This window comes from Symbiobacterium terraclitae (genome assembly GCF_017874315.1).
GTDB classification, from domain to species: Bacteria; Bacillota; Sulfobacillia; order Symbiobacteriales; family Symbiobacteriaceae; genus Symbiobacterium; species Symbiobacterium terraclitae.
The window spans coordinates 1-57,273 of record NZ_JAGGLG010000019.1 but is presented as its reverse complement, the minus strand read 5'-3'; the positions used below and the strand labels follow the sequence as shown (position 1 = coordinate 57,273).

General features: G+C 69.8%; 54 protein-coding genes and 1 tRNA gene (1 of these 55 only partly in view). 47 read left to right on the top strand and 8 right to left on the bottom strand.

Annotated elements, in window-relative coordinates:
- The 29 genes from J2Z79_RS11535 to J2Z79_RS11395 form a co-directional block, all read left to right on the top strand.
- Positions 1-238: the 3' portion of an acyl-CoA thioesterase gene (locus J2Z79_RS11535; protein ID WP_209467042.1), read on the top strand. It extends 185 nt beyond the left edge of the window; the window shows 238 of its 423 coding nt (coding positions 186-423); its start codon lies beyond the left edge, outside the window; the stop codon is at positions 236-238.
- Complete coding sequence (locus J2Z79_RS11530; protein WP_209467041.1) at positions 235-1,257, top strand: 3-oxoacyl-ACP synthase III family protein; 1,023 nt, start codon at positions 235-237, stop codon at positions 1,255-1,257. Before J2Z79_RS11535 ends, J2Z79_RS11530 begins: the two co-directional genes overlap by 4 nt.
- Positions 1,258-1,262: 5 nt before the next feature.
- Positions 1,263-2,204, top strand: coding sequence for an ACP S-malonyltransferase (locus tag J2Z79_RS11525; protein ID WP_209467040.1), 942 nt, complete (start codon positions 1,263-1,265; stop codon positions 2,202-2,204).
- 2 nt (positions 2,205-2,206) lie between these two features.
- Positions 2,207-3,010: a 4'-phosphopantetheinyl transferase family protein gene (locus tag J2Z79_RS19180; RefSeq protein ID WP_209467039.1), complete on the top strand. Its 804-nt coding sequence runs from the start codon at positions 2,207-2,209 to the stop codon at positions 3,008-3,010.
- A gap of 44 nt (positions 3,011-3,054) precedes the next feature.
- Positions 3,055-3,978 carry a substrate-binding domain-containing protein gene (locus J2Z79_RS11515; protein ID WP_209467038.1) on the top strand — a complete coding sequence of 308 codons (924 nt, stop codon included), beginning with the start codon at positions 3,055-3,057 and terminating at the stop codon, positions 3,976-3,978.
- Positions 3,975-5,378 (top strand): sensor histidine kinase, encoded by a 1,404-nt coding sequence (locus J2Z79_RS11510; protein WP_209467037.1) that lies wholly within the window; start codon positions 3,975-3,977, stop codon positions 5,376-5,378. The genes J2Z79_RS11515 and J2Z79_RS11510 overlap by 4 nt, the downstream gene beginning before the upstream one ends.
- A gap of 14 nt (positions 5,379-5,392) precedes the next feature.
- Positions 5,393-6,004, top strand: a complete 612-nt coding sequence (locus tag J2Z79_RS11505) for a response regulator (RefSeq protein ID WP_209467036.1) — start codon at positions 5,393-5,395, stop codon at positions 6,002-6,004.
- Between the two features lie 135 nt (positions 6,005-6,139).
- Positions 6,140-7,219, top strand: a complete 1,080-nt coding sequence (locus J2Z79_RS11500) for an ABC transporter substrate-binding protein (protein ID WP_209467035.1) — start codon at positions 6,140-6,142, stop codon at positions 7,217-7,219.
- 59 nt (positions 7,220-7,278) lie between these two features.
- A complete protein-coding gene (locus tag J2Z79_RS11495; RefSeq protein WP_209467034.1) occupies positions 7,279-8,949 on the top strand; it encodes an ABC transporter permease in 1,671 nt (556 codons plus the stop codon).
- 13 nt (positions 8,950-8,962) lie between these two features.
- Positions 8,963-10,009: an ABC transporter ATP-binding protein gene (locus tag J2Z79_RS11490; RefSeq protein ID WP_209467033.1), complete on the top strand. Its 1,047-nt coding sequence runs from the start codon at positions 8,963-8,965 to the stop codon at positions 10,007-10,009.
- 334 nt (positions 10,010-10,343) lie between these two features.
- Positions 10,344-10,622: a ubiquitin-like small modifier protein 1 gene (locus J2Z79_RS11485; RefSeq protein WP_209467032.1), complete on the top strand. Its 279-nt coding sequence runs from the start codon at positions 10,344-10,346 to the stop codon at positions 10,620-10,622.
- A 100-nt stretch (positions 10,623-10,722) separates the two neighbouring features.
- Positions 10,723-11,199, top strand: coding sequence for a 4Fe-4S dicluster domain-containing protein (locus J2Z79_RS11480; protein ID WP_209467031.1), 477 nt, complete (start codon positions 10,723-10,725; stop codon positions 11,197-11,199).
- A gap of 3 nt (positions 11,200-11,202) precedes the next feature.
- Positions 11,203-13,017, top strand: coding sequence for an aldehyde ferredoxin oxidoreductase family protein (locus J2Z79_RS11475; RefSeq protein WP_209467030.1), 1,815 nt, complete (start codon positions 11,203-11,205; stop codon positions 13,015-13,017).
- 76 nt (positions 13,018-13,093) lie between these two features.
- Positions 13,094-14,533, top strand: a complete 1,440-nt coding sequence (locus tag J2Z79_RS11470) for a hydrogenase 4 subunit D (RefSeq protein WP_209467029.1) — start codon at positions 13,094-13,096, stop codon at positions 14,531-14,533.
- Positions 14,534-16,546: a complex I subunit 5 family protein gene (locus J2Z79_RS11465; protein WP_209467028.1), complete on the top strand. Its 2,013-nt coding sequence runs from the start codon at positions 14,534-14,536 to the stop codon at positions 16,544-16,546.
- Complete coding sequence (locus tag J2Z79_RS11460; RefSeq protein ID WP_209467027.1) at positions 16,546-18,096, top strand: hydrogenase large subunit; 1,551 nt, start codon at positions 16,546-16,548, stop codon at positions 18,094-18,096. Before J2Z79_RS11465 ends, J2Z79_RS11460 begins: the two co-directional genes overlap by 1 nt.
- Entirely contained in the window at positions 18,093-18,998 is a 906-nt protein-coding gene (locus J2Z79_RS11455; protein WP_209467026.1) for a respiratory chain complex I subunit 1 family protein, read from the top strand. The genes J2Z79_RS11460 and J2Z79_RS11455 overlap by 4 nt, the downstream gene beginning before the upstream one ends.
- Positions 18,999-19,011: 13 nt before the next feature.
- On the top strand, positions 19,012-19,527 hold the full coding sequence (locus J2Z79_RS11450; protein WP_209467025.1) for a 4Fe-4S dicluster domain-containing protein: 516 nt from the start codon (positions 19,012-19,014) through the stop codon (positions 19,525-19,527).
- Positions 19,520-20,173: a hypothetical protein gene (locus tag J2Z79_RS11445; protein ID WP_209467024.1), complete on the top strand. Its 654-nt coding sequence runs from the start codon at positions 19,520-19,522 to the stop codon at positions 20,171-20,173. Before J2Z79_RS11450 ends, J2Z79_RS11445 begins: the two co-directional genes overlap by 8 nt.
- Before the next feature lie 12 nt (positions 20,174-20,185).
- Entirely contained in the window at positions 20,186-21,652 is a 1,467-nt protein-coding gene (locus J2Z79_RS11440) for a complex I subunit 5 family protein (protein ID WP_209467023.1), read from the top strand.
- Positions 21,653-21,655: 3 nt separating this feature from the next.
- On the top strand, positions 21,656-22,189 hold the full coding sequence (locus J2Z79_RS11435; RefSeq protein WP_209467022.1) for an NADH-quinone oxidoreductase subunit B family protein: 534 nt from the start codon (positions 21,656-21,658) through the stop codon (positions 22,187-22,189).
- Entirely contained in the window at positions 22,176-22,712 is a 537-nt protein-coding gene (locus J2Z79_RS11430) for a hydrogenase 3 maturation endopeptidase HyCI (protein ID WP_209467021.1), read from the top strand. The genes J2Z79_RS11435 and J2Z79_RS11430 overlap by 14 nt, the downstream gene beginning before the upstream one ends.
- Positions 22,705-23,049, top strand: a complete 345-nt coding sequence (locus tag J2Z79_RS11425; RefSeq protein WP_209467020.1) for a hydrogenase maturation nickel metallochaperone HypA/HybF — start codon at positions 22,705-22,707, stop codon at positions 23,047-23,049. Before J2Z79_RS11430 ends, J2Z79_RS11425 begins: the two co-directional genes overlap by 8 nt.
- 3 nt (positions 23,050-23,052) lie before the next feature.
- Positions 23,053-23,706, top strand: coding sequence for a hydrogenase nickel incorporation protein HypB (gene hypB / locus J2Z79_RS11420; RefSeq protein WP_209467019.1), 654 nt, complete (start codon positions 23,053-23,055; stop codon positions 23,704-23,706).
- Positions 23,664-25,997, top strand: coding sequence for a carbamoyltransferase HypF (gene hypF / locus J2Z79_RS11415; protein ID WP_209467018.1), 2,334 nt, complete (start codon positions 23,664-23,666; stop codon positions 25,995-25,997). Before hypB ends, hypF begins: the two co-directional genes overlap by 43 nt.
- The gene (locus J2Z79_RS11410) at positions 25,988-26,239 is read left to right on the top strand and encodes a HypC/HybG/HupF family hydrogenase formation chaperone (RefSeq protein ID WP_209467017.1); all 252 of its coding nucleotides are present in this window, start codon (positions 25,988-25,990) and stop codon (positions 26,237-26,239) included. The genes hypF and J2Z79_RS11410 overlap by 10 nt, the downstream gene beginning before the upstream one ends.
- A complete protein-coding gene (hypD, locus tag J2Z79_RS11405; protein WP_209467016.1) occupies positions 26,239-27,381 on the top strand; it encodes a hydrogenase formation protein HypD in 1,143 nt (380 codons plus the stop codon). The genes J2Z79_RS11410 and hypD overlap by 1 nt, the downstream gene beginning before the upstream one ends.
- Positions 27,378-28,385, top strand: coding sequence for a hydrogenase expression/formation protein HypE (gene hypE, locus J2Z79_RS11400; protein WP_209467015.1), 1,008 nt, complete (start codon positions 27,378-27,380; stop codon positions 28,383-28,385). The genes hypD and hypE overlap by 4 nt, the downstream gene beginning before the upstream one ends.
- 77 nt (positions 28,386-28,462) lie before the next feature.
- Entirely contained in the window at positions 28,463-29,023 is a 561-nt protein-coding gene (locus tag J2Z79_RS11395) for a restriction endonuclease (RefSeq protein WP_209467014.1), read from the top strand.
- Positions 29,024-29,085: 62 nt separating this feature from the next.
- Here the strand turns inward: J2Z79_RS11395 and J2Z79_RS11390 are convergent, their stop codons facing one another.
- Complete coding sequence (locus tag J2Z79_RS11390) at positions 29,086-29,595, bottom strand: histidine phosphatase family protein (protein WP_209467013.1); 510 nt, start codon at positions 29,593-29,595, stop codon at positions 29,086-29,088.
- A 173-nt stretch (positions 29,596-29,768) separates the two neighbouring features.
- Between J2Z79_RS11390 and J2Z79_RS11385 the strand changes: the two genes are divergently transcribed.
- The 5 genes from J2Z79_RS11385 to J2Z79_RS11365 all read left to right on the top strand — a co-directional run bounded on the left by J2Z79_RS11385 (position 29,769) and on the right by J2Z79_RS11365 (position 35,631).
- The gene (locus J2Z79_RS11385; protein ID WP_209467012.1) at positions 29,769-30,752 is read left to right on the top strand and encodes a 2-hydroxyacid dehydrogenase; all 984 of its coding nucleotides are present in this window, start codon (positions 29,769-29,771) and stop codon (positions 30,750-30,752) included.
- A gap of 18 nt (positions 30,753-30,770) precedes the next feature.
- On the top strand, positions 30,771-31,481 hold the full coding sequence (locus J2Z79_RS11380) for a response regulator transcription factor (protein WP_209467011.1): 711 nt from the start codon (positions 30,771-30,773) through the stop codon (positions 31,479-31,481).
- A gap of 1 nt (position 31,482) precedes the next feature.
- Positions 31,483-32,607, top strand: coding sequence for a sensor histidine kinase (locus J2Z79_RS19175; protein WP_209467010.1), 1,125 nt, complete (start codon positions 31,483-31,485; stop codon positions 32,605-32,607).
- 344 nt (positions 32,608-32,951) lie between these two features.
- Positions 32,952-33,728 carry an ABC transporter ATP-binding protein gene (locus J2Z79_RS11370; protein ID WP_280953693.1) on the top strand — a complete coding sequence of 259 codons (777 nt, stop codon included), beginning with the start codon at positions 32,952-32,954 and terminating at the stop codon, positions 33,726-33,728.
- On the top strand, positions 33,703-35,631 hold the full coding sequence (locus tag J2Z79_RS11365; protein WP_209467008.1) for an FtsX-like permease family protein: 1,929 nt from the start codon (positions 33,703-33,705) through the stop codon (positions 35,629-35,631). The genes J2Z79_RS11370 and J2Z79_RS11365 overlap by 26 nt, the downstream gene beginning before the upstream one ends.
- A gap of 105 nt (positions 35,632-35,736) precedes the next feature.
- On the opposite strand, the gene J2Z79_RS11360 is transcribed toward J2Z79_RS11365, so the two are convergent.
- From J2Z79_RS11360 to J2Z79_RS11340, 5 genes are all read right to left on the bottom strand, one after another.
- The gene (locus tag J2Z79_RS11360) at positions 35,737-37,497 is read right to left on the bottom strand and encodes an NADH-dependent [FeFe] hydrogenase, group A6 (RefSeq protein ID WP_209467057.1); all 1,761 of its coding nucleotides are present in this window, start codon (positions 37,495-37,497) and stop codon (positions 35,737-35,739) included.
- A gap of 7 nt (positions 37,498-37,504) precedes the next feature.
- Positions 37,505-39,409 (bottom strand): NADH-quinone oxidoreductase subunit NuoF, encoded by a 1,905-nt coding sequence (locus tag J2Z79_RS11355; protein WP_209467007.1) that lies wholly within the window; start codon positions 39,407-39,409, stop codon positions 37,505-37,507.
- Positions 39,406-39,963 (bottom strand): NADH-quinone oxidoreductase subunit NuoE family protein, encoded by a 558-nt coding sequence (locus tag J2Z79_RS11350; protein WP_209467006.1) that lies wholly within the window; start codon positions 39,961-39,963, stop codon positions 39,406-39,408. Before J2Z79_RS11350 ends, J2Z79_RS11355 begins: the two co-directional genes overlap by 4 nt.
- 200 nt (positions 39,964-40,163) lie before the next feature.
- Positions 40,164-40,586 (bottom strand): CBS domain-containing protein, encoded by a 423-nt coding sequence (locus J2Z79_RS11345; RefSeq protein WP_209467005.1) that lies wholly within the window; start codon positions 40,584-40,586, stop codon positions 40,164-40,166.
- A gap of 29 nt (positions 40,587-40,615) precedes the next feature.
- Positions 40,616-41,080, bottom strand: a complete 465-nt coding sequence (locus tag J2Z79_RS11340; RefSeq protein WP_209467004.1) for a chemotaxis protein CheX — start codon at positions 41,078-41,080, stop codon at positions 40,616-40,618.
- Between the two features lie 119 nt (positions 41,081-41,199).
- Between J2Z79_RS11340 and J2Z79_RS11335 the strand changes: the two genes are divergently transcribed.
- Positions 41,200-41,970 (top strand): ABC transporter permease, encoded by a 771-nt coding sequence (locus J2Z79_RS11335; protein ID WP_209467003.1) that lies wholly within the window; start codon positions 41,200-41,202, stop codon positions 41,968-41,970.
- 2 nt (positions 41,971-41,972) lie between these two features.
- Positions 41,973-42,779 (top strand): ABC transporter permease, encoded by an 807-nt coding sequence (locus J2Z79_RS11330; protein WP_209467002.1) that lies wholly within the window; start codon positions 41,973-41,975, stop codon positions 42,777-42,779.
- A 66-nt stretch (positions 42,780-42,845) separates the two neighbouring features.
- Here J2Z79_RS11330 and J2Z79_RS11325 read toward each other — a convergent pair whose 3' ends face one another.
- Together J2Z79_RS11325 and J2Z79_RS11320 are read right to left on the bottom strand one after the other, a co-directional pair.
- Complete coding sequence (locus tag J2Z79_RS11325) at positions 42,846-44,102, bottom strand: LysM peptidoglycan-binding domain-containing protein (RefSeq protein ID WP_209467001.1); 1,257 nt, start codon at positions 44,100-44,102, stop codon at positions 42,846-42,848.
- A 49-nt stretch (positions 44,103-44,151) separates the two neighbouring features.
- A complete protein-coding gene (locus J2Z79_RS11320) occupies positions 44,152-44,325 on the bottom strand; it encodes a hypothetical protein (RefSeq protein ID WP_209467000.1) in 174 nt (57 codons plus the stop codon).
- A 154-nt stretch (positions 44,326-44,479) separates the two neighbouring features.
- Here J2Z79_RS11320 and mobB point away from each other — a divergent pair, with 154 nt between their 5' ends.
- The 11 genes from mobB (at position 44,480) to J2Z79_RS11265 (ending at position 56,835) form a co-directional block, all read left to right on the top strand.
- Positions 44,480-44,983: a molybdopterin-guanine dinucleotide biosynthesis protein B gene (gene mobB / locus J2Z79_RS11315; RefSeq protein ID WP_209466999.1), complete on the top strand. Its 504-nt coding sequence runs from the start codon at positions 44,480-44,482 to the stop codon at positions 44,981-44,983.
- Positions 44,984-44,995: 12 nt separating this feature from the next.
- A complete protein-coding gene (locus J2Z79_RS11310; RefSeq protein ID WP_209466998.1) occupies positions 44,996-45,196 on the top strand; it encodes a twin-arginine translocase TatA/TatE family subunit in 201 nt (66 codons plus the stop codon).
- 7 nt (positions 45,197-45,203) lie between these two features.
- On the top strand, positions 45,204-46,469 hold the full coding sequence (locus J2Z79_RS11305; RefSeq protein WP_209466997.1) for a molybdopterin molybdotransferase MoeA: 1,266 nt from the start codon (positions 45,204-45,206) through the stop codon (positions 46,467-46,469).
- A 95-nt stretch (positions 46,470-46,564) separates the two neighbouring features.
- Positions 46,565-46,640: transfer RNA gene (locus J2Z79_RS11300), tRNA-Glu, on the top strand.
- Positions 46,641-46,793: 153 nt separating this feature from the next.
- On the top strand, positions 46,794-49,109 hold the full coding sequence (locus J2Z79_RS11295; RefSeq protein ID WP_209466996.1) for a SpoIIE family protein phosphatase: 2,316 nt from the start codon (positions 46,794-46,796) through the stop codon (positions 49,107-49,109).
- Between the two features lie 91 nt (positions 49,110-49,200).
- The gene (tilS, locus tag J2Z79_RS11290; protein WP_209466995.1) at positions 49,201-50,685 is read left to right on the top strand and encodes a tRNA lysidine(34) synthetase TilS; all 1,485 of its coding nucleotides are present in this window, start codon (positions 49,201-49,203) and stop codon (positions 50,683-50,685) included.
- Positions 50,686-50,786: 101 nt separating this feature from the next.
- On the top strand, positions 50,787-52,667 hold the full coding sequence (ftsH, locus tag J2Z79_RS11285; RefSeq protein ID WP_209466994.1) for an ATP-dependent zinc metalloprotease FtsH: 1,881 nt from the start codon (positions 50,787-50,789) through the stop codon (positions 52,665-52,667).
- A 57-nt stretch (positions 52,668-52,724) separates the two neighbouring features.
- Positions 52,725-53,165 carry an NUDIX hydrolase gene (locus J2Z79_RS11280; RefSeq protein ID WP_209466993.1) on the top strand — a complete coding sequence of 147 codons (441 nt, stop codon included), beginning with the start codon at positions 52,725-52,727 and terminating at the stop codon, positions 53,163-53,165.
- Positions 53,166-53,194: 29 nt separating this feature from the next.
- Positions 53,195-54,478 (top strand): EF-P 5-aminopentanol modification-associated protein YfmF, encoded by a 1,284-nt coding sequence (gene yfmF / locus J2Z79_RS11275; RefSeq protein ID WP_209466992.1) that lies wholly within the window; start codon positions 53,195-53,197, stop codon positions 54,476-54,478.
- 3 nt (positions 54,479-54,481) lie between these two features.
- The gene (gene yfmH / locus J2Z79_RS11270) at positions 54,482-55,768 is read left to right on the top strand and encodes an EF-P 5-aminopentanol modification-associated protein YfmH (RefSeq protein WP_209466991.1); all 1,287 of its coding nucleotides are present in this window, start codon (positions 54,482-54,484) and stop codon (positions 55,766-55,768) included.
- A gap of 26 nt (positions 55,769-55,794) precedes the next feature.
- Positions 55,795-56,835, top strand: a complete 1,041-nt coding sequence (locus J2Z79_RS11265) for a metal-dependent hydrolase (protein WP_209466990.1) — start codon at positions 55,795-55,797, stop codon at positions 56,833-56,835.
- Positions 56,836-57,273 lie beyond the last annotated feature (438 nt).

Sequence of the window (57,273 nt, the reverse complement as noted above, 5' to 3'; positions counted from 1 at the left end):
CCGCTACCGGAGCCCGGCCCGGTGGGGCGACAGGCTGATCGTCCGCACCCGGCTGCAGCCCTCCGAGGTGGCCCGGTTCACGTTCGACTATGAAGTCTACCGCGGCAGCCCGGAGGGCGAGCTGCTGGCGACGGGTTATACGACCCACGTCTTCGTCAGCCCCGAGGGGCGCCTCCTGGTGGAGGTACCGCCCCTGCTGCGGGAGCGGATGGCCGCCCGGCAGGGGGTGGGGGTGTGAGCGTCGGCATCCTCGGCACCGGGATCTACCTGCCGGAGGCCACCGTGCACCTGGCAGAGGTGGCCGGCCGGATCGGCCTCTCCCCGGCGGCGCTGGAGCGCAAGGGCACCCGGAAGGTCCACGTCAGCCAGGGGATGGCCGGCACCGCCATGGCGCTGCGGGCCGCGCAGCAGGCGCTGGAGCGGGCGGGCGTCTCCCCGGAGGACCTGGACCTGATCATCTACGCCCAGGGCTTCGTGCCGGACTACCTGATGCACGCCGACTACGCGCAGCTCCAGGAGGAGCTCGGCGCCTGCAGGGCCTGGGCGTTCAAGCTGGATCAGGCGTGCAACAGCCAGCTGGTCGCCCTGGAGCTGGCCCGGTCGCTCCTCTCCGTCAACCCGGGGATGCGGTACGTCCTGGTGGCCTCCGCCGAGACCTTCCCCCCGCACCTGACCGATCGCTTCCGTATGGCGGGCTCCTGCTTCCTGAGCGACGGCGCCAGTGCGGCGGTGGTGGGAAGGGAGGCCCCGGGGCGCCATCTGCTCGCCTTCCGCTTCCATACGGACGGGCGGCACCACGCCGTCTGGCAGATCCCGGTCGGCGGCACCGCGGCGCCTGTCACCCCCGAGGACCTGGCCGCCGGCCGGTACTTCTGGAACCCCGCCGAGCAGGCGCGGCGCCACTTCCGGAGCCCCGTGGAGGCGTACGAGATGAACCGGCAGACGCCGGTCGAGATCGCCCGGCTGTTCCACGCGGTGCTGTGCGACGCCGGGCTGACCCTGCCGCAGGTCCGCCGGCTGATCTGCTACAACATGACACGGGACGTGATCGAGGCGATCCGCGAGAGCATCGGCGGCGTACCGGAGGAGCTGACCAGCTGGCACGTGGCGCGCGAGGTGGGGCACATCGGCGCCGTCGACCCGATGCTCAACTGGCACCTGATGGAGGAGGAGGGGGCGCTGCAGCCCGGGGACATCGTCGGCCTGGTAAGCGGCGGCTTCGGGCAGTCGTGGGCCGCCGGGCTGGTGCGAGTATGAGGGGGATGAATGTGGAAGCGATCCGCACGGTTTTCCTCTTTCCGGGCCAGGGCAGCCAGCACGCGGGCATGGGGGGAGACCTGTGGGCGGTCTCGCCCGCGGCGCGGGCCCTGGCGGAGCGGGCCGCCGCCCTGACCGGCATGGACCTGATCGGCCTGATGGCCGCCGCAGACGAGCCGACGCTGGCCGACCCGGAGATCGCCCAGGTGACCATCTTCACCCTGAGCACCGCCCTGGCCGCCGCCCTGGCGGAGCAGGGGATCCGCCCGGACCTCGTCGCCGGCCACAGCCTCGGCGAGTACACGGCCCTGGCGGTCTCCGGTGCGCTCCCCTGGGAGGAGGCCCTCCTCCTGGTGCAGGCCCGGGGGCGGGCCATGGCCCGGGCGGCGCGCCTGGCGCCCGGGAAGATGGCTGCGATCTCCGGCCTCGAGCCGGAGCGCGTCGCCGCCCTCTGTGCCGCGGCCAGCCGCGACGGCTGCGCGGTGGTCGCGAACTACAACACGCCGCTGCAGACGGTGGTCGCAGGCGACGCGGGCGGGATCGAGTCGGTGATCACGCTGGCCCGGGCCGAGGGCGCCCTCAAGATCGACCTGCTCAACGTGGGCGGAGCCTACCACTCTCCGCTCATGGCGCCGGCCCGCGCAGAGCTGGAGCCGCTGATCCGCCGGGCGCCGCTGCGCCCGCCCGCCACGGCCATGCTCTCCTCGATCACGGGGGAGTTCGTGGCGGACATCGAGGCGTACCGCTCGCTGCTGCTGGAGCAGGTGACCCTTCCGGTGCGCTGGAGCGTCTGCGCGGCCCGGCTGGCGGCGTTGGCCCAGTCCGGCGCGGCGCTGATGGAGGTAGGCCCCGGCCGGGTCCTGGGCGGCCTCATGCGCCAGATCTCGCGGGCCATCGGGGTCCTCGCAGCCTGCGACGGGGCGGCGCTCGCCCGGATCGCCAGCTAGCCGTGGCGGAGCGTGCCTGGGCGCCGCCTGAGGAGTGGCCGGACCTCGGGGCCCATGAGGTGCACGTCTGGCGGCTGCCACTCGACCTGGACGCCGGGCGCCTCGGGGCGCTGTGGCCGCTCCTTTCCCGGGAGGAGCAGCTGCGGGCAAGGGGCAGCCGCACTGCGCTTCTGGGGAGCCGCTTCGTTGCGGCCCGCGGTCAGCTGCGCCAGCTGCTGGGCCGCTACCTGCGCCAGCCACCTCAGGCCGTCCGCTTCCGGTACGGCGAGCGCGGCAAGCCGGGCATCGCCCACGAGGAAGGGATTCCCCTGCAGTTCAGCCTGTCGCACGCCGGCCGGTGGGCGCTGGTGGCGGCGAGCAGGGGGATCAGGGTGGGGGTGGACCTGGAGGTGGTGCGCCCGCGCCGGGACCTGCGGCGGGCCGCCGACCTGGTCCTGTCGCCGGCCGAGGCGGCGGGGTTTGCCCGCCTGCCGCCGGAGGAGCAGCTCCAGGCGTTCTACCGGGTGTGGGTCCGCAAGGAGGCCCTGGTCAAGGGCCTCGGGTGCGGCCTCGCCATGCCCGTACGGCGCCTGGAGCTCTGCGCGGACGGCGGCCTGGCGCGGGTGCGGCTCCGGCGTGCGCCGGACCCAGCCTGGGCCGCGGGCTGGGCCGTGCACGACCTGCCGCCCATCCCCGGATACGCCGGCGCCCTGGCCGCCGAGAGCCTCACCCTTTCGCTGCGGACCTGGCAGTTCAGTTCTGGCAAGGTTCTCCGGGCCGGGTCCGACACCGCCGGCAGGTGCCGGGGCGGCCGGAGGCGAATCTAGGCGCCGGACCCCAACAGCCGAGTGGGTTTTGGAGGTGCTGACTCGTGCGCCGCGCCTTGTGTGCCCTGCTGCTGCTCGCGGGCCTCTGCCTCTTGGGATGCGGCACGCCGGAGGACCTGCCTGTGGTCCGGCTCGACCAGCTGGATCCCACTCTCGCCGCCGGGTACGGCGGCATCACGCCGCGCCCCGTGCTGAAGGTCGGCCTGTCCACCATGATGTCGCCGCGCGCCAGCCTGCTCCGCTACGGACCGATGCTGGACTACCTGAACAGCCGGCTGGAGCGGAACGTGGAGGTGGTGCTCGGCCGTTCGCAGACCGAGATGCTGGACCTGCTCCGCACGGGCGGGGTGCACATCGCCTTCGTCGGCAGCCTGGCCTACGTGCGCGGCGAGGAGGAATTCGGCCTCTCCGCCCTGGCAGTGCCCGAGTACAAGGAGGAGCCGACGCACCGCTCGCTGATTCTGGTGCGCCGCTACAGCGGTCTCGAGGAGTTTGCCCACCTCAAGGGGCACACCTTTGCCTACACCGATCCGGTCTCGGTCACAGGCCGGCTCTACCCCGAAGCGCTGATCCTGGGCCTCGACGAGTCGGTGGACCGCTTTTTCGACCGGACGATCTTCACCATCAGTGACGACAAGGCGATCCAGGCTTTGGACCAGGGGCTCGTGGACGGCGCTGCCGTCAACAGCATCATGTACGGCCAGGCCGCAGCACGCGACCCCGACCTGGACCGGAGACTCCGCGTCATCGCATCCTCGGAACCCTTGGGGGCGCCGCCGGTGGTGGTCTCCCCCCACGTGGGCTCCCAGCTGGCGGCGCAGTTGCAGTCGGTCTTCCTCGCCATGGGCGAGGATGAGGAGGGGCAGGCGGTGCTGCAGAGCCTCTCCGTCGACCGTTTCGTGTCCCCGGACCCGGCTTGGTACGATCCGATCAGGCAGATGGCCGACCAGGTGGAGGCCGGGCGATGAGCGGGCGGCGGTGGCTCGCGGCGGCGCTCCGCCCCGACACGTACGGCTTCGGAATCCGCGCGAAGCTCATTACGCTGCTTCTGGCGCTCACGGCAGCGCTGGGGCTCGTCTCCATCCTCCACCTGCGGGTAACCCTCCCCCAGGTGCTGGGGGAGGAGCTGGACAAGCGGGCCCTCTCCGTGGCCCGCGACGTCGCGCTGCGGGTGACCGACCCGCTGCTCACGGCCAACCCGCTGGAGGTGCGCGAGATCCTGGCCGACACGCAAGCCACGAACCCCGACGTGCGATACGCCTTCGTGCTCGACAGCCGGGGCGCGCTGGTGGCGCACACGTTCACCGGGGGATTTCCCAGGGACCTGCTCACGCAGCGCCCGCTCCCTCCGCCCGGAGAGGAGGACGTGCGCTGGCTCCGCTCGGAGGAAGGCGTGATCCACGACGCGGTCGCACTGATCGTGGACGGCCTGGCGGGGCAGGTGCGGGTCGGGCTCTCGCAGCAGCACCTGATGGCCACGCTCCGGGCGGTGGAGCGGGGGCAGATCCTCACCCTGGTGCTGGCCTGCCTCCTGGCCGTCCTCGTCGGCTATCTCGTGATCTGGACGGTGACCGCCAGGGTGCCGCAGCTGGTGCGGGCTACCCAGGCCGTGGGCCGCGGCGACCTGACCGTGCGGGTGGCGCCGGGCCCGACCGACGAGTTCGGCCGCCTGGCGGAGGCCTTCAACCAGATGGTGCGCGACCTGGCCCGGGCCAGGGAGGTGGTCGCGCAGAAGGAGGCCGCCCGGCGCGCGCTCCTGCAGAAGGTGCTCAGCGCGCAGGAGGAGGAGCGGGGCCGCATCTCCCGCGAGCTGCACGACGAGGTGGGGCAGGCGCTGACCGGCCTGATCGTCGGCCTGCGCCTCCTTGAGGAGGGCGACGAGGGGCGGGGCCAGGCGGCGTATCTGCGCAACCTGGCGGCCGAGACCCTGGAGTCGGTTCGGCGGCTCTCCCGTGATCTGCGCCCCGCCGTCCTTGACGACATGGGGCTCGTGGCTGCCCTGCGCCGGTACGCGGACGATTTCGCCAGGCGCCACGGCATCTCAGGGTCGGTCCAGGTGGTGGGCGACGAGTCGGCCCGCCTGCCCGCGCCGCTGGAGACCACGCTGTACCGGGTGACCCAGGAGGCCCTGACGAATGTGGCCCGTCACAGCCAGGCCCGGCACTTCGGCATCGTGCTGGACCTGCGGGGCGCCCAGGTGCAGCTGGTGATCGAGGACGACGGCCGCGGGTTCGACCCGTCGGCGCCGCGGGTCGGCGTGGGCCTCACGGGGATCGCCGAGCGGCTGGCGCTGGTGAACGGCCGCATGACCATCGAGTCGAGCCCGTCGGGCGGCACCGCACTCTTTGTCTCGGTCCCGCGCGGTTAGGGAGGAGGAGTGCCATGCGCATCCTGATCGCGGATGACCACCGGGTGGTCCGGACGGGCCTCCGCATGCTGCTGGAAAGCTACCCCGGTTTCGAGGTCGTCGGCGAGGCGTCCAACGGGCTCGAGGCGTTGCAGATGACGCGCCGGCTGCGGCCGGACCTGGTCGTCCTGGACATCTCCATGCCGAACGGGAGCGGCCTGTCCTACCTCCGGGAGCTCTCGCCGCTTTCGCGCGTGCTGGTGCTCACCATGCACGACGACCCGGCCTACGTGCGGCAGGTGATCCAGGCCGGCGGCAGCGGCTATGTGCTCAAGGAGGCGGCCGACGTCGAGCTGCTCTCGGCCATCCAGCACGTGATGTCCGGGCAGACCTACATCTACCCCACCCTGGCGGCCAGGCTGGTGGAGGAGAAGTCGAACCGGGCGGGCGCCTCTGTTCCGCTCAGCCCGCGGGAGCTGGAGGTGCTGCGGCTGGTGGCCCTCGGCCACACCAACCAGGAGATCGCCGCCCGGCTGGGCGTGGGCGTCCGGACGGTGGAGACGTACAAGAGCCGCATCTGCGAGAAGCTCGGCGTCTACACCAGGTCCGAGATGGTCCGGTACGCCCTGGAGAACAAGCTCACCTAGCGGGGGAGGGCGCTGTCCGGGAGTTCCCGGACAGCGGTGTCCGCGTGGCCCCGGATACACGGCGGGGTCTGCCGACGGTACCATGAGAGTGGTTCCGTCGACAGACCGGAAACTGTCACACAAGGGGGAAGCATCATGATCAAGCGGACTCTGGCTTTCACGCTGGCCGTGAGCCTCCTGGTCCTCTCGGGCTGTGGCGGCGCGAAACCCGCGACGACGCCGTCGCCCTCGTCGGGCGGCCAGGCCCAGACCCAGCCCTCCGGCAGCACCGAACCCAAGAAGAACATGAAGCTCGTCCTCTACGCCGGCATGATGGAGGACCACGTGAAGGGCGCCGTGGCCGAGTTTGAGGCGGCCACCGGCATCAAGGTCGAGTGGGTGCGCATGTCCTCCGGCGAGACGCTCACCCGGATCCGGGCCGAGAAGGACAACCCGCAGGCCAGCGTCTGGTACGGCGGTCCGGCCGACGCCTACGTGGCGGCCGCAGCGGAAGGGCTCCTGGAGCCCTACGTCTCGCCGAACGCCGAGAAGGTCCCCGCCCAGTTCAAGGATCCCAACGGCTACTGGACCGGCGTCTACGTCGGCCTCCTGGGCTTCGGGTATAACACCGCCCTCATGCAGGAGAAGGGGCTGACCCCGCCCGAGTCCTGGGAAGACCTGCTGAAGCCCGAGTTCAAGGGGCAGATCGCCCTGGCCAACCCCGGTTCGTCCGGCACCTCCTACACCATGCTGGCCACGATTGCACAGCTGATGGGTGAGGACGAGGGCATCGAGTACATGGCGAAGCTGCACGAACAGATCGCCCAGTATCCGAAGTCGGGTACCGCTCCCGGGCAGATGGCCGGGCGCGGCGAGGTCCTGATCGGCATCTCCTTCGCCCACGACATCGTGAAGTACGCCAAGGAGGGCATGCCGCTCGACGTCACGTTCCCCAAGGAGGGAACCGGCTACGAGATCGGCGGCATCGCCCTGATCAAGGGCGGCCCCGACCAGGAGGCGGCCAAGATCTTCATCGACTGGGCCCTGACCAAGGAGGCGCAGGAGCTCGGCCAGAAGTACGGCTCCTACCAGTCGCTCACCAATGTGGAGGCCACCAACCCGCCCGAGGCGTTCTCGCTCAGCGAGGTCAAGACCATCAACTACGACCTGGAGTGGGCCGGCACCAACCGGACGCGGCTCGTGGAGAAGTGGTCCAAGGCCGTAAACATGCAGTAGTGTCCGGAAGGGCCGGGCTTCCCAGCCCGGCCCTTCCCCTACCCGGGAGGGAGTAACACTTGGCTTTTCCCGCCGTTCGCCGGGGCCGCCGCCAGCCGGTGGAGCCGGTCGTTCTGGTGACCGTCCTGCTGGTGGCCGGTGCCCTCTGGCTCTTCATCGTCAACCCGCTCTTCCAGGTGATGAAGCAGAGCGTGATGACGCCTGAGGGCATCTCCTTTCAGGCCTACTGGGACGTGGTCGCCAGTGAGCGGATCCTCCGCATCTTCGGCAACACCCTCGTCCTCTGTACCACCGTCAGCCTGATCGCCACCGCCATAGGCTTCCTGTTCGCCTACACCGTCGCGTACGTCCAGGTTCCCCTCAAGGGTCTTTTCCGGGCCCTGGCGATCCTGCCGGTGGTCTCGCCGCCGTTTCTGGTCTCGCTTTCCGCCATCCTGCTCTTCGGCCGGACGGGCCTCATCACCCGGGGCCTGCTGGGGATGGAGAACGCGAACATCTACGGGTTCGGCGGCCTGGTGCTCGTCATGGTGCTCACCGAGTTCCCGGTTACGTTCCTCATGCTGATCGGCCTGCTCCAGAACATCGACGTCAGCCTGGAGGAGGCCGCCCGCAACAGCGGGGCCACCCGCTGGCAGGTCTTCCGCACCGTCACCCTGCCCCTGCTGCTTCCCGGCCTGGCCAACGCGTTTCTGCTGGTCTTCATCCAGGCGCTGGCCGACTTCAGCAACCCGATGGTGATTGGCGGCAACTACATGGTCCTGGCGGTGCAGATCTACCAGCAGGCGATCGGCGGCTACGACCTGCAGGGGGGAGCCGCGGTCGCCGTGCTCCTGCTGCTCATCACCGTGGCCGTCTTCACGCTGCAGCGCTACTGGCTGGCCGGCCGCTCCTACGTGACGGTTACCGGCAAGCCGGCGCGGGAGCGCACGCAGGTGCGCGACCCGTGGGTGGTGTGGCCGCTGTTTGCCGTCGTGAGCCTGCTCACGCTCGTGGTCATCGCCATGTACGCGCTGATCCCGATCAACGCGTTCATCAAGCTCTGGGGCATCAACTGGTCGTTTACGCTCGATAACTTCAAGTACGTGCTGGGGCTCGGCATGAAGCCGATCTACGACACCACTCGGCTCGCCCTGATCTCCATGCCGATCTCCGGCCTGCTGGGCATGGTGATCGCCTACCTGGTGACGAAGAAGCGCTTCTTCGGGCGGGGCGTCATGGAGTTCGTGGCCATGCTTTCGCTGGCCGTGCCGGGAACGGTCATCGGTATCGGCTACATCCTTGCCTTCAACAAGCCCCCGCTGGTCCTCACGGCGACCGGGACCATCCTGGTGCTGGCGTTCGTCTTCCGCAACATGCCGGTGGGCATCCGGTCGGGCATCGCGGCGCTGCAGCAGATCGATCCCTCCATGGAGGAGGCCTCCATCAACCTGGGCGCCACGACGCAGCAGACCTTCGTGAAAGTCATGCTGCCCCTCATGGGCTCCGCCTTCTTCTCTGGCCTGCTCTACAGCTTCGTACGGGCGATGACGGCCGTCTCCCAGGTGATTTTCCTGGTCTCGGCCAAGTACAACCTGCTGACCGTGGCGATCCTGAACCAGGTGGACGTGGGGCGGTGGGGTTACGCCTCGGCCTACTCCACGGTGCTCATCCTCATCGTCCTCGTGGTCACCGTCCTCCTGGCCCTGATCCTGCGGCTCTTCGGCATCAGGACCAGCATATCTGACCTCTAGGAGGGGGCCTGGCATGCGCTCGACTCTGCGATTGGCGAACCTGGTGAAGGAGTTCGAATCCCAGAAGCGGACGGTGCGGGCCGTGGACGACGTGTCGCTGGACTTCCCGGCGGGCGCCTTCGTCACCCTGCTCGGCCCCTCCGGCTGCGGCAAGACGACGGTACTCCGGATGATCGCGGGGCTGGAGACGCCCACGTCCGGGGAGATCTACCTGGATGACCGCCCGATCACGGCCGTGCCGCCCAACAAGCGGGAGACGGCGATGGTCTTCCAGAACTACGCCCTCTTTCCCCACCTCACCGTGTTTGAGAACGTCGCCTACGGCCTGCGTCTCCGGAAGGTTCCCGAGGCGGAGCTGAGGCGGGCGGTGGCGGAGAAGCTGGAGATGATGGGCCTCGGCTCCATGGCCGACCGGCAGCCCAACCAGCTCTCGGGCGGGCAGCAGCAGCGCGTGGCCCTGGCCCGGGCGCTGGTGATGTCGCCGAAGATCCTGCTCTTCGACGAGCCGCTCTCCAACCTGGACGCGAAGCTCAGAATCCAGGTGCGGGAGGACATCCGGCAACTGCAGCGCAGGCTGGGCGTCACCACGGTCTACGTCACCCACGACCAGGAGGAGGCCATGGCCGTCTCCGACTACGTGGTGATCATGAACGCCGGGCGCGTGGAACAGGCGGGCCCGCCCGAGGAGATCTACTACGAACCGTGCAGCAGCTTTGTGGCCGATTTCATCGGCGGCGTGAACCTCATTCCCGCCCGCATGAGCGGGCCGGCTGAGGCCGTGCTGCTGGACAGGGCGGTGCCGGTGCGCAATCCGTTCGGGGCGGCGGTCGGCCAGGAGGTGAAGCTCGCGCTCCGGCCCGAGGAGGTGCGGCTCGGCGAAGGCCCCTTTGCGGGAACCGTGGAGCGGGCCATCTTCCTGGGACGGCTGACCGAGTACGTGATCAGGGTCGGCGGAGAGCGTCTGGTCGCGGTGGTGCACGGCAGGCACAGCCGGCTGTCCGAGGGAGCCGTGACGAACCTGGACTTCAACCCGGGCGCACTCGTTGCCCTGACCCGGTAGGAGACATACGGGACGAAGGGCTGTCCCGACAGGCCGCACGGCCGTCGGGACAGCCCTTCTTCGCGCGCAGTATCGGCCTGGCGGCCGGAGAGCCGAGGAGGCCGTTGGTGCCTTGGCGTGGGCAGTAGACCTTGAGGCTAAGGATTGGGAAATGCATGGCAAGAAGGTGTCCATGCACCCAACGGACCAGCACAAACAGCATATGGATTATCGCGGTGGTGGGAATAAGTACGGATGACGGATAGTTGGCGCAATCGGGCAGGGGTAGGATATGAAATAGACATGTGTAAACTGTCAGGCGCGGTGACGATGGCCGGACAAGGGGGTGGCGCAAGTGCGCATCCGGCTCTACGGACTCCTGCGCGATGCGGCGGACCGCAGGACCGCCGTTGAAATGGACGTGTGCGAAGGCGAGACGGTCGGCAGCCTGCTCGAGCGGCTGGTGGCGCAGTACCCGCGCATGCGTCCGCTTCTGTTTGCCCGCCCCGGCGTCCTCCTGCCGCACGTGATGCTGGTGGTGAACGGCCGCGACGTGCGCGATGGACGCGGCCTGGATACGCCGATCACACCCGAGGACGACATGGCGATGTTCCCGCCCAGTGCCGGGGGGTAGTCCCCGGGGCCCGCAGCCGGAGAGGTCCGGCTCTGCATGTGGAATCCGGCGCATGCCGTTGGATTTCCTGGCCCGAGAATCAACAGGGGGTGGATTGAGGATGGCCAAGATGCTCCTGATCTCGCCGGACATCTGTACTGGATGTCATTCCTGCGAGATCGCCTGCTCGCAGGAGCACGAGGGGTACTACGTTCCCTCCAAGTCCCGGGTGACGGTGTACACCTGGGAGGACGAACTGGTCTCCGTCCCGATGATGTGCGTCCAGTGCGAGGACGCCTTCTGCCAGAAGGCCTGCCCCGTGGGCGCCATCAGCCGCGATCCCGCCACTGGTGCCATGGTCGTCGACCACGCCAAGTGCATCCGCTGCAAGATGTGCATGCAGGCCTGCCCCTTCGGCGGCACCGCCTTCGATCCGCTGGCGAGCCGCATCCTGAAGTGCGACCTGTGCGGTGGCGATCCCGAGTGCGTCAAGTACTGCCCGAGCGGCGCGCTCAAGTACGTCGACGCCAGCCAGGCCAACATCGAACGCAAGCGGGCGTACGCCGCCCGACTCAAGGCCGCAGTGGGGGTGAAGTAAGTCATGTATGCCTATGCGGGTAAGATCCTGCGCGTGGACCTGACCTCAGGCACGATCAAGACCGAGTATACCGAGCCCAGGGTGGCCCGGCAGTACATCGGCTGCCGCGGCATGGGGACCTACTACTTCATGAAGGAAGTCGACCCCAACGTCGACCCGCTGAGCCCCAAGAACAAGCTGCTCTTCTTTACCGGTCCGCTGACTGGCACCGCGGCGCCCGCCGCCGGCCGTTACAACGTCATCACCAAGAGCCCGCTCACCGGCGCGATCGCCGCCTCCAATTCCGGCGGCTACTGGGGTCCGGAGCTGAAGTTCGCCGGCTGGGACGGCATCATCTTCGAGGGCAAGGCCGCGAAGCCGGTCTACCTCTGGATCGAGGATGACCACGTCGAGCTGCGCTCCGCCGAGCACCTGTGGGGCAAGACCGTGTTCGAGACCACCGACGCCATCAAGGAGGAGACCGACCCGGACGTCCGCGTGACGTGCATCGGCCCCGCCGGTGAGAAGCTGGCGCTGCTGGCCGTCATCGTCAACGATTACAACCGGGCGGCCGGTCGCAGCGGCGTCGGCGCCGTGATGGGGTCCAAGAACCTGAAGGCCATCGCCGTGCGCGGCCACGGCGGCGTCGCGGTGGCCGACCCCGAGGGCTTCCGGATCTTCGCCGAGCGCGACCGCAAGCTGATGAAGGACGACCCTGTGGCCGGCGGCGGCCTGCCCGCCTACGGCACCATGGTCCTGGTGAACATCCTGAACGAGCTGGGCGGCCTGCCCACCAACAACTGGCGCGACTCGGGCACCTGGTCCAAGGCCGACCAGATCAGCGGCGAGACCCTCGCCGAGAAGTACCTGGTCCGCAACAAGGGCTGTTGGGGCTGCAACATCGACTGCGGCCGCGTCACCAAGATCCCCGAGGGCCCGTTCAAGAGCTTCGGCGAGGGGCCGGAGTACGAGGCCGGCTGGGCCTACGGCTCCGACTGCGGCGTGAGCGACCTGGGCGCCATCTGCAAGGCCAACTTCCTCTGCAACGAGCTGGGCCTCGACCCGATCTCGGTGGGCTCCACCATCGCCTGCGCGATGGAGATGTACGAGAACGGCTACATCACCATCAAGGAGACCGGCATCCCGCTGAACTTCGGCAACGCCCACGCCATCGTCGAGCTGACCCGGATGATCGGCTACCGCGAGGGCTTCGGCGACCTGGCCTCCGAGGGCTCCTACCGGCTGGCCAGCCGCTACGGCCATCCCGAGCTGTCGATGTCCGTGAAGAAGCAGGAGATGCCGGCCTACGACCCGCGGGCCATCCAGGGCATCGGCCTCAACTACGCGACCTCCAACCGGGGCGGCTGCCACGTGCGCGGCTACACCATCTCGCCCGAGGTGCTGGGCGTTCCCGAGAAGCTCGACCCGCAGTCGATCGACGAGAAGCCCGCGTGGGTGAAGACCTTCCAGGACCTCACCGCCGCGGTCGACTCCGCCGGCATCTGCCTCTTCACCACCTTCGCCTTCGGCGCGCCGCAGATCACGGACGAGCTGCGGGCGGCCACCGGCTTCGACTACACCGTGGAAGAGCTGATGCAGGCGGGCGAGCGCATCTGGAACCTGGAGCGGCAGTTCAATCTGAAGGCCGGCTTCACCAAGGCGGACGACACCCTGCCGAAGCGGCTCCTGAAGGATGCCCTGAAGTTCGGGCCGATGAAGGGAAGCGTGAACCGCCTGCCCGAGATGCTGCCCAAGTACTACGAGGCGCGCGGGTGGGATAAGGACGGCAGGCCCACCAAGCAGAAGCTGGAGGAACTCGATCTGGTGGAGTTTGCCTGAGCGCGCGTACACCATGCCGCTGCGTGGGCGGAGCCGTGCCCGGCTCCGCCCACCACATTCGCGGGAGGGATGCCCGATGCTGCTCGTATTGCTCCTGGTGCCGCTGGCCGGCGGGCTGGCCTGCGCTTTTCTCTCCGGGCGCAGGGCGGACGTGCTGGCTGCGGCCACAATGGTCGCAACCGCTGTACTCACCCTGGCTTCCGCACCCTGGGGCGGCAAGGTCGCAGCGAGCCTCCAGGTCTGGAGCCCGCTGCCCGGCGTGGCCCTCGGCCTGCGGCTCGACGGGCTCGGTGCGCTGCTGGCGCTGGTGGTCAGCCTCGTCGGCCTCTGCATCGTCGTCTACTCCGCCGACTACTTCAGCCTGCAGAACCGGGAGCACGCCGAGGAGGAGGGGAAGGGTCGGTACTACTTCTTCTTCCTGGTTTTCGTGACGGCGATGCTGGGTATGGCGATGGCGCCGGACTTCTTCCAGGTATTCCTCTTCTGGGAGCTGACCACGGTCTGCAGCTGGGCGCTGATCTCGCACTACGGGTCGTCTGAGGCGATCCGCTCGGGCCTGAAGGCGATGGCGGTGACCCAGTTCGCCAGCCTCTTCTTCATCGGCGGGCTGCTCCTGCTCTACGCGCAGACCGGCTCCTTCGGCTTCGCCGACGTGTCCCGGCTGTCGCCGGGCGCACGGGCGGCCTTCGCCATGCTGCTGCTGGTCGCTGCCTGGGGCAAGGCGGCGCAGGTGCCCTTCTTCACGTGGCTGCCCTCGGCCATGGTCGCACCCACCCCGGCCTCCGCCTTCCTGCACGCCGCGGCGATGGTCAAGGCCGGCATCTTCCTGGCGGCCCGCTGCCTGGTCTCCACCGGCGCCTTCACCGGCTGGGTGTCCGCGGCGATCACTGTGGCTGCACTTGTCACGCTCTACGTCGGCCTGGCCGGCTACTTCTTCGCGGACGACCTGAAGCGGCTCCTGGCCTTCTCCACCATCGCCAACCTGGCCCTGATGCTGGTGGGCATCGGCCTCGGAGCCATGGGGAGCGCGGACGGCCTCGAGGGCGGCCTGCTCCACCTGTGGAGCCACTCCTTCACCAAGACGTTGCTCTTCCTCTGCGTGGGCGCGATCGCCTGGTCCACCGGCGTGCGCGCCATCTCGCAGCTGCGCGGCCTCGCCCGCACGATGCCCCTGACCGCGGCGGGCTTCCTGCTTGGGGCCCTGGCCATCAGCGGCCTGCCGCCCTTCGGCGTCTTCTGGTCCAAGCTGCTGATCCTGCGGGCCGCCCTGGCGGTGGGCGGGCCGTGGGGCTGGGCCACGGCAGCCCTGGTGGTCGTAGAGAGCGCGCTCTCCCTGGCCTGGTTCCTCTGGGTCACCCACCTGGTCCTCTTCGGGCAGGCCAGTGAGCGGGCCCGGGCCGGGCGGGATCCGTCGCCGGCGATGCAGACCGTGCTCGCCGCGCTGATGGGCCTGGCACTCCTGGCTCCGTACCTGGGGATGCCCCTCATCCACTGGGTCGCAGGGGGGGTGGCGTAGATGATGGTGACGATTCTCCCCGGGCTTGTGGTCATTGTGCTGCTGGTGGGCGCCCTGCTGTGCGCGCTGTCGGCGGGTCCCCGGGCGGCGGCCCGGGTGGGCTTGGCCGCAGGCGCCATCTCCGGGCTGCTCTCGGTCTGGCTGGCTGCATCCGTCTGGATCGGGGGCCCGGTGGCCGTCACCTGGTGGGACGGGCTGCCGCTGGCCATCCCCGCGGCGCTGGCCGTGCGGGTTGACGCCCTCGGCGCCATCTTCCTGGTGCTCCTGGCCGTGGTTCCGGCCGCGGTCCTGCTCCACGCGCAGAGCTACCTGGACGGGCAGCCCGCCGGCCCCGCTCGGTGGTTCTTCTCCCTGTTCCTGATCCTGGTCGCGGCGATGTCGCTGGTGGTGATGTCCGCCGACTGGGTGCTGTTCCTCTTCGCCTGGGAGGTCATGACCCTCGCCTCTTACTTCCTGGTGATCTGGGACTGGAAGCAGGAGCGGCACGCCCGGGCGGCGTGGACCTACCTGCTCACCACACACGTGACCAGCAGCGGTATCCTGGTCGCCGTCTGCTCGCTCTCGCTGGTGGCGGGCGACTTCTCCGTCGGGGCGACGGCCGCGGCGCTGGCCGAGCTGTTCCAGCGGCTGCCCGGCTTCGGCCACCTCCTTGTGGCCTTCCTGGTGCTGGGCTTCATCACCAAGGCAGCGGTGTGGCCCTTCTCCTTCTGGCTGCCCGAGGCCTATCGCGCGGCCCCGACGCCGGCCACCGCCGTCTACTCCGGCCTCATGGCCAAGATGGGCATCTACGGACTCGTGCGGGTGCTCTTCTTCATGCTGCCGGGCGGCGGGCAGCCGGCGCTGGTCTGGGGCCTGGTCATCGCCACGCTGGGCACCGCCTCGATGCTGGTGGGCAACATCCGCTCGCTGAGCGAGCAGGACGCCAAGCGGCTGGTTGCGCAGTCCTCCATCGGCCAGATCGGCTACATCGTGCTGGGCCTGGGCATGGCCGTGGCCCTGTCGGGCCGGGCGCCCCTGCTCGCGGCCGTGGCCTTCGCCGGGGCGCTCTACCACCTGATCAACCACGCCGCCTTCAAGTCGCTGCTTTTCCTGACGGTCGGTGCCGTGGAACAGGTGAGCGGTACCCTGGACCTCAGGCGGACGGGCGGACTGCTCAAGGCCCTCCCCTTCACCGCCGGCCTCACCCTGCTGGGCGCGCTGGCCATCGCCGGCACCCCGCCCCTGAACGGCTTCGCCTCCAAGTGGCTGCTCTACCGGGCCGCCGTCTTCGGCGGGTTCGAGCTGCCCGTGCTGGCCGTCTACGGCGTCATTGCCATCTTCATCTCCACCGTGTCGCTGGCCGCCTACCTGAAGTACTTCGGCACGGTGTTCCTCGGGCCGGAGCGGGAGTATCCCGCCGGGCGCCGGGGCCCCGAGTCCCCTGCGGCTGCCGCGTCCCTGGGCGTCCTGGGCACGGCCTGCGTGCTGCTCGGCCTCTTCCCGGCCCCCGTGGTCCAAGCGGCGCTGGCCGCGCTGCAGGGGGCCCCGGGGACGGCCCTGTACGGCGCCGGGACGGTGACCGGAGCCGACGTGATGGGCGCCGCCCTGGGCGGAGCCGGCTATCAGCCCCTGATGGTGGTGCTGGCGCTCGCCCTGTGCGCGCTGCTGGTCTGGCTGATCCGCCGCCTGGCCATTGAGCCGGTGCGCTTCACGGAGCCCTGGTTCGGCGGCGAGCGGCTGCCGGCAAGCGAGGCCCGCTACGGGTCCGAGCACCTGTACAGGCCGTTCCTGGCCCGCTGGGCGGCCCTGCTGCGCCCGTGGTGGCAGCCGTCGTTCCACGCGCCGCCGGCGCTGGAGCGGGCGATTGACCTCGACCGCTGGCTCCTCGGCCCGGTATACGGCGGATTCCAGGCGCTGGCCGGCCTGGCCGGCCGCTGGCACGGCGGGCGGGTCAAGGGCTACGTGGGCTGGCAGCTGCTGGCGACGGTTGTCCTCATCGCCGTCCTGATCGGCATGGAAGGGGGGCTGCGCTGATGGAGTACGAAACGATCGTCACCTCCCGTGACGGCCTGGCTGGCGAGGTGGCCCGCCTGGGGGCCAGCGGGGCGCGCCTGATCATGACCGTGGGCACCGACGTGCGCCCCCTGGGCGGGGGCTTCGAGGTGACCCACCTGTTCGGCTTCGACCGTGCCGGAAAGGTGGTGGGCGTGGTGGTGCCGGTGCCCGCCGACGACCCCACCTTCCCTGCCGTCACCCCCCAGCTTCCCCCTGCGGGCTGGATGGAACGTGAGGTCTACGACATGATCGGGGTGACGCCGGAGGGCCACCCTGACCTGCGCCGGCTGATCGTGGCGGACGACTGGCCCGACGACGTCTTCCCCCTGCGCAAGGACGTGCCCCACAACTACCGCCCGCCCCGGGCCGAGAATGCCCGCTCGGCCCTGAAGCCAACGCCCGAAGGCACCACGGTGGTGCCCGTCGGCCCCTTCTTCCCCACGCTGGAGGAGCCGGCGTACTTCCGGCTCTTCGTGGAGGGCGAGGAGGTGGTGGACTGCGACTACCGTGGCTTCTACAGCCACCGGGGCGTCGAGAAGCTGGCGGAGCAGCTGCGCTACGACCAGATCCCGTTCCTGGCCGAGCGGATCTGCGGCATCTGCGGGTACGTCCACTCCACCTGCTTCTCCCAGGCCGTGGAGCAGGCGGCGGGCATCGAGGTGCCCAGGCGGGGCCGCTACATCCGCACGATCATGCTGGAGCTGGAGCGCATCCACAGCCACCTGCTCTGGCTGGGCCTGGCGGCACACATCGTCGGCTTTGATACGGGCTTCATGCAGGCCTGGCGGGTGCGCGAGCCGGTGATGTGGGCGGCGGAGGCCCTCACCGGCAACCGGAAGACCTACGGGATGAACCTGCCCGGCGGCGTCCGGCGCGACCTGCGCCCCGAGGGCATCCACCAGGTGCAGGATGTCCTGAAGGCGGTCGAGCGGGAGAGCCAGAGCCTGATGCGGGCCCTGGAGCGGGATACCGCCCTGCGCTCCCGCCTCCGGAACACCGGCGTGCTGACCCACGAGAAGGCCGTGCTCTGGGGCGCCGTCGGCCCTACGGCCCGGGCCTCGGGCGTGGACATCGACGTGCGGCGGGACTACCCCTACGCCGCCTACGACGAGCTGCCGGTGAACGTGGCCCTCAGGCAGGAGGGCGACATCTGGGCCCGCCTGGAGGTGCGCGTCGAGGAGACCCTGGAGTCGGTGCGGCTGATCCGCGAGGCGCTGGCCAACCTTCCCGGGGGGCCGACCTTCGTGGAGCCGGGGGAGGTCCCGGAGGGGCGAGTCTCCGTCGTCCTTGTGGAGGCTCCCCGGGGCGAGCTCTGCAACTACCTGATGACCGGGGCGGAGGGGAAGCCCTACCGCTGGCGCGTGCGGGTGCCGACCTACATGAACCTGCAGCTGACGCCGCAGATGGTCAACCCGGGCACGACCATCGCCGACTTCCCGATCATCGCCGCGTCCATCGACCCCTGCTTCTCCTGCACCGAGCGGATGGAGATCGTCCGCCGCCCCCGCGAAGGGAGGCATGAGCCGTGACCGTCAGCCTGCTGACCGCACTCTACAACCTGGCCTTCGTGCTTCTGCTCTCGCCCCTGTACGCCGGCATCAACCGCAAGATCCGGGCGCGTGTTCACTCCCGCCAGGGGCCGCCGGTCCTGCAGCCCTACCGCGACATCCTGAAGCTGCTGGGCAAGGAGGACTGCCAGGTCTCGGACGATCCGGTGCACCGGCTGGCCCCGTACCTGGTGCTGACGGGGGCGCTGGCCGCCGCCCTGCTGGTGCCGATGGGCTTCCGGGCGCCGCTGGGCTTCGCGGGCGACGGCCTGGTGCTCATCTACCTGCTCACCTTCTCGGCCATCGGCACGGTGCTGGCCGGCCTCTCCTCACGCAACCCGTTCGCCGGAGCGGGCGCCAGCCGCGAGATCATGCTCCTGCTCGCGGTGGAGCCGGTGCTGGCCGCGGCCTTCTTCACCTTCGGCACGCGGGCGGGCTCGCTGGGCCTTGCCGAGATCGCCCGGGGCATCGCGCAGGCCGGCTTCGCCCCCTCGCTGGTGGTGGCCGCCCTGGCGGCCTTCCTGGCCATCCAGGCCGAGTCGGCCAAGCTGCCCTTCGACGTGGCCGAGGCCGAGACCGAGATCATCGGCGGGCCCTACGTGGAGTACTCCGGCCCGTCCCTCGCGGCCTTCGAGTGGGCGCTGATGGTCCGGCGCGTGGTGCTGGCCTCCTTCCTGGTGGCCCTGCTGGGCGCATGGCCGGCGGAGGCGCCCCTCTGGCTCGCCGTGCTGCTCCACCCGGTCAAGGTGCTGGTCGTGCTGGTGCTGACGGAACTGGTGGCCGTGCTCAGCCCCCGGGTCCGGATCCGCCAGGCGATCCGGTTCTACGAGGGCGCCGGCGTGCTCGCCGTGGCGGGCCTCCTGGTGGCCATCTTCGGATTTTAGGGAGGGGTGAGCCGTGTTCATTGCCAAGCTTCGTCAACTGGCCCTGGTGGCCAGGGCCGGCAGGGTCACCCTGCCCTATCCCGCCAGCCCCCATCCGCCCGCCGCAGGGTTCCGCGGGCTGCCTACCGTGCTGGGCGAGGAGTGCGTGGGCTGCGGCGCCTGCGCCGCGGCCTGCCCCGCCAGGCTGATTGCACTCGCGACCGAGGGGGAGCACATGGTGCTCTCTGCCGACTTCACGCGCTGCACCTACTGCGCCCGCTGCCAGGACGTCTGCCCCACGGGGGCGTTCCAGATGACCGACCGGTTCGAAACCGCCACCGCCGACCGCCGGAACCTGACGCTGCGGGTGGTGCTGCAGGCGGCGACCTGCGCCAGCTGCGGCAGGCCCTTCGCGGCGGAGCGGCTGGTGCGCCGCGCGGCGGCGCAGGCCGGGGAGTCCGGGCCGGAAGTGAAGCTGCTCGACCTCTGCCCTGACTGCAGGCGCAAGGCGCACGCGACCCGCCTGAAGGGGGTGGCGCGCCGTGCTTAGCCTGGTGCTGATGATCGCGCTCCTGACGGTCGCGGTGGCCGTGGCCGTCGCCGAGTGCCGCCAGCTGACCCGCGCCGTCTGGCTTTACGCCGCCCAGGGCTGCCTCGTGGCGCTGATGCTCCTCCTGGGGGCCGCCTGGTCAGAGCTGCACGGGCTGGTCGGCTCGGCGGTGACGATCCTGGTGGCCAAGGCGGTGATCCTGCCCCTGCTGGTGATGCGGTACGCCCGGCAGGGAGCTCCCGCGGAGGAGTCGCCGCCCGCCCACGGGTACCTCTGGGCCGGGGCGGCCGCCCTCCTGGGCTTCCTCGCCGGACAGTACGGGCTTCCGCTGCTGTTGGCCGGCGTGACCGGCGCGGCTGCACATGTGCCGTTCGGGCTGGCGGCCGGGCTGGGCCTGGTGGCCGCGGCGCTCCGGACGATCCTCGCGCACAGGGACATGCTGAAGGTCGTGCTGGGCGTCTGCCTGCTGGAGAACGGTGCGCACCTGCTGATGGCCGTCATCGCCCCGACGATTCCGGAGCTCGTGGCCATCGGCGTGGTGTTGGATGTGATCCTCGCCGTCTGGCTGCTCCTCGTGGTGGGCCGCCGGGCCGAGGAGGTCACGGGCGCCCGCGACGACGGGCAGCTGGACCAGCTGCGGGGCTAGGAGGTGGCAGCTGTGAACGGAGTACTCGTGGCGCTGATTCTGCTCCCCGCCGCGGCCGGCCTGGTCGAGCTGCTGGCAGCCCGTCTGCCGTCCTGGCAGAGATTCGCCGGCCTCTGCGCCCACGCCGGCGCCGCAGCCTCATTCGTCTGTGCCGCCCTGCTCACGGCCTCCGTGGCCGCAGGGGGGCACCCCTTCGTGGCCGGGGCCTACCTGCGGGCCGACTCGCTGGGTGCGCTCGTGGCGCTGCTCGCCTCCTTCCTGACGCTGGTCGGCATTGCCGCCGCCCGCCGCCACCTCGGCGCCTACGTGTCGGCCGGTCGGGCGCGGCCGGAGTGGCTGCCGGTTCTCCACGGCTGCTCCGCGCTCTTCCTCGCGGCGGCCAACTGGACGGCCCTCGCGGACCACGTGATCGTGCTGTACATCGCCGTCGAGGCCACCACCCTGGCCACGGTGCTGCCGGTGGCCTTCTACCGGCAGCGGACCTCCTGGGAGGCGGCCTACAAGTACCTGCTGCTCAACACCATCGGGCTGACCGCGGGCCTGCTGGGGCTCGCCGTCCTCTACGCGGCGGCTGAGCCCGTCCTGGGATCGGAGGCGCTGCGCCTGTCGGGCCTGGCCTCCGTGGGGCGGCTGCTGCCGCCTCTGGCCGCGGCCCTCTCCGGGGCGCTGCTGATCGGCGGCTTCGGCACCAAGGCCGGCCTGGTTCCGCTGCACGGCTGGCTGCCGGACGCCTACCAGGTGAGCCCGCCGGGGTTCATCGCCCTGTTCTCCGGCATCGGCACCAAGATCCCGATGGTGGCCCTGGCCCGCGTGCTGCCGCCCCTGACCGCGGCCGCACCGGAGCTGAACCTGCTGCTGCTGGTGGCGGCAGCCGTCACCATGCTCTTCGGGATCCTGGCCGCCTTCCGGCAGGACGACCTGCGCCGGCTGCTGGGCTACTCCTCGGTGAGCCAGATGGGCTATATCGCCATGGCCCTGGCTGCCGGGGGGACGGCCGGCCTCGGGGCGGCGGCCTACCACATCGTCAGCCACGGCCTGATCAAGGCGCTGCTCTTCCTGGCCGTCGGCGAGGTGGTGCTGCTGACCGGCACGGCGCGGATCTCGGAGGTGAGCGGCAGGCCGCTCCCGCCGCAGGTCGGCTGGACGTTCCTGCTGGCCTCGCTGGGGCTCGGCGGGGTGCCGCCGCTGCCCGCCTTCTGGTCGAAGTTCCAGGTCTTCACCGCCGTGGCGGGGGCCGGGTACGGCTGGGCGGCCGGCGTGGCCGTGCTGACGAGCCTGCTCACCATCACCACGCTGGTCTGGGCGGGTGCCCGGGCCTTCCTGCTCAAGCCGGCGCACGGAGGTGCTGTCCCGAGCGCAGCGCCGCCGTGGACGGTGGGGCTCCTGGTCCTGGCCGTCCTCGCTGCCGGGCTGTTCCCGGCGTGGATCAGCGGCTTCCTCGCCTCTGCGGCCTCCGCAGTACTGACGAAGGGGGTGTAGTCCATGGGACTGCGCAGCTGGTTTCAGGGCCTCGTGCGGCGGTCGTTTGCGCGGTCGCTCTGGGTCTACCACGCCAACGCGGGCTCCTGCAACGGCTGTGACATCGAGGAGGTTTGCGCCTTCACCCCGTACTACGACGCCGAGCGGTTCGGGCTGAAGCTGGTGGGGTCTCCCCGCCACGCAGATGTCCTGCTGGTTTCGGGTCCCGTGACCCGCCAGGTGCGCCCGCGCCTGCTCCAGCTGTACCAGGACATGGCCAAGCCGTGCGTGGTCATCGGCGTAGGCTCATGCGCTACAGGGGGAGGCCTTTGGTTCGACACATATGGGACCGAAGGGGGACTGAACGGGGTCATTCCAGTCGACTACTATATACCTGGATGCCCGCCGCGCCCCGAGGCGATCCTGTACGGGGTCGCTGTGGCGATGGGCCTGGTGGACCCGAAGGTGCAGCCGTACGAGTACGAGGAGCCGCTCGAGGTGCGGGCGGCGAACGGCGAGACCGTGTTTGCGGCAGGTGAGGCAAGTGCCCGACTATGAGGAGGCGCCGCTGTCCCTGGCCGTGCGGAAGGCGCTGCGGGGCCGGGTGGTGGTGGTGGGCATCGGCAATCCGGGCCGCGGGGATGACGGCGCGGGGCCGCGGGTGGCCCGGCTGCTGGCGAGGCAGCTGAGGCCTGAGGCGCCGGAAGGCCCCTGCGACCGCATCGTGGCGGCCATCGCCGCCGAGACCACGCCCGAGGCCGAGGCCGGGCGCATCGCAGCGCTCGGGCCCGACTGCGTGCTGCTGGTGGACGCCGTCGACTTCGGGGCCCCGCCGGGCTCAAGCCGCCTCTTTGGCGAGGAAGACCTGACGGCCCGCCTGGGGTGGTTCGCCCACCGGCCGCCCCTGGCCCTGCTGATGCGCTACCTGCAGGAGCGGACTGGCGCCCGGGTCGTCCTGCTGGGCATTCAACCCCGGGACGTGGGGTGGAGCGCCCGCATGACGCCGCCGGTCAGGGCGGCCTCGTCTGCCGTCGTCCGCCGCCTGTGCCGCTGGTCGGAGGGAGGCGCCTCCCGTGCATGAACTTGGCCTTGCCGAGAACGTGATCGCGGCGGTAGGCTCCGACGCCCGGCGGCGGGGGTTCACCCGGGTCAGCCGGGTGACCCTGCGGGTGGGCGAGTGGTCGGCGGTGCTGCCGGACTCGCTGGAGGCCGGATTCCACCTCCTGGCCTCCCTTGAGGGTGACCTCTTCGCGGGGACGGAGCTCCGCATCGAGCGGGAGCCCGCCCGGGGCATCTGTACAGCCTGTGGAAGCACGTTCCCGGCCGGGCGGACGGGGCTGGTCTGCCCCGCCTGCGGCGGCCCGGGCCGCCTGGAGAGCGGCGTGGAACTGGAGATCGCGTCGTACGAGGGGGAGTAGCCCGTGGAGGTCAAGGTGGTCGAGCGGATCCTGAAGGTCAACGATGCCGTGGCCCAGGCCAACCGGTCCCGGTTCGATGCGGCGGGCGTGCTGGCGGTCAACATCATCGGATCGCCGGGCGCCGGCAAGACGACGGTCCTGGAGCGGACCGTCGAGGGGCTGAAGGGCCGGTTCGCCCTGGCCTGCATCGAGGGCGACCCCTACACCACCCGTGACGCGGAGCGCATCGCGGCGTTGGACTGCCCCGTGGTGCAGATCAACACGCAGGGCGGCTGCCACCTGGACGCCTCCCTGGTCAGCCAGGCGCTGGAGCAGGTGGACCTGGGCGCCGCGGACCTGCTGCTCATCGAGAACGTGGGCAACCTGCTCTGCCCCTCCCAGTACGACCTGGGGGAGCACCTCACGGTCGTGGTCCTCTCCGTCACCGAGGGTGCGGACAAGCCCGAGAAGTACCCGGCCGCGTTCCAGCGGGCCCGGGCCGTCATCGTCAGCAAGATCGACGCGCTGGCGCTGACCGACGTCGACCTGGACGACGTCTCGGCCAGCATTCGCCGGTTCAACCCGCAGGCGGAGGTCTTTCCGCTCTCCGCCCGCACCGGCGAGGGGGTGGAAGCGTGGCTGCAGTGGCTGGCAAAGCAGGTGAGGGCGGCGCGCTAGTGCGCCGGGAGTTGGTGGTCGAGGGCATCGTGCAGGGGGTGGGCTTCCGCCCCTATGTCTACCATCTGGCGCAGGTTCACCGGCTGGCCGGCTGGGTGTGCAACGACGAGCGGGGCGTCGCCATCGCTGTCGAGGGCGCCCCTGACGCCGTCGCGGCCTTCGAGGCCGACCTGCGGGAGAGGCCCCCCGCCCTGGCGGTCGTGACCCGCGTGGTCGGCCGCGACGCGCCCCCCTGCGGCGAGCAGGGCTTCCGCATCGTCGCCTCGCAGCGGGGCGAGGAGCGCGCGGCCACCGTGCCGGCCGACGCCGCCACCTGCGCCGACTGCCGGGCCGACATCCTCGACCCGGCCAACCGGCGCTACCGCTACCCCTTCACCAACTGCACCAACTGCGGCCCCCGCTTCACGATCATCAAGGACATCCCGTACGATCGCCCCGCGACGACCATGGCCTCCTTCGCCATGTGCCCGGCGTGCGCGCGGGAGTACCACGACCCGGCCGACCGCCGGTTCCACGCACAGCCCAACGCCTGCCCGGCCTGCGGCCCCTCCGTCCGCCTGGTGGACGCGAGCGGCCGCGACCTTTGTGCGCCGGAGGCGTGGCTGGCGGAGGCGGCAGCCCGCCTGCGGTCGGGGCAGATCCTGGCCGTGAAGGGCATCGGCGCCTTCCACCTGGCCTGTGACGCCTGCGACGAGGAGGCCGTAGCCCGGCTCCGGCGGGTGAAGCACCGGCGCCATCGTCCCTTCGCCCTGATGGCCCGGGACCTGGAGACGGTGCGCCGCGTGGCGCGGGTGAGCCCGGCTGAGGAGCAGACGCTCGCCTCGCCGGCTGCGCCCATCGTCCTGCTGCAGCGCCTGGCGGAGCCCGCACTGGCCGTCGCCCCGTCCGTCGCGCCCGGGGTGGACACCCTGGGGATCATGCTCCCGTACACCCCCCTGCACATCCTGCTCCTGCAGGAGGCGCCGCCGCTCCTGGTGATGACCAGCGGCAACCCGAGCGGGCTGCCGGTGCAGTACCGGGAGGAGGAGGCCCTGGCGGACCTGTCCCGCCTTGCCGACGCTTTCCTGATTCACAACCGGCCGATCCACGTGCCCTGCGACGACTCGGTCGTGCAGGTGGTGGACGGCGAGGTCCGCTTCCTGCGCCGCTCCCGGGGATACGTGCCCCGGGAGGTGGTCGTGCCGGTTCCGCCGTCCGCCGGCGCCGGGCAGGCCCGTCCCGCCGTGCTGGGGGCGGGCGGCGACCTCAAGAACACGTTCTGCCTGCTCCAGGGGCGGCGGGCCGTGCTGAGCCAGCACCTGGGCGACCTGGAGACCGAGGAGGGGCAGGCCAACTACCTGCGCGCGCTGGACCACCTGCGGCGGCTGACGGGCATCCGGCCGTCCGTCGTCGCCTGCGACATGCACCCCGGATACCGCTCGGCGTCCCTGGCCCGCACGCTGGAGGCCGAGGCCGTGGTCCCGGTCCAGCACCACCACGCCCACATGGCCGCCTGCATGGCGGAGAACGGCTGGGAAGGCGACGCCATCGGCCTGGTGCTGGACGGCACCGGGTACGGCGCCGACGGCGCCATCTGGGGCTTCGAGGTGCTGACCGGCGGCTTTGAGGGATTCCGGCGCGTCGCCCACCTGGCCTACAGCCCGCTGCCGGGCAGCGAGGCCGCGGTGCGCCGCCCGGTCCGGGCGGCCGCAGGAATGCTCTGGGCGCACCTGGGCAGCGAGGCCCTGGAGCGGCTGGCGGCGCTCCACCCGGCCAGGGCAGGCGAGATCCAGAACGCCCGCCGGCTGCTGGAGGCGGGCATCAACTGCCCGCCGGCGGGCACCGCCGGACGCCTCTTCGACGGCGTGGCGGCTATCCTGGGCATCTGCCCGGAACCGACCTACGAGGGGCAGGCGGCCATCGAGCTGGGCGCCGCGGCCGAGCGGGCGCCGGACGGCTGTTACCCGTTCCGCCTGGAAGGCGGGGAGATCCTGCCCGGCCCGCTGCTGGAGGCCGTGCTGGCCGATGCGCTGGCCGGGGTTCCGGCGCCGCGGGTGGCCGGCCGCTTCCTGGCCACGGTCGTGGCCATCCTGGTGGAGGCGGCCTGCCGCGCCCGGGAGGAGACCGGGCTGCGCGCGGTCTGCCTCAGCGGCGGCACCTTCAACAGCCCGTGGCTGCTCCACCACGCCGCCCGCCGGCTGGCGGAGCGGGGCTTCCGGGTGCTCCGGCACCGGCTGGTGCCACCGGGGGACGGGGGAATCGCGCTGGGCCAGGCCGTGATCGCACAGAGGAGGTGGCGGGGATGTGTCTAGCCGTGCCGGCCCGGGTGGTGGAGACCGACGGGTGCCAGGCGGTGGTGGAGGTCATGGGCAACCGGAGGCGCGTCGACGTGTCGCTGGTGGACGCCAGGCCGGGACTGTACGTGCTGCTTCACGCCGGCATCGCCATCGCCGTGCTGGACGAGGCCGAAGCGGAAGAGACGCTCGGGGCGTACAGGGCGGTGGTGGGCGATGCGGCGACGCCCGCCGGCGGCCCGACGGAAGGTGAGGGGTAATGCGCGCGGAGACGTTGGCGCGGCCCATCCCTGAGGACGCACCGCGCACCGCGGCGGCCTGGGTGGCCCGCATCCGCCGCAAGGTGGCGGACGCCGGACGGACGGTGCGGCTGATGGAGTTCTGCGGCACCCACACGGTGGCCATCGCGCGCAGCGGCCTCCGGGGCCTGCTGCGGGGGGCGGTGGAGCTCGTCAGCGGCCCCGGCTGCCCCGTCTGCGTGACGGCCGGCGGCGAGATCGACCGCATGCTGGCCTACTGCGACGTGCCGCGGGCCATCGTCGCCACCTACGGCGACCTCCTGCGGGTGCCCGGCTCCCGCACCAGCCTGGCCGGGCGCCGGGCGGAAGGGGCGGACGTCCGGGTGGTCTACTCGGCGCTGGACGCCCTGCAGTTGGCCCGGGAGGCCCCGGACCGGCCGGTGATCTTCCTGGGCGTGGGCTTCGAGACCACGGCGCCGGCGGCGGCGCTGGCGGTGAAGGCCGCCAGCGAGGAGGGCGTGGGAAACTTCTGCCTGCACAGCGCCCACAAGCAGACGCCCGCCGCCATGCGGGCGCTGCTCCGGGACGGCGGGCGGCCGGGAGAAGCCCTGACGCTGGACGGCATCATCTGCCCGGGACACGTCAGCACGGTGCTGGGGGCGGAGGGGTTCGCCTTCCTCCCCGCCGAGTTCGGCATTCCCGGGGCCGTTGCGGGGTTCGAGCCCCTGGACATCCTGCTGGCGGTGGACTGCCTGGTGGACGCCGCCCTGGGACGCAGGCCGGTTGCGCTGTGGAACGGGTACCGCCGCTGGGTGCGGCCGGAGGGCAACCGGCGGGCACAGGCGCTGCTCAGCGAGGTCTTCTGCACGTGCGACGCCCGCTGGCGCGGCCTGGGCCTGCTGCCGGAGAGCGGCCTCCGCCTGAAGCCCGAGTTCGCCCGCTTCGACGCCGAGGTGCGGTTCCCGGCGGACGTGGCCGAACCGCCCGCCCGTTCGGGCTGCCGCTGCGGCGACGTGCTGCGCGGGGCCCTCGCGCCCGCCGACTGCCCGCTCTTTGGCGCAGCCTGCCGGCCGGAGCGGCCCATGGGGCCGTGCATGGTCTCCAGCGAGGGCGCCTGCGCCGCCTGGTACCGGTACGGCACCGCTGAGGAGGAACAGCCATGACCCACCGGATCACCCTTGCCCACGGCGACGGCGGCGAGGCGACCCACCGCCTGATCGGGGAGATCTTCTATCCGGCGTTCGGCAACCCCGCCCTGCTGCAGGGGGGCGACAGCGCCCTCCTGGAGCTGCCCGGCGCGGGCCGGCTGGCGCTGACCACCGACTCTTTCGTGGTGCATCCCCTGTTCTTCCCCGGCGGCGACCTGGGCCGCCTGGCGGTCTGCGGCACCGTCAACGACCTGGCGGTGGCGGGGGCCAGGCCGCTCTGGCTCAGCGCCGGCTTCATCATCGAAGAGGGCTTTCCGGTGGCCGACCTGCGCCGGCTGGTGGAAGGGATGGCGGCTGCGGCGTCCGAAGCGGGCGTGCAGATCGTCACCGGAGACACGAAGGTCGTGGGCCGGGGGCAGGCGGACGGCTGTTTCATCAACACGGCGGGCGTGGGGCTCGTCCCGCCGGGGAGGGACCTGGGCGCCCACCGCATCCGGACGGGGCAGGCGATCCTGGTGAGCGGTCCGGTGGGCGGGCACGGGGTGGCCGTGCTCTCGGCCCGGGCGGGGCTCGCCTTCGAGACCCCTGTTCGCAGCGACGCCGCACCGCTGGCCGGCCTGGCCGACGCGGTGCTGCGGGCCGCCCCGGGCGTCGCCTGCATGCGGGACCCGACCCGCGGCGGCCTGGCTACCGCCCTCGCCGACCTGGCGGCCGACAGCGGGCTGGACCTGTGGGTGTCCGAGTCCGACGTCCCCGTCGAGCCCGCGGTGCAGGGGGCCGCGGAGATGCTGGGCCTCGACCCGCTCTATCTGGCCTGCGAGGGCCGGATCCTGCTCTTCTGCCCCGCGGCGGAGGCGGAGTCCGCCCTGGCGGCGCTGCGGGACCACCCGTACGGCGCTGGCGCCCGGGTCATCGGCAGCGTCGGCGGACCCGGGGGGCGGGCCTACCTGCGCACGGCGATCGGCGGTACGCGCCGGCTGGAGCGGCTGGCCGGCGAGAACCTGCCGCGGATCTGCTAGGGCTTCCGCGAACGGCTATTTTGGTATATACTGCATATTATAGAAGTGCAATGAGTGGGTTGGAGGAGGGAGGCGGCGTGTGGTCCTGGCTCGAGCCGCTGGGCAAGATGCTGTATGATCTGCGGTGGCCGCTGCTGCTCTACTTCGGGGGCCTGCTGGTCTGCTACATGATGATCGACTCGATACAGTATTGGGTCCGCGAGCTGCGCCGGGCGCGCAGCGAGGCGCGCTTCCGCCGGATGGGGCTCGAGGACATCGACCAGATGGACCATCGGGCTTTCCTGCGCTACCTGACCTTCCTCTTCGAGTGCGCGGGGTTTACCGTCTTACCCACGCCGCCGGCCGGCAACTACGGCGTGGACCTCGTGCTGGTCCACCCCTCCGGCGAGGAATGGATCGCCGTCCAGGCCATCCGCTCGGCCGAGCCGGTGGACGGCGGCCCCGTATGCCAGCTCGCCGCGGCGAAGGGCCTCTACCAGTGCGGGCGCGCGATGGCGGTGACCAGCGCAGAGTTCACGGACGAGGCCCGGCAGGAGGCGGAAGTCCAGGGCGTCACCCTGGTGGACCGCACGAAGCTGCAGGAGTTCATGGCGCTGTCGCTGCCTCCGGCGGCGGAGGTCGCGGTCGGCAGCAGGTAATCGCGATTTGTGGGGGCCTGCCGGGCGATGGACGCCGCGGCAGGCCCCCTTTCACGTGCGCTCTATGAGCGTTCGAATAAGTACAGCAGCCCGTTGGCCGCCCGGCCGAACCACGGCCCCCGGAATCCGCGCCGCTTGAGCTCGGCCCGCAGGAACGGCATCAGCGCCGCGTGGCTGACGATCAGCGCGTCGCCGTTTGCCCGGAGCACCTGGTCGATCACCCGGCGGACGCGTTCGCGGACCGCCCGCTTGGTCTCGACGTTCGGGTGCGACTTGAAGTACCACACCAGCCGGACGAGGATACCCCAGACGATGAACGGCAGCTTGATCCGGTTGCCGCGGAAGGGGTACGGCTCGATTTCCCGCAGGTCCTCGAGCACGACGATGTCGCCCTTGAATATGGCCTGGGCCGTCTTGATCGCCCTGGGCAGATCGCTGCAGAAGCAGTGCTGCCAGTTGCCTCCGCTCAGGTCGACGTGGCCGTACTCGATGTCGGCGGCATCGTAGCCGAGGAACCAGTCGGCCACTTCGTCTGGCGTGACCAGCAGCTTTCGGGGGTAGTCGTGCTTCACGCGGAAATGTCTTACCAGGCCAACCTTCACTATCGTCTTCACCGCTTCCCGGACTTGTTTCCACTGGCATTGGACGTTCGCTTCAGAATGGCCGCTTCCCTGCGTGAGAGGCGGGAATCGGCCAGGCCGTGGAGAAGACATTGTCAGAAAACAACCCCACGGGAGGGATCGCGATGCCCCGGCCGCATGTCTTCGTCACCCGGCGGATACCCGATGAGGCGCTGGATATCTTGCGCACCGCCTGTGAAGTGCACACGTGGGACCACGAGGAGGAACCGGTGCCGCACGACGAACTCGTGCGTCAGCTCCAGGTGGCGGACGGCGCGCTCGTCGTCGGCCCGCACCGCATCGACGGGCCCTTGATGGACGCGGCGCCCCGGTGCCGCATTTACGCCAACATGGCCGTCGGCTACGACAACATCGACGTGGCGGAGGCCACGCGCCGGGGGGTCATGGTGACCAACACGCCCGGCGTGCTGACGGAGACCACCGCCGACCTGGCCTTCGCGCTGCTGCTCGCCGCGGCCCGGCGGCTCTACGAGGGACAGCGCACCATCGTCGAGGGGCGCTGGAAGGGCTGGTCGCCCATGTTCATGACCGGCCAGGACGTGTACGGCGCGACGCTGGGCATCGTGGGCGCCGGCCGCATCGGGCAGGCGGTGGCGCGGCGGGCCCGCGGCTTCGACATGCGCATCCTCTACCACAACCGCCGACCCAACCCCGCCTTCGAGGCCCAGGTCGGGGCCGAGTACCGGCCGCTGGACGACCTGCTGCGGGAGGCCGATTTCGTGGTGCTGCTGGTGCCGCTCACGCCCGAGACCCGCGGGCTCATTGGGGCGCGCGAGCTCGCACTGATGAAGCCGACGGCGGTGCTGGTCAACGCCGCCCGCGGGCCGGTGGTGGACGAGGGAGCGCTCTACGAGGCCCTGCGCACGGGCCGGATCTGGGCCGCCGGGCTGGACGTCTTCGACCGGGAGCCCGTCGCGCCCGACCATCCGCTGCTGTCGCTGCCCAACGTCACGGCGGTGCCCCACATCGGCTCGGCCACGGTGCGGACCAGGACCCGCATGGCGGTGCTGGCCGCCGAAAACCTGCTGGCGGGGGTGACGGGCCGGCGGCCGTCTAACCTGGTGAACCCCGAGGTGTTCGGAGGGTAATCATCGGGAGGGGTGGCCATGACCGAGCCGCGGCACTACCGCGTGATGATCGTGGAGGACGACGCCAAGATCGCATCCATCCTGGCCGCGGAGTTGGACCGCTACGGGTATGACGTCGTCATGGCGCAGGACTACGCCAGGATCCGGGACGAGTTTGTGGCCGCGCGGCCCGACCTGGTGCTCCTGGACGTGAACCTGCCCCGTTACGACGGGTTCTACTGGTGCCGGCAGATCCGCGCGGTCTCGCGGGTGCCGATCATCTTCATCTCCGCGCGTTCTGACGAGATGGACCAGGTGCGGGCCATCGAGCACGGTGCGGATGACTACATCACCAAGCCCTTCAACCTCGAGCTGGCGCTGGCCAAGGTGGGTGCGGCAATCCGCCGGGCGTACGGCGAGTACGCCATGAGCCGGGACCCGGACCTGCTGAGTGCCGGCGGGCTGCTGCTGGACCGGTCCACCAACCGGGCCAGCCGCGGCGACCGGGCGGTGGAACTAAGCCCGAAGGAGTTCCGCCTGCTCTGGTGCCTGGCGGAGCGGGCCGGCCAGATCGTCTCGCGGGAGGAGTTGCTGGAGGCGCTCTGGGACGACACGGACTTCGTGGACGACAACACGCTCACGGTGAACGTAACCCGTGTGCGCCGCCGGCTGGAGGAGCTGGGGCTCGCGAACGCCATCGAGACCAAGCGGGGCCAGGGCTACTGCCTGGCCCTCACCGGGGGCGAGTGAGGTGCGGTTTGCGCAGTTTCTCCGCGACAGGGTCGCCTACGTGACGGCCTACGCGGCCTTCGCGGTGCTCTCCGTGCTGGTGGTGCAGCTGGACCTCATGCTCTCGGGGGCAAGCCTACAGTATGCAAACCTGCTCTACATCTTGCTGCTGGGGCTGGTGGGCCTCGGGCTCTTCCTTCTGTGGGACTACCTGCGGTTTGCCCCCTTCTACCGCCACCTGGCCCGCCTGACCGGCCGCGAGCCCCTGGAGGAGCTGGCGGTGCTGCCGGCGCCCGAGACCGCCGAGGGGGAACTGCTGGCCGGCGCCTGGAGCAGGCTTTACGGCCGGCTGAGCGGCGAGCTGGCCGCGGAGCGTGAGCGGGGGCGGCGCAACGTCAGCCTGGTGACCCAGTGGGCCCACCACATGAAGACGCCGGTGTCCGTGATCGACCTGTTGCTGCAGCAGGCCCGGACCGAGGCGTGGCCGGCCGAGGCGCGGGAGCTGGTGCGCAGCGTGGCGGAGGAGAACCAGCGGCTCCAGCACTCGCTGCAGATGCTGCTGAACGCGGTGCGCCTGGATGACTTCGCCCGGGACTTCCGCATCGCCCGGGAGGACCTGGAGGGACTGGTGCGGCAGGTGGTCAACGAACACAAGCGGGAGTTCATCGCCCGGCGGGTCTACCCGCGGGTGGAGGTGGCGGGCGACCCCCCCTGGCTGGTCGAGACCGACGCCAAGTGGCTGCGGTTCGTGCTGGAGCAGGTACTCAGCAACGCCCTGAAGTACGCCGCACGGCCGGAGGGGTCCGCGGAGGAGGGCCAGGTCGTCTTCCGGCTGCGCCGGGAGGGCGGGGACACCGTGCTGGAGGTGGCCGACAACGGGATCGGCATTCCGCCCGAGGACCTGGGCCGGGTCTTCGATCCCTTCTTCACCGGCATCAACGGGCGTGCCTTCCCGCAGGCGACCGGCATGGGGCTCTACCTGGCCCGCGAGGTCGGCCGCCGGCTGAGCCACGACCTGAGCCTCGAGTCGGTACGCGGGAAGGGGACGACGGTCCGCATCCGCTTCCAGGCGCCGCGGACCCTGTTCGCCGGACTGCACGCGCTCCCCTCAGGCCGCCCCTCCGAGCAGGGCGGCCCGGAGGCATAGGCAGGGCGACAAGAGCCCCCACCGCCTGACACGGTGGGGGCATTTGAACGCGGCGCAGGTCACACGCGGTCCCAGTGACCGAGCCGGAGGCTGCCGCGGTCACGTACTGGGTAGTCCGCTCGTCGATCATGCCGGTCTTCCCCCCGATCCGCCCATGCTGCCGCACCACCACGTGTCGTTTCTGCTGCGCAAGCTGTTGGTACCCTCTGCAGGGCAGCGTCGGGCTTGCAGCCTACATGACAAGACCGTAAGGTTTCTGCGCTGACCTGAAAGGTGAATCTAAGGAGGTTCACCGCCAGCACCGCTACACTGGGGCATGAAGAGCAGAACAGGGGGGCAGCATGATGTTTGTACTTGAGGCGAAAGGGCTGACCAAGGTGTACGGCGGCCGCTCGAAGGTGGCAACCCGGGCCCTGAACAACCTTTCCCTCCAGGTGGAGAAGGGGGAGTTCCTCGGGATCATGGGGCCGTCCGGCAGCGGCAAGACGACCCTCTTGAACCTGCTGGCCACGATCGACCGGCCCACGTCGGGCAGCGTGGCCATCGAGGGGCAGGACGTGAGCCAGCTGAAGGGGGAGAGCCTCGCCCTCTTCCGCCGGCGGCGGCTGGGCTTCGTGTTCCAGGACTACAACCTGCTGGACAGCCTGACCATCGGGGAGAACATCGCCCTGCCGCTGGTGCTGGACCGGGTGCCCGTGCGCATCATCAAGGAGAGGCTTCAGGTGTTGGCGGGGCAACTGGGCATCGCCGACATCCTCGAGAAATACCCCTACGAGGTCTCCGGCGGCCAGCAGCAGCGGGCGGCGGCGGCCCGGGCCATCATCCACCAGCCAGCGGTGATCCTGGCCGACGAGCCCACGGGGAACCTGGACTCCCGGTCGGCCAGGGACCTGATGGAGACCCTGGTGATGCTGAACAACATGGCCGGGGTGACCATCGTCATGGTGACCCACGACGCCTTCGCCGCCAGCTACTGCCGGCGCATCCAGTTCATCCGGGACGGGCAGCTGTACACCGAGATCCGCAGAGGGAACAGCCGGGAGGCCTTCTTCCAGCAGATCCTCGACGTCCTGTCGCTGATGGGGGGTGGCCGGGGTGAGCCTCTGGCAAATCGCGGCTAGGAACGTCTGGCGGAACCGGGGCCGGTACGTGGCCTACCTGGTCAGCGCCGCCTTCGCGGTGATGATCTACTTCATCTACACGGCGCTGGCCCTGCACCCCGACCTGCAAGGGGGATACCCCGGTGCGCAGGGCGTCACCGAGGGCATCCGCTCCGCCTCGGTCGTCATCGCCGGCATCACCTTCATCTTCCTGATGACCTCCAACGCAGCGTTCACCCGCTCCCGGAAGAAGGAGTTCGGCCTTTGGAGCCTGATGGGCGTGACGCGCGGTCAGCTGATGGCGGTGGTGTTCTGGGAGAGCCTCTTCATCGGAGCCGCCGCCCTGGCCATCGGCCTCAGCTTCGGCGTGCTCTTCCTCAGGCTGTTCTTCATGGCGATCAGCGTGCTGCTGCGGCTGCCGGAGATGCTGCCCGTCTACGCGGGCCCTGCGGTCTGGCTGCAGACGCTGGGCGTCTTCGGCGCCTTCTTTCTCTTCGTCTCGCTCTACTCGCTGGTGGACATCCTCCGCAGTACCGTCATCGAGCTGATCCGGGCCGAGCGCAAACCGAAGTCCGAACCGACTTTCCGGTGGTGGAAGGCCCTGCTGGGACTCATGCTCGTGGTCGTCGGCTACGCCTGGGCCAGCGCCCCCTGGCCGACTGCGATCATCCTCGGGGTGTTCCCCGTCACGGTCATGGTCTCGCTGGGCACCGTGTTTCTGATGCAGGAGAGCAGCATCGCCCTGCTGGGCTGGCTGCGGCGCCGGAAGGGGTTCTACTACCGCACCACGCCGCTGCTCACCGTCAGCCACCTGCGCTTCAAGCTCCAGGAGAACGCCCGGGTGCTGGCCAACACAGCCATCACCATCGCCGTCATCCTCACCGCGGTGAGCACCATCTACACGGTCTTGGTGGTCTTCGCACACGAAGTGCTGACCCGCAACCCGCACGCCTTTCAGCTGGTCGAGCCGGCGGCGGGCGCCTCGATGGCAGACGTGGTGGAGGCCGAGCTGCGGAGGCAAGGCGTGGCAGGCTGGGTGCGCCATGACCTGGTGACGGTGAGCGGGGAGCTGGACGATGCGACGCACGTCCTGCTGGTTCCCCACTCGCTCTACGCCGGCGTGCGCCGGGCCTCGGAGCTGGTGCGGCCGCTTCCCGACGGCTCGGACGGCGCGCTGGTGATCTACCCGTACACGAACTTCGACCCCGGGTGGCAGGACCAGGTTCCAGTGCCGAGGGAGCTGACCGTGGGCGGCCGGACCTACTGGCTCTCCGCCCTTCCCGACTGGAGCGGCCTGCCGGTGAACGCAACAGGAGAGGCGCGGACCTCCCTGGTGCTTCCGGACCCGTTGTTCGAGCAGGTGGTGGCCGGGAGTGCGCCGGAGCAGCGACTCCGGGTGACGATCTGGGATGTGGACGCCTGGCGCACCCGGGAGGCCGCCGCGGCGGCAGACGCCCTCGCGCTGCGGTTTGCAGACGCCGCCGAGGTGGGGCGTCACTTCTCGTCCACCATTCCGGAGTACCAGGACACCATCTCGGCCTGGGGCCTCACCCTGTTCGTGGGCGTGTTCGTATCGCTGGTTTTCTTCGTCACCGGCTGCAGCGTGCTCTACTTCCGGCTGTTCACGGAGATCGACGAGGACCGGCGTTACTTCCGGCGCCTGCAGCACCTGGGTGTGAGCCTGGCGGAGCTGCGCCGGGTGTCCCTGCGCCAGACCCAGGTCATCTTCTTCGCACCCTTCCTCGTCGGGCTGGTGCACTCCACCTTCGCGATGAAGGCGCTGGGGACGCTCGTGCAGCGGCCGGTGCTGCATTACGGGTGGACGGTCGCCCTGGGCTACCTGGGGCTCTACGCACTGTTCTACGCTGTGACCTACGCCGTCTACTGGCGCACCCTTTCGGGCGGAAACGCCCGCGTGGCGTGAACGGGTGCGAGGCAGTGCAAACGCCTTGCATCGCCCCACGCTTGAGAATGGAGTGCCCTCCCTGCCGCCGGCAGGGAGGGCTGCTGTCATGAGCGCTGCTTCGGACTACCTGCGGAGAATGCCCGCAGGCACCCGGGCGTGGTAGTGGGTGTGCAGGAGGTGGTGGGCCCGCTCGCTGCCCGGCTTGCCCAGGTACTCGGCGTAGAGCTGCTGGACGGCAGGGTTCTCGTGGGAGCGGCGGATCGTCATGCGCTCGTCGATGGTGTAGAGCGACTCGATGCGCGCCCGCCTGACCTCCTCCAGGGCGGCAGGCCCCTTCGCCGGGATCGGCTGACCGCCGCCGCCGATGCAGCCGCCGGGGCAGCCCATGATCTCGACGAAGTGGTAGTTCTTCGCACCGGAGCTGACCTGCTCCATCACCCAGCCGGCCGCAGCCAGGCCGTTGGCCACCGCGACGTTGAGGCTGATGCCGTTGACCGAGACGGTCGCCTCCCGCACCTGGAACGGCACGCCGCGCACCTCGGTGAACTCGATCTTCGGCGACGGGCTGTCGGGCTCGAGCCAGGCCGCGGCGGTGCGCAGGGCGGCCTCCATCACGCCGCCGGTCGTGCCGAAGATGGTGCCGGCGCCTGTGCCGATGCCCAGCGGGTTGTCAAACTCCTCTTCGGGCAGCGAGGGCAGGTCGATGCCGGCCTGGCGGAACATGCGCGCCAGCTCGCGGGTGGTAAGGACGTAGTCCACGTCCTTGTAGCCCGAGGCGTTCATCTCGGGGCGGTTCGCCTCGTACTTCTTGGCGGTGCACGGCATGATCGAGACCACGACCATCTTGGCCGGGTCGACGCCCGCCTTCTCGGCGTAGTAGGTCTTGGCCACGGCGCCGAACATCTGCTGCGGCGACTTGCAGGAGGAGAGGTTCTCCAGCATATCGGGGAAGAAATGCTCGGCGTACTTCACCCAGCCCGGAGAGCACGAGGTGACGAGCGGCAGGGGGCCGCCTCGCTGCAGCCGCTGGACCAGCTCGGTGGCCTCTTCCATGATGGTCAGGTCGGCGGCGAACACGGTGTCGAAGACCTGGTCGAAGCCGAGCCGGCGGAGGCCCGCCACCATCTGGCCGGTGGAGATGGCGCCGGAAGGCAGCCCGAAGGGCTCACCGATGGAGACCCGGATGGCGGGGGCGGTTTGGACGACCACGTGAATCTCCGGATCCAGCAGGGCCTGCCAGACGGCCTCCGTGTCGTCGTGCTCGGTCAGCGCGCCGGTGGGGCAGACCACGGTGCACTGGCCGCAGAGCGCGCAGGCCGCATCGTTCAGGGAGACCTCAAAGAACGGGTTGACCGTGGCGTTGAAGCCGCGCTGGGTGAGCGAGATGGCCGAGACCCCCTGCACCGAGCGGCAGACGGCTATGCACCGCTGGCAGAGCACGCACTTGGACCCGTCGACGGTGATGGCGCCGGAGGCGTCGTCGATGCGCGCATGGTGGCGCTCGCCGTGCAGGGTAACCTGGCCGACGCCCAGTTCTTGGCTCAGCTGCTGCAGCTCGCAGTTGGAGGCGCGCAGGCAGGTCGGGCACTCGATGTTGTGGTCGGAGAGCAGGAGCTCCAGCACCAGCTTGCGAGCCTCCCGCACCTTCCGGCTGTTGGTGGTAACCACCATGCCCTCCGTGCAGGGCACCGTGCAAGCGGTCTGCAGGCCGCGGGCGCCCTCGACCTCGACGAGGCACATGCGGCACGCGCCGATCTGGTTGATCTCCTTCAGGTAGCAGAGGGTGGGGATTCGGATGCCGTTCTGACGCGCCGCCTCGAGAATGGTGGTGCCGGGCTCCACGGAGACGGGGCGCCTGTCGATCGTCAGGTTGATCACACGCAGCACCCCCTTAGTGTGCGACGGCGTTGAACTTACAGACGGTCACACAGTTGCCGCACTTGATGCAGACGCTGGTATCGATCGTGTACGGATGGCGAACCTCGCCGTGAATGGCGTTCACCGGGCAGTTCCGGGCGCAGAGGCCGCACCCCTTGCAGATGTCCGGATCGATGCGGAACTCGGTGAGCGCCTTGCAGCGACCGGCCGGGCAGTGCTTGTCGCGGACGTGGGCCTCGTACTCCTCACGGAAGAAGTGCAGGGTGGAGAGCACCGGGTTCGGTGCCGTCTGCCCGAGGCCGCAGAGCGAGGTCGCCTTGATGCCGGCGGCCAGCCGCTCCAGCTCGGCGAGATCCTCCATGGTGCCCTGCCCTTCCACGATGCGGTCGAGGATCTCCAGCATCCGCTTCGTACCGATGCGGCAGGGCGGGCACTTGCCGCAGGACTCGTCCTGGGTGAACTGCAGGTAGAACCGGGCGACGTCCACCATGCAGGTGAGATCGTCCATGACGATGAGGCCGCCCGAACCCATCATGGAGCCGATGGCCGTGAGCGAGTCGAAGTCCATGGGCGTGTCTAGCAGGTTTGCCGGGATGCAGCCGCCGGAAGGACCGCCCGTCTGAGCCGCCTTGAACTGCCGGCCCTTGGGGATGCCCCCGCCCATCTCGTAGATGATGTTGCGCAGCGGCGTGCCCATCGGAACCTCGACCAGGCCGGTGTTCATCACGTTGCCGGCCACCGCAAAGACCTTGGTGCCGGGCGAGTTCGGTGTGCCGAGGGCGGCAAAGGCCTCGGCCCCGTGCAGGATGATCTCCGGCACGTTGGCGTAGGTTTCCACGTTGTTGTTGAGCGTGGGCTTGCCCCAGAGCCCCTTCTGCGCCGGGAAGGGCGGACGGGGCCGCGGCATGCCGCGCTCGCCCTCGATCGAGGCGATGAGCGCGGTCTCCTCGCCGCAGACGAAGGCGCCTGCGCCGAGGCGGATGTCGACGTCGAAGCTGAAGTCCGTGCCGAGGATGTGCTCGCCCAGCAGGCCGCGTTCCCGGGCCTGGTTGATGGCCAGCTGCAGGCGGTGCACGGCGACGGGGTACTCGGCCCGCACGTAGACATAGCCCTGGTTTGCGCCCACCGCATAGCCTGCGATGGCCATCGCCTCGATGATGGCGTGCGGATCGCCCTCGAGGATGGACCGGTCCATGAAGGCCCCGGGGTCTCCTTCGTCGGCGTTGCAGAGGACGTACTTCTCTTCGCCCTGCACGGCCGCGGCCAGCTCCCACTTGCGGCCGGTGGGGAAGCCGCCGCCGCCCCGGCCCCGCAGCCCCGACCGCTTGACCTCATCGATGACCTGCGCGGGGGTCATCTCCAGCAGGGCACGGGCCAGCGCGAAGTAGCGATCGGCTGCGATGGCCTCCTCGATGTTCTCGGGGTCGATGAAACCGCAGTTCTTCAGCGCGCAGCGGTGCTGGCCCTTGTAGAAGGGCTGCTCCAGCATCTGCGCGATCCGGTTCTTCTCGCGGGGGTTCGGCGCGTACAGGAGCCGCTGGACGGGCTTGCCGCCCAGCACGTGCTCGTCGATGATCGCCGGCACGTCCTCGGGGTGCACCTCGCAGTAGAAGGTCTGACCGGGATGGACCACGACCACGGGACCTACCCGGCAGAAACCGAAGCAACCGACCTGTACCACCTTAACCCGTTCCCCGAGGTTCTTCTCGTTGACGTAGCTCTCCAGAGCCAGCCGGGTCTTCACCGACTTGTTGGCCTGGCAACCTGTGCCGCCGCAGACGAGGATGTGCACCTCCGGAGCTTCGGCGAGGCTGAGCGACTCGGCGTGGCGCAGTGCCGTTCGGTAGGCGCCGGCAGACCTCACGGCCTCGAGGTCGGCCAAGGAGTTGATCCGAGCGGGGGCGTGGGTGATCGTCATGCGGGCTCACCTCCCGTAGCAACACCGACGGCTTCGGCCTGTCCTGGTTCGGCGGCGGCCTGTGCACGGAACTCGGCGATCAGCTTCTTGGCTGTCGCCTCCGTTAACTTCCCGTACACCTCTCCAGCGATGGTGGCCACGGGAGCCAGCCCGCACGCCCCGATGCAGCGGCAGACCTCCAGGGAGAAGAGCCCGTCGGGGGTCATCTCGCCCGGCTTGATGCCCAGCTCCTGTTCAAACTGGGCCAGAACGCGGCCTGCTCCCTGAACGTAGCAGGCTGTCCCCATGCAGACGTTGATGGGAAACTTGCCCACAGGCTTCAGGGTGAAGTAGTTGTAGAACGTCACCACACCATAGACCTCACTGGGGGGCACGTGCAGGGCCTTCGCGATATGGCTCTGAACCTCCTCGGGCAGGTACCCGAAGAGCTCCTGTGCGCGGTGAAGCACAGCGATGAGGAACCGCGGCGCAGCGTGACCGTCCCGGATAAACGCATCCAGTTCGGCGAACCGCGGGTCGTCTGGCGTGATGCCCTGACAACATGGTCTGGACATTCGCTCACCACCTTTGTGAAAGTTGTAACAAGTCTGCTTGTGAAATCGGGAACTATCCTCTTCACCTTGATGGTATATGACCTGCGCAACGTGCGGCAAGGCTCTCGGTTGCCTATCTATCGTATAGTAAGTTTACAAAGGTCGTGGTCCTTTGGAACTAGTGAACGAACCCCCCCTCGCCGGGCGAGAGGGGGAATGGATTATCCGATCAGGTGGTCGATGATCGCCGTCCGCGTGAGGTAGCCCACCGGCTTGCCGTCGACCACGACGGGCAGGACTTTCCGGTTGTGGCTGAACATCAGCTCCGCGGCCTCCTCCAGACTGAGGTCGGGAGCAACGGTGTCCAGCTGTCGGGTGACAACCTCCCGGAGTGACTGGAACTGCAGGAGATCGCGCCCCGCGCCCCGGATCCAGCGCGGAACGGTGTCGCTCTGCTCTCGGGTCGCCCGGTAGATCAGGCGGATCAGATCGCCCTCCGTCACCAGGCCGTACAGGCTCCCGTCGCTGCGCACGACGGGCACGAACGGGACCTTCTGCTCCCGCATCGCCCTCAGGGCGAGGAAGATCGGATCGGTGGCGGACAGGGCAGGCACCTGGATCATGGCGTCGCGCACCAGGGTCATCGCTCTGGGCCCTCCTTCGGCGTTCCGCGCTAGGCGGCGATATCAAGGGAGAGGTGCAGGTTCAGCTTGCCGTGCCGCGTGGCCAGCGGCATGACGACCCGGCTCACGCCGAGGGTGGAGATGCGGGAGCGGAAACCGATCATGATCGTCGGCGGGGTGATGTCGGCGGCGAGGCCGATTCGCTCCAGCTCGGTGCAGGCGCCGCCGGCCACCAGGTTGCCCAGCTCCGCCAGGGCCGAGAGGCCCATCTCGGTCAGCTCGTCGAGGGGCTCGTCGACCATCGCGGTGGCGATGGCCCGCGCAGCTGCAAGGTCGAGGCCCAGCAGCAGGGAACCGCGTACCTGCCCGACGAACGAAAGATAGACCACCACCTCGTCCGTCACATGCTCAGTCGGGTCCACGTACAGGCCCACCCTCTTGACCTCGGACTGCAGTTCCTTGGTCAGGCTGTGTCGTGCAGCGGATAGAAAGGCGTTGACTACCTCTGCTTTCATGGCGTGAACCTCCGTCTCAGCATGCATAAAACTTTCCACAGTGAAAACAGAGACTCCTTCTCAACGGGGACGGGGCTAACGTACGTGGTGGTGGCTTCATGAGGGGGGAAACGAGTTCGATGGGCGTGTTCGCGGCCTTCGTGGCGCAGGGGTTCCGCCAGCAGGCGGCCTACAAGGTGGAGGGCTGGCTGGGCCTGGCCTCCAGCCTCATCTGGTTCGTCCTGTTCGCCGGGATCTGGACGGCGCTGCTGCGGGATGACCCGGCGGCCCTGGAGCGCCAGATGCAGTACATCATCGCCTCGCGCTTCCTCGGCGAACTGATCTTCATTCCCACCTGGGAAGTCAGCGAGAAGTTCCGCATGGGCGACGTGGGGCTGGAGCTGATCAAGCCCGTCGCACTGCCGGTGCGGGTGCTGGGCGACTTCCTGGGCCGGTCGCTCTTCCGGCTCGCCCGGTCGCTGCCGGTCTTCGTGCTGATCTGGATCGCCTTCGGCCTCCCGGCGCCCCACCCCGCGGCGCTCCTGCTGTTTGCGGCCAGCGGGCTCGCGGGCTGGGTCATCGCCGCGGCGTTCCAGCTCTCGCTGACGCTGATCGCCCTCTGGACGGTGCAGTTCACCGAGGCCGAAAACCTGTGGGAGCTGATGAGCTCCCTCTTCTCCGGCGAGTTCATCCCGCTCTACTACCTGCCGGCGTGGGCCGGGGCCCTGGCGTCGTACCTCCCCTTCGCGGGCACCTTCTTCGTGCCCTCGGCCATCCTCGCCGGAACGCTGTCGGGAGCCGAACTCCTGCGGGCGCTCGGCCTGCAGCTGGCGTGGGCGCTGGCGGCGGTCGCGGTGCTCTGGGCGATGTGGACCGCAGGGCAGCGGAGACTGACGATGCAGGGGGGATAGCGATGGACCTGCGGCACAACCTGTCGTGCTACTGCCGGATGGCGCTGGCCCAGGCCCGGGCGCGGATGCAGTACCGGGCCAACTTCGTCGCCCACATCATCTCCATGGTGCTGACCTACGGGGGACAGTTCGTGGCGCTCTACTGGCTCACGCAGCGCTTCAATACCGTGGGCGGCTGGCGCCTGGAGGAGATCGTCCTGCTTTACGCCCTCGCCATCCTGGCCTGGGGCGTGTCGGTCTCGTTCTTCTGGAGCCTGGTGGGCTTTGAGGAGCAGGTGCGGATGGGCACTTACGACCGGGCCCTGCTCAGGCCCATCAACCCGCTGCTCACCGTCCTCGGCAGCCAGTCGCCCATCAACGGCATGGGCCAGTTCGTCTTCTCCATCGCCGCATTCATCTTCGCGGTGCGGGTGGCCGGCGTGCGCCTCACCGCCGTGAAGCTGGCCTACCTGCTGCTCACCGCGCTGGGCGGAGGCCTGATCCTGGGCGCGGCCCTCATCGCCACGGCGACCCTGGCCTTCTGGACGACCCGCACCTACACCTTTTACTGGAACCTCGTCTTCCCGGCACGGCAGCTGATCAACTACCCCATCTCCATCTACCACCGGGCGATGCAGGTGGTGCTCACCGTGCTCGTCCCCTTCGCCTTCATCAATTTCTTCCCCGCGCACGTCCTGCTGGACCGGGTGGCGCAGCTGCCGGTTCCCGCGCTGGCCTGGGCCACCCCGGCGGTGGGTCTGGCCTCCATCGCGGCCGCATACGGGTTCTGGCAGCTGGGCACGCGCAACTACACGAGCACGGGGAGCTGAGCTCAGATGAGCCCCGCCGCGGCGAACGCCGGGCGGGGCCTGACTGGCTCGTGGGTCGTATCCGGCCTACCCGCCGCTCACCGTGAACAGCATCCGGCTCAGGGTGATGAGACCGGAGTTCCGTGCGCCCAGGTGCCAGATGCCGTATCCCCTGAGGCCCAGCTCGCGGATGACGGCGAATTTGGCCAGAAGGCTGCGCGCATCCTCGAACCAGACCTCCCGTTCCACGCTGCCATCCGTATAGCGGAACCACGGCGAGGCCTGGGGCTCGCTGTACCGGATCGGAACGCCCCGCTCGATGGCCAGTGCAACGGCTGCGTCGTGCGACAGCGGTCGGGCGCGGTTCTCCGGCGTATCGGGCAGCTCCCAGTCGTATGCGGTCGTGGAGATGCCGGCGAGGAGCTTGGCCCGGTCGATGAGGCTGGCGGCGTACAGCAGCACCCGGCGGTACTGCGGCAGCGGCGCGATGGGCCCGGGCGGGCCCCCCACCCAGCTGAACTCGTAGTTCATGATGTACACCCGGTCCGCCACGCGCCCGATCCCGGCGTAGTCGTGCCCCCGGGCGTAGGCGAAGGTCTGCTCGTCGTACTTCGGGGGCACGGCCACGTTGAGGAGCCGGTCCCCGATTCGCTGCTTCAGCTCGCGGAGGAAGTCGACGTAGCCCTGCCGCAGGTCCGCATCGATGTTCTCGATGTCGGCGTCGACGCCCGCGTAGCCCTTCTCGTTCAGGAGGCGGACGACGCTGGCGATCGTGCGCTCGCGGACCTCGGGCACCGTGATGATCCGCCTGGCGAACTCGGGGCTGAATGCACCGCCCGGCTCCATGTTGGCGATGGAGAGCAGCGGCTGCGCGCCGGCCGCGCGGGCGGCCGTGATCGCCGCCGCGTCGTCGATGGGCGGCAGGTTGCCCTCGCCGTCGATCAGGTGGGAGAAGAGCGCCACCCAGGTGAGCCCGCCCCGCCAGGGAGCGACGTCGTCTGCCGTGACGCCGGGGTCGGTGAGGGGCAGGTAGCCGATCACCTCGGCGGCGCGCCGCGGGGGATCGGGGATGCGAAGCCGCCTGCCCGGGTACAGCACCTGCGGGAGGCCCGGGTTGGCGCGGCGGAGCTCGGCCACGGTCAGCCCGCTCAGCCGGGCGATGCTGAACAGCGTGTCGCCCGCCTGCACCACGTACTGGTTGGAGGGCACGACGAGCGCGAGCCCGGGCGTCACCCTGCCGTCGGTCCCGAGGCCGTTCGCGCCGGCCAGCGCCTCGACCGTCACGCCGGTGCGCCGGGCGACCTGCGCCAGGCTCTCGCCCGGCGCCACTGTCGTCACATACATCTGCGCGTCACCTCCCTCCATCCAATGCGGGGGATGGAGGGAGGGTGCGCTAGTCAGGCCACCGGTCCGCCGGGTCGGGCACGTGGAGCGTCTTCCGCTTTGCCTCCTCAGGGTCGTCGAACTGCGCCTTGGCCGCGCCCTCCATGCTGGGGAGGAAACCGCGTTCCCGCCGGTTGGCCTTCCCCGCCTGCAGCCTCTGGTTGCGCTCTCCCTTGCGCGACATCGGGTCACCTCCTCACCGCCTTAGCATGCGCACGCCCCCCACAACGCAGCCCTCATTTTGGGCTAATCGGTCATGGCCCCGCGCCCGATGGCCCGGAAGCCCACAACGGGGTAACATTAACCTGACAGTGGCGAGGAAGGCGGAGAGAGACATCATGGCCATGCCCCCTGTGCTTTCGGTGGTCGGCTGCGGCAAGTGCGGCAAGACGACCCTTGTGGAGCGCCTGGTGGCGGAGCTCACCCGGCGCGGCTGGAGCGTTGGCACCCTGAAGCACGACGTGCACGGTTTTCAGATGGACCATGAGGGAAAGGACACCTGGCGGCACAGGCAGGCGGGTGCCCGGGCCGTCTGCATCATCGGCCCCGGCCAGATCGGGCTGGTGCGGTCGGTCGATGCGGATCGGTTCAGCGCAGCGGACGCCATCGCGCTGCTGGGACCGGTGGACATCGTCATCACGGAAGGCTTCAAGCGCGAGCGCTTCGCCAAGATCGAGATCTTCAGCAGTGCCAGGAACGAGGGCCGGCTGCTCTGCGGCGACGACCCCTCGCTGCTGGCCGTGGCCGGCGACCTCCCGGTGGAGACGGACCGGCCCCGGTTCGACTGGAACGACATCCCGGCCATCGCAGACTTCGTGGAACAGCGTTTGCTCCGAAGATAGGAGGCGTAAGGAATGCTGCAGCGAATCGGCCCGATGGAGATCGCACTGATCGTTATCGTGCTTCTGCTAATCTTCGGACCCTCGAAGCTCCCGCAGTTAGGGAAGTCGATTGGTGATACGATCCGCGAGTTCCGGAGCTCGATGAAGAGCGCCCGGGGCGACGAGCCTGAGTCTGAAGAGCCCAAGGACCCGGAATCGGACAAGAAGGGTTAGCGAAAGGGTGACCGCATTGCTCAGGCTTGAGGAAGCTCGTGCGCTGCTCCTGGAACACGCTCCCCCGCGCCGCGTGGAAAGGCTGGCGCTGGCCGACGCCCTGGGCCTGGTCCTGGCTGAGGACATGCGGGCGCCGGAGCCGCTGCCGCCCTTCCCCCGCTCCGGCATGGACGGCTATGCCGTCCGCTCACAAGACACGCTCGGCGCTACCCGGGAGGTGCCCGTGACCCTGCCGCTCGTCGGCGTCATCCCGGCGGGGCACCCCCTGGAGGACGAGCTGGCCCCCGGTACCACGGTGGCGATCATGACCGGCGGTGCGCTCCCGAAGGGGGCCGACGCCGTCATCCGGCTCGAGGAAGTCCGGGTGACGGACGAGGGCGTGCGCATCTTCCGCCCCGTGCCGCCGATGGAGAACGTGGCCCCGATCGGCGAAGACGTGCAGGAGGGACAGGTGGTCCTCACTGCGGGCCAGCTCATCCGCCCGCAGGAGATCAACCTGCTGGCTGCGCTGGGCATCGAGCGCGTCCCGGTCTACGCGAGGCCCCGGGTGGGCATCCTCAGCACGGGCGACGAGCTCGTCGGGGTCGGGGAGGTGCCCGGCCACGGCCAGATCCGCAACTCCAACGGGCCCGGAATGGCGGCCCTGGTGCGTGCGGCGGGCGGTGAGCCGGTGATGCTGGGCATTGCGCGTGACGTCACCGACGTGATCGCCCGCGCGCTCGGACAATCGCATGGCTGCGACCTGTTGATCACGACCGGCGGGGTCTCCGTAGGCCAGTTCGATGTGGTGAAGGAGGCGCTGGCCGTCCTCGGGGCGGAGCAGCTGTTCTGGCGGGTGAGCATCAAGCCCGGCACGCCCGTCTGCGCCGGGCTGCTGGACGGCCGCCTGGTCATCGGGCTGTCGGGGAACCCCGCGGCGGCCATCACCGACTTCGACCTGCTCGTGCGCCCGCTCCTCGACCACCTGCTGGGGAGGAAGCGGCTGGGCCTCAGGGAGGCGGAGGGCATCCTCGACCAACCCGTGCTCAAGAAAGTGGCGCTTACCCGCTTCCTGCGGGCCAGGGCGTACAACGGACCGGACGGTGAGATCCACCTCGACACGGGCATGGCGCAGCGCGCCGGGGTCCTCAGCACGATGTGCGCGGCCAACGCGTACGCCGTCATCCCGGGCCACTGCGGCCCCCTGCCGGCAGGCGCGCGCGTGAAGGTGCTGCTCCAGGACGACGCGGACGTGTACATCCCCCGTCCTCCCAGCTGCACCATGCGGTACTGACCGGCCGACGCCCCGTGCGGCTATGGGGCGCCTGCCAGCCGCCGCTACTTGACGTTGTGTTTCTGTCGCCTCATAATCGTAACTAGCCTCTTGCTGGCCCCATCGTCTAGAGGCCTAGGACACCGCCCTTTCAAGGCGGAAACACGGGTTCGAATCCCGTTGGGGTCACCAGGGGAGGAACGCCCGGCACTGCCAGCAGGCAGTCGCCGGGCGCTTCTCTTACGCCTGGTGGAAATACATAGCGCGTCTGCCAGGATTCGACAAATTTCGGCGTGCCAGGTGCGGTACAATCGGTGCTGCGAATCTCTCGCTGGGGGTGGTGGCGTGCCAGCGAAGCCCTCCGACCGCAGGGAGCCGGGGCCGAACCGGTGGAGGCGCCTGGGGTCTTGGTTCGTCTCCCGGATGGCCTGGGCGTGGCACCCTCTGTTCTACGCCGGCATCTGCCTCGGATTCCTCATGGGCAGGGCGCAGCCCTTCGACCCGGTGGCTCCCTTCGGGATTGCCTTCTACATGGCCGTGCGCGCCGCCGGCTTCAGCAGCGCGGCCGGGGTTCCCGTGGCGCTGGCGGTCATGGGCGGCGCCGCCACCGTCCAGCCGCTTCCGGCGTTCGCGGCCTCCGCGGCCGCCCTCGGCGTGGTGCACGCGCTGGGAGGTCTCTCCCGGCTTCAGGCCCGCTACGCCGCCCTGGTCGCGGCCCTGGTGGGCTCTGTCGCGGCGGCGGTTCAGGGGGTGCTGCAGAACCCCGCGGCGGACTGGATACAGCTCACCTTCTGGGCAGGCCTTACGGGTGTGCTGGCCCTCATCTTCACCCTCGCCGTCGAGGAGCTGACGCAGCCCCGCTATCCGGAGGGACTCACCGCCGACCTGCCCATTCCCGCCATCATCCTCCTGGCGGCGGCGTTCACCGGCCTGCAGGACCTCACCCTCTGGGGGCGGGTCTCCCTGCACGCGACCGCGGCCGGTCTGGCCGTGATGCTGTTCGCCCAGGCCGGCGGCCTGGGGTGGGGCGCCGCGGCCGGGGCCGTCATCGGCATGTCGTCGTTCCTCTCGGTGCTCGCCAGCCCTCCGGCCGCCGGAGCATGGCTGAACCCCGCGCTCACCGAGAGCCACGCAATGGCCTACGTCATCGCAGGGTTCCTGGGCGGCTCGTTCCGGGAGCTGAGGAAGCCGGGCGTCGGCCTCTCCTACATGCTGGGCTTCCTCTCGTACACGATGGCAACCCAGGGCCAGGGCGCCGTGCTGGAGTCGATGGCCCTCTCCGCCGTCGCCGCCACGGTTCTGTTCTGGATCATCCCGTCCCGTTGGATCTCCCGCCTGTCCGGGGCCGTCAGCGTCCGCCCGCGGGCGCAGAACCCGCCGGCGGGGCAGGACAGGGAGGACGCGGTGGTGGCCGGCGCACGGGACCAGCTGCGGGCCATGGCACAGGTCCTGAAGGAAATCCAGCGCACGTACACGCAGGTGGCCGCCGTGAGCGCCGGCGCCGCGCAGGAGCCCGAAACCCGGTTCCGCCAGGTGGTGGAGACGGTGTGCCACTCGTGCTCGCTGTATGCGCAGTGCTGGCAGAAGGAGCCAGAGGAGTCGCGGCGGCTCTTTGAGGGACTGTGGGAGCAGATCGAGAACGAGGGGACGCTGCCCATGGCGCCGCTTCCGGAGCAGCTGGAGGCGAGGTGCATCCACCCCGAGCAGATCGTCGTGACGCTCAACCACGTCCACGACCTGGAGCGGTCCGGCCGTGCCCTCACGCGGAAACTGGAGGAGGGCAGGGCAATCGCCGGAGAGTACGTGCAGAACGTCGCCCGGATGCTGGACCGCATGGCCGACGAGGTGGAGGCGGGCAGCCGGAACCACCAGGGTCTGACAGCCGTCTTCCGGGCGACGGCGGCCGTGGCCCGCATGCCCAAGCGGGGCGGCCACATCTCGGGCGACTCGGCCGTGACGGGCCCGCTCTCCCGGGGCCGCTTTCTGCTGGCCCTGAGCGACGGCATGGGCGTCGGCCGCGAGGCGGCGGTGCAGTCCGGCGAGACCGTCAAGCTGCTGCAGCAGCTCCTCGACGCCGGGTTCAACACGGAGGTGGCCGTCAGGACCGTCAACTCCGTCCTGCTGCTGCGCGGCCCCGGCGACAGCTTCGCCACCGTGGACCTTGCGGTGCTCGACCTGACCACGGGGCGCGCCGAGTTCGTCAAGGTCGGCGCCGCCCCCAGCTTCCTGAAGCGGGGCAACGACGTCACCCTGGTGAAGATGCCGTCCGTACCCGTCGGCATCGTCACCGAGATCGAGGTGGAGCCCGAGTTCCGGAACCTGCGCGACGGCGACATCATCGTCATGGTGAGCGATGGCATCCTCGACGTGGCCAGGGACGAGGCGGACAAGGAGCGCTGGGTCCTGGAGCACCTCGGGCGCGAGCAGACGGCGGATCCGGAAGAGCTGGCGGAGCGGCTGCTGGCGCGTGCGCTCGACCTGACGCCTGCGCCGGAGGACGACCTCACGGTGGTCGTCGCCCGGGTGGATCAGGTGGACGGCCACGGGGGCGACGAGCGGCCGCGACCCAGGGTGACCGGCGAATGGGTCCCCGCGCAGCCCGCGCCGCGCATGAAGCCCCAGCGGAAGGAGGACAGGGGTGAGCGGGGCCGCAGGCGCTAATGCTATGCGGTGCCGGTGAGGAAGGGAATCCCCGGCCAGTGTCGAAACGCGACTCGGCACTGCCGGGGATTCGCTTGGGGGGGGTGACGCCGTGCCGCTCCTGGAGAGGGTGCGCGCCGAACTGGTGCGGCATCAGATGGTGCTGCCCGGGGACCGGGTGATCGTGGCCGTCTCCGGCGGCCCGGACTCGGTCGCGCTCGCCCACCTGCTGCACCGCCTGGCCCCGGAGTGGGGGCTCTCGCTGCACCTGTTTCACATGGACCACGCCCTGCGCGGCGCGGCCTCCCGCGCCGACGCTGCCTACGTCGCCGAGTTGGCCCGAAGCCTGTCCCTGCCCCTGACGACGGTCGCCCTGAAGGCCGGGGAGCTGGAGCGGGAGCCCGGCTCCCTCGAGGCCAACGCCCGGCGGAGGCGCTACGCCGAGATCCGCCGGCTGGCCGCCGCCATCGGCGCACAGCGGGTGGCGACGGGCCACAGCCGCAACGACCAGGCCGAGACCGTGCTGATGCGGATGCTGCGGGGCAGCGGTTCGACGGGTCTTGCCGGGATCCCGCCGGTGCGGGAGGAGGGCGGCCTCGTCATCATCCGTCCGCTGCTGACGTGTACGCGCGCGGAAATCGAGGAGTACTGCCGCGCACACAAACTCGCACCCCGCCTCGATGCGTCCAATCTACAGCAGGACTTCCTGCGGAACCGGATCCGGCACGAGCTGCTGCCGCTGCTGGCCGAGCGTTACGACGAGGCCGTGGTGGATCACCTTGCCCAGATGGCAGAGCTGCTGCGTGAGGAGGACCGCCTGCTCGCGGACCTGGCGCAGCAGGCGCGTGCTCGCTGCGGCTGGCGCGAGGAGCGGACGCCGTCCGGGGAGCTCGCCGTCGAGCTGGACGGTCCGCGGCTGGTGCAGGAACCGCCGGCGCTCGCGCGCAGGGTCGTCCGGATGGCGGTCCAGCGCGTGGCGGGCGCGGAATATGCGCCCGGGCTCCCGGCGGTGAACCGGGTGCTGGAGCTGGCCGGGCGGACGGACGGCAGCCACAGGCTGGACCTGCCGCAGGGGGTGTGCCTGACCGTGGAGTACGGGCGCTGCCGCTTTGCCAGGACCGTCGGGGAGAGCACGCCCCGGGACGGGCAGTGGCAGCTGGTCCTCGGGGGGGAGACGCGAATTCCGGAGCTGGGCCTGCGCGTGTACACGGAGGTTGTGCCCGCCGCGGCCGTGGCGGGTGCGGAGCCTCCGGATGAAGCCTGGCTTGACCGCGACCGGCTGCCCGGGAGGCTGGCGATCCGCCTGCGGCAGCCGGGGGACCGGCTCTGGCCCGTGGGAATGGAAGGCTCCAAGAAGCTTCAGGATATCCTTGTAGATGCGAAGGTGCCCAGGGCCCGGCGCGATCGCCTCCCGCTCCTGGTCGCCGGAGACGCGGTCGTCTGGGTGCCGGGAGTGAGGCGGGACCGCCGGTTCCGCCCGGACGCAGAGACGCGCACGGTGCTCCGCGTCGTGCTGCGCAGCGCCCCGGAGGGGCCGATGGGCGCCGGAACGGCGGGCGCCTCAGGTTGCTCCGGGCCGTCAAATATGGTACACTGAGCAAGTATCTTTTGCCGCCTCGCGGCCGACTCAAACAGTGAAGAAGTATCTCTCTGCGCCCTGTCGCGACTGCCCTTTGTGGAAGGAGGGGCCTGGCAGACTTGAATAAGCTATTCCGCAGTCTTGCCTTCTATATGTTGATACTGGTCATCTCAGTGGCGATAGCCGTTCAACTGGGAGGGACCAGCCAGCAAACCACCCGCCTGATGTACTCTGACCTCATCCAGTACATCCAGGAGGGACAGGTGAAGCGGGTCACCCTGAGCGGGTCGTACGCTGAGGGTGAGCTGATCACTGGCGAGAAATTCACCGTGCAGGTGCCCGGCCCGTCCAACCAGGGGCCCCTGATTCAGGAACTGCAGCAGCACCCGGAGATCCAGTACGATTTCCGGCAGGACAACACGTCCGGCATCTGGGCGATCCTGCTGCAGACCCTGGTTCCGGTGGTGCTGGTGCTCCTCGCGTTCTTCTTCATCATGCAGCAGACCCAGGGATCGGGTAACCGGGTCATGCAGTTCGGCAAGAGCCGGGCGCGGCTGATCACCGACGACCGGAAGCGGGTGACCTTCGAGGATGTCGCCGGCATCGATGAGGTGAAGGAGGAGCTCGCGGAGATCGTCGACTTCCTCAAGCACCCGAAGCGCTACCTGGAGCTCGGCGCCCGGATCCCGAAGGGCGTTCTGCTGTTCGGCCCGCCCGGAACCGGCAAGACCCTGCTGGCCAAGGCGGTTGCCGGCGAGGCCGGCGTCCCGTTCTTCTCGATCTCGGGCTCTGACTTCGTCGAGATGTTCGTCGGCGTCGGCGCGAGCCGCGTCCGCGACCTGTTCGAGCAGGCGAAGAAGAACTCGCCCTGCATCGTCTTCATCGACGAGATCGACGCGGTCGGCCGCCAGCGCGGCGCCGGCTATGGCGGCGGTCACGACGAGCGGGAGCAGACGCTGAACCAGCTCCTGGTGGAGATGGACGGGTTCTCGGCCAACGAGGGCATCATCATCATCGCCGCCACCAACCGGCCGGACGTGCTGGACCCGGCGCTGCTGCGCCCCGGGCGGTTTGACCGGCAGATCGTGATTGACCGCCCCGACCTGCGGGGCCGGCTCGCCATCTTCAACGTGCACGCCAAGGGCAAGCCGCTGGATCAGGACGTCGACCTGGAGGTGCTGGCGAAGCGGACGCCCGGCTTCACCGGTGCCGACATCGCCAACCTGATGAACGAGGCCGCGCTCCTGGCCGCCAGGCGGCGGAAGAAGAAGATCTCCATGTCCGACCTCGAGGACGCGATCGACCGGGTGATGGCCGGCGGCCCCGAGAAGAGGTCGCGGGTGATCTCGGAGAAGGAGAAGCGGGTCACGGCGTGGCACGAGGCCGGGCACGCGGTGGTCGGGCACATGCTGCCACACATGGACCCGCTGCACAAGATCACGATCATCCCGCGGGGCCGGGCGATGGGCTACACCATGTTCCTGCCCGTGGAGGACCGGTACAACATCTCCAAGTCGGAGATCCTCGACCGCATGACCATGGCGCTGGGCGGCCGGGCCGCCGAGGAGATCACCTTCGGCGAGATCACCAGCGGCGCCTACGACGACATCGAGCGCACCACCCAGTGGGCCCGCCGGATGGTCACCGAGTGGGGCATGAGCGAGAAGCTCGGGCCGCTCACCTACGGCGTGAAGCAGGACGAGATCTTCCTGGCCCGCGACATGACGCGGCTCCGCAACTACTCCGAAGAGGTGGCTGGCCTGATCGACGAGGAGGTCCGCAACTTCGTCCACACTGCCTACCAGCGGGCGCTGGACATCCTCACGGAGCATAAGGACGCCCTGGACAAGGTCTCGGAGATCCTGCTGGAGAAGGAGACGTTGGAGGGCAAGGAGCTGGAGGACCTGCTCGCCCAGCTGCTGCCGCCCAGGCCAAAGCCGGAGCCCAAGAAGCCCCGTCTGGTCGGCGGCGGAACCTCGCAGGTCGCACCGGCCTTCTAGTCGGCGATTCACCCCCCCGCCCTTAGCGGCGGGGGTTTTTCACAGGGAGTGAAGCAGATGGGCCGAGCATATGCCGGATACCCGATGCCGTCGTGCCACGCCCTCATCATGGACGGGCAGCAGGTGCTTCTGGTGCTGCGGGCGAACCCGCCTCTCCGGGGTTACTGGGGGCTGCCCGGGGGCCGCGTCGAACTGGGGGAGACCGTGGAACAGGCGCTGCTGCGCGAGGTGCGGGAGGAGACGGGACTGGACGTCACCATCGAGCGGTACCTGGGCTACCGCGACGCGATCGACCGGGACGAGTCCGGCCGGGTACGCTACCACTACGTGGTGCAGTACTTTCTCGCGCGGCCGGCCGGAGGCGCGCTGACGCCCTCTGACGACGCAGCCGAGGCGCGCTGGGTGCCCCTGGCCGAGCTCTCCGGGCTGCCGGTCACCGACGCCGTGGAGTGGTGCCTGGCGTGGGCCGGTGTGCGGAGCTGCCGGGATGCGGGGTAGACTAGCACTGTGGAAGGAGGGTTTTCCGTTTGGGCGATCGCTTCACCCGCTTCCCCCTCAGTGAGGGGGTGAACCTCTACGTACAGCCCACGACGAAGTTCAAGACCACTACGATTTACGTCTACTTCCATATGCCGCTGGAGCCGGTGACCGTCACCTACAACGCTCTCCTCCCGATGGTGCTGGCGCGCGCCTCGGCCGACTTCCCCACCACCGCCGAACTGTCCCGCCACCTCGACGAGCTGTACGGGGCGTCCTTCGGCGTGGATGTGGCGCGCCGGGGTGAGGTGCAGTCGATCGTCTTCCAGATGGAGGTCGCCGGCGAGAAGCACGTGCCCGGGGCGCAGGGGCTGCTGCCGCAGGCGCTGGACGTGCTGGGCGGCATCATCACCCGCCCGCTGCTGGTGGGCGACGGCTTCAAGCCGGAGTATGTGGATCAGGAGCGTACCAACCTCCGGCAGATGATCGAGGGGCTGATCAACGACAAGCGGCGCTACGCGATGGTCCGCTGCACCGCGGCCATGTGCGAGGGGGAGGCTTTCGCCCTGCACCGGCTCGGGCGGGTGGAGGACCTGGAGGGGGTGACGCCTGCCTCGCTCCTGGCCCACCACCGGCGCGTGCTGACCGAGGCGCCGGTGGACATCTTCGTCCTTGGCGACGTGGACCCCGCCGGCCTGCGGGAAGAGGTGGCCCGGCGGCTGCCGCTGCCGGCCGGTCCGCGCCGGTTCCCCGACACCGTGGTGAAGCGGGGCCCGGACCGCGCGGTGAAGGACGTGGTGGACCGGCTGGACGTGAACCAGGGCGTGGTGGTGATCGGCTTCCGCACCGGCATCACGCTGCGGGATGAGCTCTACTTCCCGATGCTGGTCGCCAACGGGGTGCTGGGCGGCTTCTCGCACTCGAAGCTCTTCCAGGAGGTGCGGGAGAAGAACTCGCTGGCCTACTTCGCCTACTCCTCCATCGAGACGGTGAAGGGGATCGGCTACATGTACGCCGGGGTCGAGTTTGCCGACGCGGAGCGGTGCAAGGCCATCATGCTCGAGCAGCTCCGGGCGGTGCAGGAGGGGGCGGTCTCCGACGCCGAGATGGAGACGACCATCGCCACCCTGGTCAACGACATGCTGAGCGCCGCCGACAGCCCCGGGGCCATGGCGGAGCTGGCCGTGGACCAGGTCTTCTCCGGACGGGATCTCTCCATCGACGACCGGGTGGCCCTCTACCGCCGGGTCACCCGTGAGCAGGTGGCCGAGGCGGCCCGCCACTTCACGCCGGACACCGTGTACATGCTCACGCGGCGGGAAGGGGGGGCGTAGGTCATGGAGCGGCAGTTTGACCCGATGCTGCGGGATGAGCTCTTCACGGAGCGGCTGGAGAACGGGCTGACGGTGGCTGTGCTCGTAAAGCCAGGCTACCGGCAGATGACCGCGCGCGTGGCGGTGCAGTACGGCTCGATCGACAGCCGGTTCGTCAATCCCCAGACCGGCAAGGCCGTGCATGTGCCCGACGGCATCGCCCACTTCCTGGAGCACAAGCTCTTCGAGAGCCCGGAGGGCAACGTGGCGGACCGGTTCTCGGAGCTCGGCGCCGAGGCCAACGCCTACACCACATTCACCCACACCGTTTACTACTTCACCACGACCAGCCAGTTCGAGGCGTGCCTCGACCTGCTGCTGGAGTTCGTGCAGGAACCCTACTTCACCGCCGAGACGGTGGCCAAGGAGCAGGGGATCATCGAGCAGGAGATCCGGATGTACCTCGACGACCCGGGATGGCGCTCTTCGGCCAACCTGCTGGAGGCGCTCTACGTGCGCCATCCGGTGCGCATCGACATCGCGGGCACCGTCGAGTCGATCCGCAGGATCGACAAGGACCTGCTGTATGTCTGCCACCGCATCTTCTACCACCCGTCGAACATGGTGCTCTTCGTGGCGGGCGACCTGAACCCGACGGAGGTGGTGGAGCGCGTCCGGGCGTCCTTCGCCGGCCGCGAATACCCGGCGCAGCCAGCCATCCAGCGAATCCTGCCCGAGGAGCCGCCCGTCATCAACGAGCGGCGGCGGATGCAGGAGCTGGTGGTGAGTCAGCCGATCCTGCGGCTCGGGTTCAAGGAGAGGGAGGTGGGGCTCACCGGCCGGGCGCTGCTCGAGCGCGACCTGCTCACCTCGCTGCTCCTTGACGTGGTCATCGGGCGGGGCTCCCCGCTCTACACGCACCTTTACGAGTCCGGACTGATCGACCAGCGGTTCGGTTTCGAGCACGTTCCCGAGGTGAGCTTCGGTCATACCTACCTCACCGGCCCGACCCACGATCCGTCCGAGCTGGAGGCCCGGCTGCTGGCCGGCTTCCAGGAGGCCCAGCAGCAGGGGCTGGCGGAGGCCGACTTCGAGCGAGCGCGGCGGAAGCTGATCGGCCGCGTGATCAACCTGATGAACGACCTGGAGGGCGCAGCCTACCTGTTCATCGACGGGTTCTTCAAGCAGATCGGCCTGTTCGACCTGCTCCCCACCCTGCAGTCGCTCACGGTGGAGGCCGCGAACGAGCGGCTGCGCAGCCACTTCGACCCGGCGCTGGCCGCGGCCTCGATCATCTACCCCAGGCGCTAGGCAGCTGCCGGCAAGGGGGTGTTGCGGTGGATCCCGTATCGCACGCCGTCATCGGGTCGGCGGTGGCGGGGCTCTTCCCCGAGGGCACCCACGCGGCCGTCTGCTGGAGCGCGGTCCTCGGCGCCGAGTCGCCCGACATCGACATCGTGGTGCAGTTCGTGCGCGGTCGAGTGGGCTACCTGCGCGCACACCGCGGTCCCACCCACGGGTTGGCGACGCTGCCACTGCAGGCTGCGCTCATCGCGGCCGGGATGAAGCTGCTGCACCCCGGTGCCCCGCTCGGGCCGCTCTTCGGAGCGGCGCTGCTGGGCACGCTCTCGCACGTGCTGTTCGACTTCGGCAACGACTACGGCACGCAGGGCCTGTGGCCGTTCTCCCCCCGCCGCATCGCCTTCGACCTCATCCCGATCGTCGACCTGGGCATCCTGGCCATCGTCGGCGCGGGGTGGCTCGCGCACGCGCTGCTCCCGGCGGGGCGGCCAGTCGTGTTCGGGAGCGTCTGGCTGGCGCTGGGGTTCTACGGGCTGCTCCGCTTCCTGCTGCACCGCCGTGCCAGGGCCCTGGTGGTCGAGTACCTCAGGCCCCCGGCGGACTGCGGAGAGGCCGTCGGGTGCGGCGTGGGCTGGGCGCTGCAGGTGGTGACCGTCCACCCGACGCTGCTTTCCCTCAACGCCTGGCGCTACGTGGTCCAGCAGCCCGGCGGCTTCCTGACGGGTATGGTCTGGGTCTGGCCGGGCCGCGTCAGCCGGCCGCAGCGGGCCGCGAACCAGTATGACCAGGTGGTGCTGGCGTCCCTCAAGGCGGCGACGGTCACCGCCTTTGCCAGCTGGACCCGGCGCCCCCGTGTGGAGGTGGCGTGGCGGGACGGCCTCTGGGAGGTGCGCTGGTCCGACATGCGCTACGAGGTTGACGGCTTCTCCCCCTTCACGGCGTACGCGTGGCTGGACGCGGAACTGAACCTCGTGGACGAGGGGCTCGGGCGCAGGACCGATGCCGCACCGGGGCCCGCGCTGCTCCTGCGCCGCCTCCGGCAGGAGGCCGGTCGCTGGGACCCCCTGGAGCACTGAAGGGACGATGCTCGGCCGAATAGCGTAGTACTTGCGCTAGACTATTTGAGTGCTAAGGATGGATGTTCGATTTCCAGGAGCTTTGTTATGCTCTGCACGTAGGCGATCACTTGGGTCGGTTGGATCTACATCCAGCGGTTTGATCCCCCAATCAGACCCCGATGTCGCAGCATTCGTCGAAGCCTATACCTGCCAAGAAACGCAGTCGGTCGACCCGAGGATCACCCACCGCTCACCCTCCTTTGTTCCGGTCCTCAGCCTGCCCCCACGGGTTGAGGACAACCCTCCCCTTTGCCGTAGCCAGCGTCCTCCCCCCACGGGACGCTGGCTCCCCTTTTTAAGTGGGGGCTGTCCCAAAAGTCATCGAGGATGACTTAGGGACAGCCCCCTTTTCTTTTTGTCTAAATACAAAAGAAGCCGCCCTTCTGTTACAATGGA

What these genes read in the sequence shown, in the direction of transcription:
- J2Z79_RS11525 (WP_209467040.1), top strand. Translation starts at nt 1,263, where the DNA reads ATGAATGTGGAAGCGATCCGCACGGTTTTCCTCTTTCCGGGCCAGGGC.
- J2Z79_RS11510 (WP_209467037.1), top strand. Translation starts at nt 3,975, where the DNA reads ATGAGCGGGCGGCGGTGGCTCGCGGCGGCGCTCCGCCCCGACACGTAC.
- J2Z79_RS11505 (WP_209467036.1), top strand. Translation starts at nt 5,393, where the DNA reads ATGCGCATCCTGATCGCGGATGACCACCGGGTGGTCCGGACGGGCCTC.
- J2Z79_RS11500 (WP_209467035.1), top strand. Translation starts at nt 6,140, where the DNA reads ATGATCAAGCGGACTCTGGCTTTCACGCTGGCCGTGAGCCTCCTGGTC.
- J2Z79_RS11490 (WP_209467033.1), top strand. Translation starts at nt 8,963, where the DNA reads ATGCGCTCGACTCTGCGATTGGCGAACCTGGTGAAGGAGTTCGAATCC.
- J2Z79_RS11480 (WP_209467031.1), top strand. Translation starts at nt 10,723, where the DNA reads ATGGCCAAGATGCTCCTGATCTCGCCGGACATCTGTACTGGATGTCAT.
- J2Z79_RS11475 (WP_209467030.1), top strand. Translation starts at nt 11,203, where the DNA reads ATGTATGCCTATGCGGGTAAGATCCTGCGCGTGGACCTGACCTCAGGC.
- J2Z79_RS11470 (WP_209467029.1), top strand. Translation starts at nt 13,094, where the DNA reads ATGCTGCTCGTATTGCTCCTGGTGCCGCTGGCCGGCGGGCTGGCCTGC.
- J2Z79_RS11465 (WP_209467028.1), top strand. Translation starts at nt 14,534, where the DNA reads ATGATGGTGACGATTCTCCCCGGGCTTGTGGTCATTGTGCTGCTGGTG.
- J2Z79_RS11460 (WP_209467027.1), top strand. Translation starts at nt 16,546, where the DNA reads ATGGAGTACGAAACGATCGTCACCTCCCGTGACGGCCTGGCTGGCGAG.
- J2Z79_RS11435 (WP_209467022.1), top strand. Translation starts at nt 21,656, where the DNA reads ATGGGACTGCGCAGCTGGTTTCAGGGCCTCGTGCGGCGGTCGTTTGCG.
- J2Z79_RS11410 (WP_209467017.1), top strand. Translation starts at nt 25,988, where the DNA reads ATGTGTCTAGCCGTGCCGGCCCGGGTGGTGGAGACCGACGGGTGCCAG.
- hypD (WP_209467016.1), top strand. Translation starts at nt 26,239, where the DNA reads ATGCGCGCGGAGACGTTGGCGCGGCCCATCCCTGAGGACGCACCGCGC.
- hypE (WP_209467015.1), top strand. Translation starts at nt 27,378, where the DNA reads ATGACCCACCGGATCACCCTTGCCCACGGCGACGGCGGCGAGGCGACC.
- J2Z79_RS11385 (WP_209467012.1), top strand. Translation starts at nt 29,769, where the DNA reads ATGCCCCGGCCGCATGTCTTCGTCACCCGGCGGATACCCGATGAGGCG.
- J2Z79_RS11380 (WP_209467011.1), top strand. Translation starts at nt 30,771, where the DNA reads ATGACCGAGCCGCGGCACTACCGCGTGATGATCGTGGAGGACGACGCC.
- J2Z79_RS11370 (WP_280953693.1), top strand. Translation starts at nt 32,952, where the DNA reads ATGTTTGTACTTGAGGCGAAAGGGCTGACCAAGGTGTACGGCGGCCGC.
- J2Z79_RS11355 (WP_209467007.1), bottom strand. Translation starts at nt 39,409, where the DNA reads ATGACGATCACCCACGCCCCCGCTCGGATCAACTCCTTGGCCGACCTC.
- J2Z79_RS11350 (WP_209467006.1), bottom strand. Translation starts at nt 39,963, where the DNA reads ATGTCCAGACCATGTTGTCAGGGCATCACGCCAGACGACCCGCGGTTC.
- J2Z79_RS11345 (WP_209467005.1), bottom strand. Translation starts at nt 40,586, where the DNA reads ATGACCCTGGTGCGCGACGCCATGATCCAGGTGCCTGCCCTGTCCGCC.
- J2Z79_RS11340 (WP_209467004.1), bottom strand. Translation starts at nt 41,080, where the DNA reads ATGAAAGCAGAGGTAGTCAACGCCTTTCTATCCGCTGCACGACACAGC.
- J2Z79_RS11335 (WP_209467003.1), top strand. Translation starts at nt 41,200, where the DNA reads ATGGGCGTGTTCGCGGCCTTCGTGGCGCAGGGGTTCCGCCAGCAGGCG.
- J2Z79_RS11330 (WP_209467002.1), top strand. Translation starts at nt 41,973, where the DNA reads ATGGACCTGCGGCACAACCTGTCGTGCTACTGCCGGATGGCGCTGGCC.
- J2Z79_RS11325 (WP_209467001.1), bottom strand. Translation starts at nt 44,102, where the DNA reads ATGTATGTGACGACAGTGGCGCCGGGCGAGAGCCTGGCGCAGGTCGCC.
- J2Z79_RS11320 (WP_209467000.1), bottom strand. Translation starts at nt 44,325, where the DNA reads ATGTCGCGCAAGGGAGAGCGCAACCAGAGGCTGCAGGCGGGGAAGGCC.
- mobB (WP_209466999.1), top strand. Translation starts at nt 44,480, where the DNA reads ATGGCCATGCCCCCTGTGCTTTCGGTGGTCGGCTGCGGCAAGTGCGGC.
- J2Z79_RS11310 (WP_209466998.1), top strand. Translation starts at nt 44,996, where the DNA reads ATGCTGCAGCGAATCGGCCCGATGGAGATCGCACTGATCGTTATCGTG.
- J2Z79_RS11280 (WP_209466993.1), top strand. Translation starts at nt 52,725, where the DNA reads ATGGGCCGAGCATATGCCGGATACCCGATGCCGTCGTGCCACGCCCTC.
- yfmH (WP_209466991.1), top strand. Translation starts at nt 54,482, where the DNA reads ATGGAGCGGCAGTTTGACCCGATGCTGCGGGATGAGCTCTTCACGGAG.